The sequence below is a fragment of the Proteiniphilum sp. genome (assembly GCF_040307845.1).
Taxonomy (GTDB): Bacteria; Bacteroidota; Bacteroidia; order Bacteroidales; family Dysgonomonadaceae; genus Proteiniphilum.
On the sequence record NZ_JAWRIS010000054.1, the window covers coordinates 1 to 41,826 of the forward strand.

General features: G+C 43.0%; 27 protein-coding genes and 1 riboswitch. Of the genes, 13 read left to right on the forward strand and 14 right to left on the reverse strand.

All coding sequences use genetic code 11. The features are described 5' to 3' along the window. Window positions 1-146 precede the first annotated feature (146 nt). The 5 genes from ABV001_RS12500 (at window position 147) to ABV001_RS12520 (ending at window position 10,181) form a co-directional block, all read left to right on the forward strand. Entirely contained in the window at window positions 147-1,124 is a 978-nt protein-coding gene (locus ABV001_RS12500) for a FecR family protein (protein WP_352423117.1), read from the forward strand. Between the two features lie 270 nt (window positions 1,125-1,394). Further along, window positions 1,395-4,649 (forward strand): TonB-dependent receptor, encoded by a 3,255-nt coding sequence (locus tag ABV001_RS12505; protein WP_352423118.1) that lies wholly within the window; start codon window positions 1,395-1,397, stop codon window positions 4,647-4,649. Window positions 4,650-4,676: 27 nt separating this feature from the next. Beyond that, window positions 4,677-6,152 (forward strand): RagB/SusD family nutrient uptake outer membrane protein, encoded by a 1,476-nt coding sequence (locus ABV001_RS12510; protein ID WP_352423119.1) that lies wholly within the window; start codon window positions 4,677-4,679, stop codon window positions 6,150-6,152. A 69-nt stretch (window positions 6,153-6,221) separates the two neighbouring features. Then, window positions 6,222-8,993, forward strand: a complete 2,772-nt coding sequence (locus tag ABV001_RS12515) for a glycoside hydrolase family 2 protein (RefSeq protein WP_352423120.1) — start codon at window positions 6,222-6,224, stop codon at window positions 8,991-8,993. A gap of 93 nt (window positions 8,994-9,086) precedes the next feature. Continuing rightward, the gene (locus ABV001_RS12520) at window positions 9,087-10,181 is read left to right on the forward strand and encodes a glycoside hydrolase family 88/105 protein (protein ID WP_352423121.1); all 1,095 of its coding nucleotides are present in this window, start codon (window positions 9,087-9,089) and stop codon (window positions 10,179-10,181) included. Between the two features lie 82 nt (window positions 10,182-10,263). On the opposite strand, the gene ABV001_RS12525 is transcribed toward ABV001_RS12520, so the two are convergent. From ABV001_RS12525 to ABV001_RS12535, 3 genes are all read right to left on the reverse strand, one after another. Then, window positions 10,264-12,810, reverse strand: a complete 2,547-nt coding sequence (locus ABV001_RS12525; protein ID WP_352423122.1) for an ATP-dependent Clp protease ATP-binding subunit — start codon at window positions 12,808-12,810, stop codon at window positions 10,264-10,266. 342 nt (window positions 12,811-13,152) lie between these two features. Next, window positions 13,153-14,280 (reverse strand): AI-2E family transporter, encoded by a 1,128-nt coding sequence (locus tag ABV001_RS12530; protein WP_352423123.1) that lies wholly within the window; start codon window positions 14,278-14,280, stop codon window positions 13,153-13,155. A gap of 38 nt (window positions 14,281-14,318) precedes the next feature. After that, window positions 14,319-14,549, reverse strand: a complete 231-nt coding sequence (locus ABV001_RS12535; RefSeq protein ID WP_352423124.1) for a putative signal transducing protein — start codon at window positions 14,547-14,549, stop codon at window positions 14,319-14,321. A gap of 276 nt (window positions 14,550-14,825) precedes the next feature. On the opposite strand from ABV001_RS12535, the gene ABV001_RS12540 reads away from it, so the two are divergent. Together ABV001_RS12540 and ABV001_RS12545 are read left to right on the forward strand one after the other, a co-directional pair. Continuing rightward, a complete protein-coding gene (locus ABV001_RS12540; protein ID WP_352423125.1) occupies window positions 14,826-15,587 on the forward strand; it encodes an SDR family oxidoreductase in 762 nt (253 codons plus the stop codon). A 29-nt stretch (window positions 15,588-15,616) separates the two neighbouring features. Continuing rightward, complete coding sequence (locus ABV001_RS12545; RefSeq protein WP_352423126.1) at window positions 15,617-18,028, forward strand: alpha/beta hydrolase family protein; 2,412 nt, start codon at window positions 15,617-15,619, stop codon at window positions 18,026-18,028. Window positions 18,029-18,148: 120 nt separating this feature from the next. On the opposite strand, the gene ABV001_RS12550 is transcribed toward ABV001_RS12545, so the two are convergent. The 6 genes from ABV001_RS12550 to cobC form a co-directional block, all read right to left on the reverse strand. Beyond that, the gene (locus ABV001_RS12550) at window positions 18,149-18,679 is read right to left on the reverse strand and encodes a DUF192 domain-containing protein (protein WP_352423127.1); all 531 of its coding nucleotides are present in this window, start codon (window positions 18,677-18,679) and stop codon (window positions 18,149-18,151) included. Between the two features lie 130 nt (window positions 18,680-18,809). Beyond that, entirely contained in the window at window positions 18,810-19,946 is a 1,137-nt protein-coding gene (locus ABV001_RS12555; RefSeq protein ID WP_352423128.1) for an AAA family ATPase, read from the reverse strand. A gap of 212 nt (window positions 19,947-20,158) precedes the next feature. Next, window positions 20,159-21,118: an adenosylcobinamide-phosphate synthase CbiB gene (gene cbiB / locus ABV001_RS12560; RefSeq protein ID WP_352423129.1), complete on the reverse strand. Its 960-nt coding sequence runs from the start codon at window positions 21,116-21,118 to the stop codon at window positions 20,159-20,161. A gap of 15 nt (window positions 21,119-21,133) precedes the next feature. After that, a complete protein-coding gene (locus ABV001_RS12565) occupies window positions 21,134-22,240 on the reverse strand; it encodes a pyridoxal phosphate-dependent aminotransferase (RefSeq protein WP_352423130.1) in 1,107 nt (368 codons plus the stop codon). Window positions 22,241-22,325: 85 nt separating this feature from the next. Further along, window positions 22,326-23,807, reverse strand: a complete 1,482-nt coding sequence (locus tag ABV001_RS12570; protein ID WP_352423131.1) for a cobyric acid synthase — start codon at window positions 23,805-23,807, stop codon at window positions 22,326-22,328. Window positions 23,808-23,902: 95 nt separating this feature from the next. After that, window positions 23,903-24,433, reverse strand: coding sequence for an alpha-ribazole phosphatase (cobC, locus tag ABV001_RS12575; RefSeq protein ID WP_352423132.1), 531 nt, complete (start codon window positions 24,431-24,433; stop codon window positions 23,903-23,905). A gap of 139 nt (window positions 24,434-24,572) precedes the next feature. Between cobC and ABV001_RS12580 the strand changes: the two genes are divergently transcribed. Then, window positions 24,573-25,724 (forward strand): integrase core domain-containing protein, encoded by a 1,152-nt coding sequence (locus tag ABV001_RS12580; RefSeq protein ID WP_352423133.1) that lies wholly within the window; start codon window positions 24,573-24,575, stop codon window positions 25,722-25,724. Between the two features lie 145 nt (window positions 25,725-25,869). Here ABV001_RS12580 and cobS read toward each other — a convergent pair whose 3' ends face one another. The 5 genes from cobS to ABV001_RS12605 form a co-directional block, all read right to left on the reverse strand. Continuing rightward, window positions 25,870-26,628, reverse strand: a complete 759-nt coding sequence (gene cobS / locus ABV001_RS12585) for an adenosylcobinamide-GDP ribazoletransferase (protein WP_352423134.1) — start codon at window positions 26,626-26,628, stop codon at window positions 25,870-25,872. 44 nt (window positions 26,629-26,672) lie between these two features. Continuing rightward, window positions 26,673-27,695, reverse strand: a complete 1,023-nt coding sequence (gene cobT, locus ABV001_RS12590; RefSeq protein ID WP_352423135.1) for a nicotinate-nucleotide--dimethylbenzimidazole phosphoribosyltransferase — start codon at window positions 27,693-27,695, stop codon at window positions 26,673-26,675. A gap of 212 nt (window positions 27,696-27,907) precedes the next feature. Beyond that, the gene (gene cobU, locus ABV001_RS12595) at window positions 27,908-28,417 is read right to left on the reverse strand and encodes a bifunctional adenosylcobinamide kinase/adenosylcobinamide-phosphate guanylyltransferase (RefSeq protein WP_323423641.1); all 510 of its coding nucleotides are present in this window, start codon (window positions 28,415-28,417) and stop codon (window positions 27,908-27,910) included. Next, window positions 28,417-28,797, reverse strand: coding sequence for a DUF4430 domain-containing protein (locus ABV001_RS12600; RefSeq protein ID WP_352423136.1), 381 nt, complete (start codon window positions 28,795-28,797; stop codon window positions 28,417-28,419). Before ABV001_RS12600 ends, cobU begins: the two co-directional genes overlap by 1 nt. 12 nt (window positions 28,798-28,809) lie before the next feature. Further along, a complete protein-coding gene (locus ABV001_RS12605; protein WP_323423639.1) occupies window positions 28,810-30,948 on the reverse strand; it encodes a TonB-dependent receptor plug domain-containing protein in 2,139 nt (712 codons plus the stop codon). 109 nt (window positions 30,949-31,057) lie between these two features. Then, window positions 31,058-31,299, reverse strand: a riboswitch (cobalamin riboswitch). Between the two features lie 123 nt (window positions 31,300-31,422). Here ABV001_RS12605 and ABV001_RS12610 point away from each other — a divergent pair. The 5 genes from ABV001_RS12610 to ABV001_RS12630 all read left to right on the forward strand — a co-directional run. Continuing rightward, window positions 31,423-32,445 carry a LacI family DNA-binding transcriptional regulator gene (locus tag ABV001_RS12610; RefSeq protein ID WP_323423638.1) on the forward strand — a complete coding sequence of 341 codons (1,023 nt, stop codon included), beginning with the start codon at window positions 31,423-31,425 and terminating at the stop codon, window positions 32,443-32,445. Window positions 32,446-32,562: 117 nt separating this feature from the next. After that, a complete protein-coding gene (locus tag ABV001_RS12615; RefSeq protein ID WP_323423637.1) occupies window positions 32,563-35,178 on the forward strand; it encodes an alpha-L-rhamnosidase in 2,616 nt (871 codons plus the stop codon). A 250-nt stretch (window positions 35,179-35,428) separates the two neighbouring features. Continuing rightward, on the forward strand, window positions 35,429-38,575 hold the full coding sequence (locus ABV001_RS12620) for a SusC/RagA family TonB-linked outer membrane protein (protein ID WP_352423137.1): 3,147 nt from the start codon (window positions 35,429-35,431) through the stop codon (window positions 38,573-38,575). Between the two features lie 100 nt (window positions 38,576-38,675). After that, on the forward strand, window positions 38,676-40,547 hold the full coding sequence (locus ABV001_RS12625) for a RagB/SusD family nutrient uptake outer membrane protein (protein WP_352423138.1): 1,872 nt from the start codon (window positions 38,676-38,678) through the stop codon (window positions 40,545-40,547). A gap of 139 nt (window positions 40,548-40,686) precedes the next feature. Beyond that, window positions 40,687-41,826 (forward strand): sialate O-acetylesterase (locus ABV001_RS12630; RefSeq protein WP_352423139.1); only part of this gene is annotated, 1,140 nt, incomplete at its 3' end.

Sequence of the window (41,826 nt, forward strand, 5' to 3'; positions counted from 1 at the left end):
TACCGCGTACCGTCAGGGTGCTTATTGCTGACAGGTTGCTCCCCAGTAGAGCCTGTTTCCTCTTAACACCCTGATACAAAGATAAAATTATAAAGTTAATTAAAATGAATTATCCAAGTTTATTTGGATTTTAAATGGAAAAAGAGATGAAAGTCCCTTACGAACAAATTGCTGTTTATTTGAGTGGAAAGGCTTCTCCATGGGAAAAAGAAGAGGTCGAAAAATGGCTTGCGGAGAGCGTTGAACACCGCACAGTCTTTCGTTCACTCGAAAAAGAATGGAGATTCCTGAAGGAGGAAGCTACGCCTTCATTGCCGGATAAGGAGCCAATATGGACGAAGATCCGGGAAATAATTGATCTTCCTGTGGTTGCCGTATCCTATTCGAAACAGGTACTGATCAAATATGTAAGTCTTACTGCCTGCGTTGCTTTGCTTTTCGGGGCGGCTCTTTCATTTCTGCTTGGTAACAGGGAAGGTGGATCGACTCAATTTACAGCATATGCCCCTTTGGGTGAAAAGGCTTTGCTTACACTTCCCGATTCGTCCAGGGTCTGGTTGAATTCAGGTTCTACATTGACCTATTCCACTCAATCCCGGCAACGCATGGTTCATTTGCAGGGAGAGGCTTTTTTCGAAGTGACAAAGGATCCCCGTAGGGTATTCATTGTTCAATCGGGGGATGTAAACGTGCAGGTACATGGTACAAGCTTTAATGTATCTGCTTATGATGTTGATCCGGATATAGCCGTTTCACTTGAAAGCGGGTTGGTCTCGCTCCTCAATAATAAAAATGGAGCTGTTCTGGCACAGCTTCGTCCCAATCAAATGGGACGGGTTTCAAAATCGGACCTGAAGTGCAGCATTGCTGACGATGATACCGGAATAACCAAGTTATGGACACATAACATCCTGAAGATTTATGACAATAATATTTATGAAGTGGCTAAAAAATTGGAGCGTTGGTATGGAGTGGAGATTACTCTTGAAAATGTAAATCCTGACCGTCATTATACATTTGTTGTCAAAACCGAATCATTGAAGGAGTTATTAACCTTATTGAATAAAATGACGCCAATAGCGTATAAAATAGAGGGAAAGGAGGTGAATATTCGTCTGCAATAAAGAATTACCGAAAAGAAAAAGCATGAAGAACGGGCATTCTTCATGCTTTAAGAACTAAACATCCAATACTCATCCACTTCTTTGTGTTATCGATTATTCATCGGTAAACATCAGGTGATTTTGTTGTTTAGGGTTACAAATATAGTTAAAAAAACAATTTATCTAATTTAAATCATATTTATCATGTGTAAAAAGGTATTATTATCCTTTTTGTTATTCTTTCTGTTAACCAGTGTGTATGCCGATAATATGCAGCGCGTTGATGTTAAAATGAATAACATAAGCTTGAGAGATTTTTTCACTTATATTGAGAAAAACTATCCTTATACTTTTATGTATGACAACACCGAAATAAATGATCAAGTGAAAATTTCGGTGAACGAACGGAATCAGCCGATTGCCAATGTATTGGCCTCTGTATTGAAAGACAAGGGTATACACTATGAAATACAAGAATACCAAATAATCTTGTCGAAGAAAGATGCTGTTGCGCAGGCCGACATCAGACAAGCGGACCGAAAAACGGTGACCGGGAAGGTGCTGGATGAAAACGGCGAGCCCGTGATCGGCGCTAATGTTGTTGAAAAAGGGACAACCAACGGAACCGTAACCGATATAGACGGGAATTTCACCTTACAAGTAGAAGACAATGCCGTACTCCAGATTTCGTATATCGGTTATCTGGTTCAGGATATCAACTCCGCAGGAAGGAATTCCCTCGATATTGTTTTGCAGGAAGATACAAAAACATTGGAAGAGGTCGTGGTTGTAGGCTATGGTACAATGAGAAAACGGGACTTGACAGGCTCGGTATCATCCATTAAATCGGAAGATATACAACGTTCGCCTGTAACCTCGCTTGACCAGGCTATCCAGGGTAAAGCAGCCGGTGTGCAGGTGTCGCAGGCCTCTTCGGCTCCCGGTGGTCGGGTGTCAATCCGTGTGAGGGGAGGTAATTCATTGAGTAGTAGTAATGAGCCTTTGTATGTTGTAGATGGATTTCCCGTCTCCGCCGGCGGTTCCGCCGGAGGTAACGGTACCGCACAGAATCCGTTGGCCACATTAAATACGGCGGACATTGCTTCCATAGAAATATTGAAAGATGCTTCAGCAACGGCAATCTATGGGGCACGGGGAGCTAATGGAGTGGTATTGATCACCACAAAAAGAGGAGATATAGGAAGGCCGCGGGTTACTTTAGATGCTTATTATGGCGTACAGACAGTGGCAAAAAAGCTTGATATGATGAATGCCCAGGAATATGCCACTCTGGTAAATGAAGCAAGAGCCAATGACGGACAAAGCCCGGTATTTCCCAATGCAAATAATCCTTATTATTTCCCCGATATCTCTTCTTTGGGTGAAGGTGTGGATTACCAGGATGAAGTTTTTACCAGTGCGCCCACTCAAAATTATAACCTTAGTGTAGTCGGTGGTAATGAGGGTATCCGCTATTCCATAGGTGGAGGCTATTTCGGCCAGGACGGGATCATTAAAAACAGTGATTTTAACCGCGCATCTTTCCGTTCCAACCTGGACATAAAAATAGTACCGACTTTGACGGTTAGTACGAATATCACAGCCAGTCATAGCTGGGCCAATGGAATGCCTTCCGAAGGTGACGGAGGGGGCGGTACAGGAGGCGTTGTGCATGGTGCCGTGGTGATGCCTGCATCTGTACCTATTTATGATGAAGATGGTAATTATACCATGACAAATCCTACTCCCGGAAGCACTCCCAGTAATAATCCTGTGGCTACGGTCAATCATTATAAAGATGATCAGGAGATAGACCGTTTTCTGGGTTCTGTGGATGCAAGCTGGGAAATTATGAAGGATTTAACTTTGAAGATTACTTTCGGGGCAGATATGTCCACGGCCAACAGGGCTTTTTACTGGCCTAAACAGACGCACAGGGGGAGTACTAAAAACGGGGAGGCCAATCAAAGGTATCGCAAAGATGCCTCTTATTTGAATGAAAATATCCTGACTTACAATAAGGTATTTGGGGATCATTCTTTGAATGTGGTCGGAGGTTATACCTGGCAGATATTCCATTACAAATATTTTGAGGCTTCGTCTACCGGTTACTCCACAGACTTGTATTTGGCCAATAACTTGGGAGCCGGAACCACGTACGGTCAACCCGGATCAAGCAGGTCGCAGAGCCAATTGGCATCTTACCTGGGTAGGGTGAATTATATTTACAAAGACCGGTATCTGTTTACATTGACGGCACGTGCCGATGGTAGTTCTAAATTCGGAGAGAATAATAAATGGTCTTTCTTTCCTTCTTTTGCAGTGGCTTGGAGGGCTTCTGAAGAAGCATTCCTGAAAGACCTGGACTGGCTGTCTAATCTTAAAGTAAGAGTGAGCTATGGAAAGACTGGCAACCAGAATATAGACAATTACAAGTCTTTGGCCATGCTTGGTACCATGAATTATCCGTTGGGAGGAACCCTGAATTCCGGTGTAGGGCCTAATAATATTCCGAATCCCGATTTGAAATGGGAAACAACGGCCACTACGGATGGAGGAGTGGATATAGGATTGTTCAATAACAGATTGTCTTTGGTGGTGGATTATTACTATAAAAAGACCACTGATCTATTGTGGAATATCAGTACCCCAAGTTCAGTGGGATTCAGTTCGATATTTAAAAATATCGGGAGTCTGGAGAATAAGGGCATAGAAATAGCTTTAGGGGCAGATGTTTTCACCGGGGAATTTAAATGGAACACCCAAATGAACTGGTCGAGAAACCGTAATAAAGTGTTGGAAATACCGGGATATACACCCAGTACACAGGGAACCTTGTCCGGTCACTTAAAAGTAAACGGAAGCTGGCTTGAACCGGGATTACCGGTAGGTGTATGGAATCTGTTGAAATACGACGGCGTATTCCAGGATGAAGCACAGTTGGCTGCAGGTCCACGTTCTTCGGCCAATGACAAATTGGGCGACGCGCGGTTTGTGGATAAAAGTGGAGACGGCAAGATCAATTATACGGACGACCGTATGATTGTGGGAGATCCAAACCCTGATTTTATTTATGGCTGGACCAACAACTTCTCTTTTAAAGGATTTGACTTTTCTGTGTATCTACAGGGATCGTATGGCAATGACATCATCAACATCCAGCGTGCAGAGACAAACATCTCAGGTCCCTGGGGAAATCAACGCAGAGAAATCCTGAATCGCTGGACACCGACCAATACAAATACCAATATTCCGAGGGCGCGTGTGACTGTTGATCCGCTGTTACTGCAATCAGACTGGTTGATAGAAGATGGCAGTTATATGAGGGTTAAAACAATGACATTAGGTTATACATTCGGGAAAGTCAGATTTATGAATTCCCTCCGTGTGTACGTAACCGGACAAAACTTGTTCACCATAACCGATTATAGTGGTTTTGACCCTGAAGTGAACTCCCAGGGAAATAGTAATCTTCAGTTAGGTGTTGATTATAATGCATACCCGTCTGCCAAGGCGGTACTGTTTGGAGTGAATATATCATTCTGATTTACTAATTATTAAAGTGTGATTATTATGAAGGTTAAACAAACAATATTCGCTTTAACTGCCGCACTGTTATTTCTGAATAGTTGTCATGACAGTTTTCTGGAGGAGAAAGTGTACAGTAATATTACCCCGACCAATTTTTATAAAACCGAAGATGATGCTAAGGCGGCGTTGATCTCTGTGTATAATACTTTGCGTAGTAGCAATAGTTTTCAGCGTCAGATTATACTGGCTGCCGAATATCCGGGAGAAGCCACATGGAATAACAGTTCGGGCGAAGCATGGCGTACAGAAATGGATCAGTTTACATGGACAACCAGTTCTACGGGTTTCTACCAAATATGGTCCCAGTTATATGTTACCATCAACCGGGCAAATACAGTGCTTACTTATCTGGACAATACCGAGTTTAAGAATGCCGGCGTAAAGGAGAAAATAATCGGTGAAACACGTTTTTTGCGCGGGCTTGCCTATCTTTATCTGATCCGGTTCTTTGAGAATGTCCCTCTTAAAACGGAGGAGAATATGGCTGAAATTGAAAGTTCGAATGAAGGGACAAGTGATGCGGTATGGACACTTATTTTTGATGATTTTGAATATGCCAGGAATAACCTGAATGCGAAGAATACCGGCGCGGATGTAGGAAGGGCTACCGCAGGTGCTGCCCAAACCATGTTAGCCAAAGCCTATCTGTCGTATGCGGGAAAACCCTGGAATAAAACCGAATACTGGAGCAAAGCGGCACAGGAAGCCAAATCAGCTATTGATAACACTGCTTATGGTTATGACCTGGAAGAAGATTACGAAAGGGTATTCTTGCTGGAAAATGAACATGGGCCTGAGTATATTTTCAGTGTGGAATATGAGAGTTTTATGGGGCAAGGTTGGGACTGGCCTACTTTTACAGGTATCAGAAGTGGTGATCAGATCAAGCTGGATGGATGGTCGTCGCTTACTGTAGAGACGGAGTTTTTCAATAGTATGGTAACCACAGATAAGCGGAGAAGCAAGACTTTTGTCCTGTCTTATCAGGGAATAAACAACCCGGAGAGAACCTATACCTATCCGGAAGATATATCCATTCCCCACTATAATAAATATATCGACAGGACAGATGTAGGCAACGGTACGGCTGACTATGCCCTGAATCATTATATAACCAGATTTTCAGATCTGTTATTGATGCATTCCGAAGCTGAGAATGAATTGAACGGGCCTACTGCCAATGCATTATACGGTATTAACAGGGTGCGGGCACGAGCCGGACTTCCTCTTTTAACTGTAGCCGGCTATACGAAGGAGACGCTTCGGGAAGCCATATTTCAGGAAAGGTTATGGGAATTATGCCAGGAAGGTCATGTGTGGTTTGATATGAAACGGATGAACCTGATGACTACACGCATCAAAAAATACAAAGTGGAAGAAAAACATTATGTTTTCCCGATCCCTCAAAATGAATTGGATGCTAACCCTAATTTAGTACAGAATAGTTTGTATAAGTAATGGTTATATTTTAGGCCACAGAGTGAGATTTTTGCTCTGTGGTCTAAAACTTTTATGTACCTTCGTGTTATGAAGAAAATTATTTTATGGTGTATAAGTTTGTTCACCTCTTTATCTTATGCCCAGCAGACAGAATCGCTGTATCTGTCCGGTACGGGGAGTGATGATACCGTCTTGTGGGATTTTTTCTGTACGGCAGGACGCAACAGCGGAGAATGGACTAAGATCCCGGTCCCTTCTAACTGGGAGTTCGAGGGGTTTGGCCAGTTCACTTACGGACATGATAAGGAACGTATCAATGAAACAGGCATGTACCGCCATCAATTTATGCTTCCGGAAACGTGGAAAGGGAAACAGGTGAATATCGTGTTTGAAGGTGTAATGACCGATACCGGGGTGAAAGTTAACGGGCAACCTGCGGGAGAAGTCCATCAGGGAGGGTTTTACTGTTTTAAGTATGATATCACGGACTTATTGCAATTCGGTAAAGATAATCTTCTTGAAGTTACCGTACATAAATCCTCTTCGAACGAATCGGTGGAGAATGCTGAACGGAAGTCTGATTTCTGGGTATATGGAGGCATATACCGTCCTGTATGGTTGGAGGCGCTTCCCAGGGAGCATATTGATCGTGTGGCCATTGACGCGCGGTGCGATGGGACTTTTCTGATGGATGTTTTTTTAAGTGAAAATATAAAGCATTCACAAATTACCGCCCAGGTTAAAACGTTGGATGGTGAGTTGTTTGGTAGTGCCATCGCCGGTCATACAGACAATACCGGTATAACCCGTTTATCCGGTCTGTTTGATCATCCTGAATTGTGGTCATCCGAGTTTCCGAACAGGTATCAGGTAGAAGTGTCATTGACCAGGAACGGAAAAAGCATACATACTATCACTGAAAAGTTTGGTTTTCGTACGGCAGAGTTGCGTCCGGGTGATGGTTTCTATATCAACGGAACCAAAATAAAGTTGAAAGGAGTCAACAGGCATACCCACTGGCCTACCACAGGAAGGGCAACGAACTATTCCATCAGCTTGATGGATGCCCTTCTGATAAAGGAAATGAATATGAATGCTGTCAGAATGTCGCATTATCCTCCCGACCGGCATTTCCTCGACATCTGTGATTCACTGGGTCTGTATGTTATTGACGAGCTTACCGGTTGGCAGTCTGCGTACGACACTGAAGCAGGGATGAAGCTCGTCCGGGAATTAATTGTCAGAGATGTAAATCACCCGGGTATTGTGATGTGGGCCAATGGCAATGAAGGCGGATTTAATTTCGACCTGTTGCCGGAATATCCCAGATTCGATATTCAAAAGCGGCACGTTTTCCACCCCTGGCTTGAGGAAGAATATACCAATACCTATCACTATCCGGCGTATGGAGTAGGAACCCATTTCCTGTTCAATGGAAATAAGTTGTTCTTTCCCACCGAGTTTATGCATGGATTGTATGACGGTGGGCATGGAGCCGGATTGGATGATTTCTGGAACCTTATCCAATCCAATCCTTTAGGTGTCGGTGGATTTTTATGGGATCTGGTAGACCAGGGTGTCGTGCGGAATGACAGGAATAACGAGATGGACACCGATGGTAATCATGCCGCGGATGGTATTGTGGGCCCTTTTCGTGAAAAAGAAGGCAGCTTTTATACCATTAAAGAGATCTGGTCGCCCATCTATCTGGAAGGAACGCCCTTCCTGCCGCTTACTTTCGACGGTGTTTTCAGGGTGCAGAATCGTTATCATTTCACCAACCTGAACCAATGCACTTTCACTGCAAAATGGATTAATTTCGATTATTTAATCGGTACAAAAAAAGAATTGGCTGCAGATGTCTCGGTTCCTGATATTCCACCAGGATTCAATGGTTTGATAAAAGTTTCTGTTCCGGAGAATATTTCTGAATATGATGCTTTGTTCTTGACGGCTACCGATATATATGGCAGGGAGATCTATACCTGGACCCGGACAATAACCCCGGCTTCCCGGTATGCTGCAAGGCTAATTGAAAAAGAGAATACCGATATTGTAAAGCAGGAAGAGCGGAATGATGAGATCATATTGAGCAGTAAGGATACCAAACTTGTCATAAACCGGACGGATGGGCTTATTCGCCTGATTGAAGTCGATGGCCGGCGATTATCCCTTGCCAACGGTCCCCGATTTACCAGCGGAAATATGGTCGTGGATGAACTGGATAGGGTGGCGGAAGATAATGTTGAGAAAATACAGTTGACCTTTAAAGATGCGGATAGTCGCAGACAGAGCGGGCGGAATGTGATTACATTGTCATTATTGCCTTCGGGATGGATCGGGATTGACTATTCATTTGATGTGGGTGGTTATCATGATCACATAGGGATCACCTTTGATTATCCGGAGGATAAAGTAAAGCATATCAAGTGGCTGGGGAACGGACCTTACAGGGTTTGGAAAAACAGGCTAAAGGGTGTTTCTTTTAATATCTGGGAAAAAGAGTATAATAACACCGTCACCGGAGAATCCTGGGAATATCCTGAATTTAAAGGGTTTCATGCTAACCTTTATGCGGCAGACCTTACTACGGATGAAGGAGTCATACGGATAGTAGCTGCTTCCGAAGACCTGTTTCTCCATTTGTTTACTCCTGATGATCCGGTGAAGCGCAACAACGATAATACACTCGGAAAGTTTCCGGACGGACAGTTGTCCATACTCAATGCTATCAGCCCGGTCGGGACGAAATTCAAACAAGCCGGAGAGCTTGGGCCGCAGAGCCAGCAGAATTATTTTTTGAGTTCCGGGCATGCCGGACCATTAAGGGGAAAAGTCTATCTGAAGTTCATTCCATGAAACATGTATGGACATCATTGTTGCAGGAACGCTTTAGTTGCAATCATAAGACAAGAGAAACTTAGATAAATACTTAATAAAAACAAACTGAAAATGAAGAAAATTCTATTTTTTATCGGAGGAATATTGCTATTCCTATCTTGTAGTACACAAAAGCCGGATTCGGTTTTTAATCCTGAAACGATCAGGCAAACAATGGACAAAGTGGCTGAGTGGCAGATTAAAAATCCCCGTCATGCCCAAAATGACTGGACAAACGGAGCTTTTTATGCCGGCATGTTTGCCGCCTGGGAAACTACAAAATCGCAGACGATCTACGATGCGATGATGGTGATGGGAAATGATTCCACGCAATGGCGACCCTACAGGCGCTGGTACCATGCGGACGATATGGCTATTTGTCAGACCTATATCGATTTGTACAGGATTGAAAAACGACAGGAGATGATTCAGCCTACCATTGACACTCTCGCGATCTTATTGGAGAATCCTTATCCATACAAAGGAATCCAGGTGATCAAATGGTGGTGGTGTGATGCTTTGTTCATGGCTCCACCTGTTTTGGCGAAACTTGGCACGACATTGAATGATCCGATGTATTACCAATATAATGATCAATATTTTAAAGAATGCTACGACCTGTTATATAATAAGGATGAAAAGCTTTTTGCGCGCGATTTGAATTATGTCATAAAGGGGGACTCAACCGATCGTTGGGAAGCAAATGGCCAACGTATTTTCTGGTCCCGTGGAAATGGTTGGGTCATGGGCGGTCTGGCCCGGCTTCTGGAGGAATTGCCGGCGGATTATCCGGAGCGCCCTTTCTATGAGAAGCTATTCAAGGAAATGGCAGAACGTGTATTGTATCTCCAACAAGCGGATGGATTGTGGAGAGCCAGTTTGCTCGATCCGGATTCGTACCCCGGCGGGGAAGTGAGCGGCTCCGGATTCTTCTGTTATGCGTTTGCCTGGGGAGTAAATAACGGTTTACTGGATAGTAAGACCTATAAACCGGCTATTGAGAAATGTTGGATAGCTTTGAATAATTGTGTGAATGAAGAAGGCCGGGTAGGATGGGTACAGCCCATTGGTGCTGATCCACGTAAGAATTTTGATAAAGATAGCTGGGAAGTATATGGAACCGGAGCGTTTTTACTCGCAGGAAGTGAAGTGATTAAACTGCGTTAAGTTGACCTTATCGCTCACTTTATAGATTACGACGCTTACCGGAAGGTGATTGGATCAATTTAAAAAGAAAAAGTGGAATGTACTATTCCACTTTTTCTTCCACTTTCATTACAATCTTTTGATTTTCACTGTCGAAATCGACTAAAACCGTTTCGCCCTCTTTCATGCCGGTTCGGATAATCATCTCGGCCATTTCATCTTCAATGTATTTCTGTATAGCCCGTTTTAGCGGACGTGCTCCGAACTGCACATCGTATCCCTTGTTGGCAATAAATTCTTTTGCCGGTTCGGAGAGGACAACATTGTATCCGAGGTCGCCAATACGCTTGTAGAGGCCTTTCAGTTCAAGGTCGATGATCTTGTAAATCGACTCTTTGCTCAACTGGTCGAACATCACTATATCGTCCACCCTGTTCAGGAATTCGGGCGCAAATGCCTTGTTCAGCGCTTTCTGGATGATGTTGCGTGAGTATTCGGCATCGGTCACATCCTGGTTCGTATTGAACCCTATACCCCGGCCGAAATCTTTCAATTGCCGTGTTCCGATATTGGAGGTCATGATCAGGATCGTATTTTTGAAATCGATCTTCCGTCCGAGACTGTCGGTCACATGCCCTTCGTCAAGGATCTGAAGCAGGATATTGAATACGTCGGGATGAGCTTTTTCGATCTCGTCGAGCAATACCACGGAGTAGGGTCTGCGGCGTACTTTCTCCGTAAGCTGTCCACCCTCTTCATATCCCACATATCCCGGAGGTGCCCCCACGAGACGGGATACGTTGAATTTCTCCATATATTCGCTCATATCGATGCGGATAAGGTTTTCTCCCGAGTCGAATAAGAACTCTGCTAATTTTTTTGCCAAATGCGTTTTTCCCACTCCCGTAGGACCGAGGAACATAAAAGTGCCGATGGGTTTGTTGGGATCTTTCAATCCTACCCGGTTCCGTTGGATGGCTTTCACTATCTTGTCTACCGCTTCATCCTGGCCGATCACCTTGCTCTTCAGTTCATCGCGCATTTCCAGCAACCGCTGTCCTTCGGCCTGCGCAATACGCTGTACCGGAACACCTGAGATCATGGCGACCACTTCGGCGATCTTTTCTTCATCCACGATTTCCGGCTTTTCCTTGATCTCTTTCTGCCAACGCTCTTCTTCCGCCTCGAGTGCCAGTAACAACTGGCGTTGTTTATCGCGGTAGCTGGCCGCCAGCTCATATTTCTGGGCTTTCACCGCGTCGGTTTTCTGCTGTTCCACCTCTTTCAACTCTTCTTCGAGTTGCTGGATAGTCTTGGGTATCACTATGTTGGAGATATGTACCCGGGCACCCGCTTCATCAAGGGCGTCAATCGCCTTGTCGGGGAAAGTGCGGTCGGAAACATAACGGTCGGTCAGTTTCACGCATGCTTGCAGCGCATCGTCGGTATACCGTACATTATGGTGTTCCTCATACCGCTCCTTGATATTACGCAGTATCTGTAATGTCTCTTCCGCTGTAGTGGGATCCACGATCACTTTCTGGAACCGGCGTTCCAGTGCGCCATCTTTCTCTATATTCTTCCTGTATTCATCCAGCGTGGTGGCTCCGATACACTGTATTTCACCCCGTGCCAGCGCAGGTTTCAGCATGTTAGCCGCATCCAGCGACCCGGCAGCACCTCCGGCTCCTACAATGGTGTGTATCTCATCGATAAAGAGGATGATGTTCGGATTTTTCGACAGTTCGTTCAGTATCGCTTTGATACGCTCTTCAAACTGGCCGCGATATTTTGTTCCGGCAACAATCGATGCCATATCGAGGGCGATCACCCGTTTGTCGAATAATGCACGGGAGACTTTCTTCTGCATGATACGCAGGGCAAGTCCATCCACAATGGCCGATTTGCCCACACCGGGATCACCGATCAATACCGGATTGTTTTTCTTGCGACGGCTGAGTATCTGTGCAATACGCTCAATCTCTTTTTCGCGGCCCACTACCGGATCGAGGCGATTTTCCAGTGCGGCGCGGGTGATATCCGTTCCGAAATTATCGAGCACGGGCGTGTCAGAACCGCTGCTTTTGGTCTGTGACGAAGAACCTTGCCCTCCTCCGGGACTGAATGGGTATTTCTCGTTTGGATCATCATCATCGTCGTCGGTGAAGTTGGCTCCTGCGGTGGGTGATTGCCTGTCTCCATCTTCATCCTGGTTATCAAGAATACTCTTTATATAAAGAAACGCGCTTGAATAATCGAGCTGAAATTGTGTGAGGATATCATTGATCAGAGTGCTTTTTTCTTTCAGCAGCGCCAACAAAATATGTTCAGAGTCGGTCTCCTGGCTCTTGGTGAGGCGTGCTTCCAGAATACTCATTTTTAATGCTTTTTCCGTATTCTTATTGATCACGAGTTCATTGGTTCCTTCATAAGGCTCCTGGGTGGCACGTACATGTGAATCTATATAATCTTTCAACACATGCAGATCGATATCGAAATCCTGGAGCACCTGAATAGCCAAGCCGTCGCCATCGCGGAGGATGCCGAGCATAAGATGCTCCGGTCCTATGTAGTTATTCTGGAGCCTTCCTGCTTCTTCGCGGCTGTATGCCATGATGTCCCTGACCCGTTGTGAAAAGTTGCTATTCATATATTTTTTCCCTTCTTAGCTATCGACTACAAATATAATCTTTTATTTTAAATCGAATAAAATTTTTTGACGGTCATCTAAAAAAATGATCGCTCATTTATAAGACCATTCCAAGTAGAATTGCAAAAACAATGCCAAAGAAAGATGGGATAGATGTTTGATGGTTATTCAGTTGTTATTTGATGGTTATTCAGTTGTTATTCGATAGTTGTTCAGTAGTAATTCGATTGCAATTACATGCGAAGCATGAATTACCATTGAATAACGCGAAGCGAATAACGGCGAAGCCGAATAACTATGGAATTGGCGAAGCCGAATAACTATAGAATTGGCGAAGCCGAATCATTCAGATCCCGGAGTAATATCCTTTTTCTTTTTAGTTTTGACGGAATCGACCATCGGTATTTTCACTTTTCTTGTTTTGATGCGTGTGGTAACCCGGGGTTCGGCTTTTGATCCCGGTATATATTCATGGCGAAACATGTTGAAGAACAGGATGAAGAGTGAAAGCAGGAGCGGCCCGAAGATAACGCCCCAGAAACCGAACATGGGAATCCCGATAAGTACCCCAAATACGGTGATCAACGGATGGATATCGGCCAGTTTTTTTTGTAGCAGGAAACGGGCCACATTATCCACGCCGCCAATAATAAACATGCCATATATAAGCAAGGCGATACCATTCACATAATCTCCCCCGATCAACAGTGAAATTCCCAAAGGAACCCAGACAATCATGGTGCCTACAATCGGCAGGATGGTGGAAAAAGCAGTAAGCACGGCATATAAAATCGCACTGTCGATGCCGAAATAGAGATATCCCAAATAGGCGAAAAATCCTTGGAGAATTGCCAGAAGCGGGATACCAACTGCGTTTGCCTGAATGATTAAACGGGTTTCTTCTGCCAGGATCTGCTTATTTTCTTCCTTGAATGGCAAAACTTCCCTGATAGCCGTTTCAAAATCGTTGTTATTGAAAAGCATATAATACAATACGAAGAGGATCACGACGACATTGATCACAAGCGAATATACACTATTCCCAAGCATTTGAATGATATTGGAGCCTACCCTCGGCAGAGCAGACAGGTTTTCAGGAGTGAAGATATTGAATCCCAGTCTTTCCTCCAACGAATCGACGAACTCGTTGAATTGCCGTAAAATAGCTTCAGGGTCAATAGATATGCCGGAGACGGTGTCAATCACTAAAAAAGTAAGGCCGGTAAGAGGAATAAGGATGAAAAAGAGAACTTCCAGCACAATGAGCAATGCGCTGACTGCCCTTTTGAATTTAAGCTTCTGTGTGAGGAATTTCTGTTGTCCGTTTACAAGGATATACAAAGTGGCCGCACCCAGAAACCCACTCATATAGGGACGTGTATATCTGAAAATAATCAGTCCCAGGAATACCAGAAATCCAATCAGGATATATTTATACCGTGTTTCTTTTTTTTCTTGTTCTATTGACATTGGAAATTTAATTTTTTAGGCCATTCCGTCCGGTTCAATCATATGAAATCTTCCGGTTTTGAAAATCCGCCTTCAATCAATGCCTCTTTGGCAGTTTCGTAGTCGGAACTTTTCACCTGCATCTCTATTTCTCCAAGGGTGTAAGCCATTCTGTTGGAAGTGAGATTTTTCATATAGGTCTCAATTCCCCTCATTTCCATAAATGATTGGACGATGGATACATCGGCGGGGAAAGCAAATGTTTTCACCGTAATAAAATGCTCCTCCATAGACGATATTTTTGTTATATGATCTTATTTTTAGATTAACGTAAAGATAGAGTTTTTTGTTTATAGAAACGAGATTTTGTTTATTAAAATGAGGGTTGTATGGTTTTTTACAGTATTTTTGATGATTCTATTTAGAGAAGTTAAGAAGAGACGGGGAGACTTGGAGAGTGGGGAGATCGGGAGACTGGGGGGCGAATAGTGAAAAATTACTTTTAGTTCTTCACTTTTAGTTTTTAGTTTACAAAGTCTTGGTTCTTGAATCTGAAATTGAATAATATGGAAAAAATAGCATTGGTTACGGGTGCCACTTCCGGAATAGGAGAGGCTACAGCCCTGAAACTGGCCGAAAATGGTTTCGGTGTAATAATCACCGGCAGACGACAGGATAGATTGAATCTGTTGAAGAGTAAACTCGAAGAGGGTGGTTTTCATATATTGACTCTCTGTTTCGATGTGCGGAATGAAGAGGAGGTGAATACAGCTCTGGGAAATTTGCCTTTGGAGTGGCAAAATATAGATGTATTGGTGAATAATGCCGGACTGGCTTCTGGTATGGAGCCGCTTCCACAAGGTGACAGCGTTGATTGGAACCGGATGATCGATACCAATGTAAAGGGTTTGTTGTATGTTACCCGCTCTGTTTCACAAGGGATGATTGCCCGTAAAAAAGGACATATCGTCAATATCGGATCCATTGCCGGAAAGGAGGTCTATCCCAACGGAAATGTATATTGTGCTACCAAGCATGCCGTGGATGCTTTGACAAAAGGAATGCGTTTTGACTTGCTTCCTCATCATATAAAAGTGACCCAGATCTGTCCGGGTGCCGTGGAAACAGAATTCTCCATTGTGCGTTTTCATGGGGATAAGCAACGTGCGGATAAAGTGTATGAGGGGTATGAGTGTTTAGTGGCCGATGATATCGCGGAATGTATTTGGTTTGCCGTTTCCCGTCCGCCGCACGTGAATATAAACGATATGGTTGTAATGCCTACGGCACAGGCATCGGCCTCAGTTTTTCATAAAAATAACGTGTAATCCAATGGTAAACAAAAAATATATCCATTATGAAACGAGTTTCTATCATTTTATTGATTTTGCTTATGACAGCCGGGTTTGTTGAATCACAGGAAAATATCACTTATCAGGTACCACCGGCTGAGATTCTGGATCTGGTCGATATCGAGAGAGCGCCATCAGTTAATATGGACAGCAAAGGCGAGCAAATGCTATTCCTTTACAGGAACACCTTTAAGACATTGTCAGATTTGAATCAGCCTGAGGTGCGGTTAGCAGGATTGCGTATCAATCCCGATGCCAATATATCGAGTACGGTAACCTATGTCAATAATATACGCTATAAAAAGACAAGGGAGACGGCTGTGAGGCAAATAGAGGGCTTACCTTCCGATCCTCTTATTGCGTATCTCTCTTTTTCGCCTGATGAGACAAAACTCGCCTTTACCAATACGGTAGAAAACGGAGTTGAATTATGGATTGCCGACCTGAAGACCTTGCAGGCGAAAAAACTGACGGGTGCTAAGGTAAATGCCAATGCCGGATTTCCCTATAGTTGGTGTATCGATGGATCGGGATTATTGGTAAGGATACTTCCCGAAGATCGCGCCGGCCTGATCGATACCCAAAAGGCTTTGCCCGAAGGACCGATTGTTTCGGTCAGTGACGGCCAGATATCACAAAACCGTACCTATCAGGACCTGTTGAAAAATCCGGTCGATGAGGCTAATTTCGAAACGCTGATGACATCGGAACTTTATAAGATCGGGTTCGATGGTGTGAAGAGTCGCTGGAAAGGGGCTGGCATGTATACAGGGCAATCGTTTTCGCCGGATGGGAAATACCTGTTGCTGACAACGCTTTCCCGTCCGTTTTCGTATACTGTGCCTTATTACAGTTTCCCGAACGTTACAGAGATCTATACGGCCGATGGAGATTTCTTGATGAAATTCAACGAACAGCCGTTACTGGAAAACCTTCCTATAGGATTTATGGCTACACAGGAGGGAAAGCGGAATATTAACTGGCGTTCCGACAGGCCGTCTGCCCTCTGTTGGGTGGAGGCGCTCGATAAAGGCGACCCGGAGGTGAAGGTTGATTTCCGCGATGAAGTGTTCCAGCTCGATGCCCCTTTCACCGGTGCACCCCGTTCGCTGGTGAAAACCATCAACCGTTATGCCGGCATTACCTGGGGAAACGATGAATACGCCATACTTCATGACCGCTGGTGGAATACCCGGAATCAGAAGATGTATGTTTTTAATCCTTCTGATAACAACCAACAGCCGCGTATCCTTGTCGACCGGAACTACCAGGATGTGTATGATGATCCCGGCTATCCGCAAACAGCAAAGAATGCAATGGGAACCTATACGTTGCAAATGGACGGAAATTCGATTTACTTCTTTGGAGACGGATTTACGGCAGAAGGGCAATTCCCGTTCATCGACGAACTGGATTTGAAAACGCTGAAAAAGAAACGGATCTATCAATCCGCTTATACCGACAAAGTGGAAGAGTTGGTTACGTTTGTCGATAGTAAAAAAGGAACGGTCATCATCCGCATTGAATCACCGACTGAATACCCCAATTATTATATCCGTAATATCAGGAATAAACGCACACCGGAGCCATTGACCGCCTTTGAAAATCCTTTCAAAAGTATGGATAATGTCTATAAGGAAGTGATCAGTTATAAACGTGACGATGGGGTAGAACTTACCGGTACTTTATATCTGCCGGCCGGTTACGATAGGGAGAAAAAAGAGAAACTACCCATGATCATGTGGGCATATCCTACTGAATACAAAGACCGGAGCAGTGCGGGACAAACTACAGCCAATCCCAATTCATTCACCTACCTGTCGTATGGAAACCCCATTTACTGGGTAACACGTGGTTATGCTATCCTTGATGATGCCGCTTTTCCCATTGTGGGAGAGGGGGATGAACAGCCCAACGATACATTTGTGGAACAACTGGTGGCTAATGCCAAAGCGGCGATAGATGCCGTGGACTCACTGGGATATATCGACCGGAAACGGGTTGCCGTGGGAGGACATTCTTATGGCGCATTTATGACAGCAAACTTGTTGACACATTCTGACCTGTTTGCCGCAGGTATCGCCCGCAGCGGGGCATACAACCGGACCCTCACCCCGTTCGGTTTCCAGGCGGAAGAGCGGAACTATTGGGTGGCTTCCGGGACTTATAATGCCATGTCACCGTTCATGCATGCCGATAAGATGAAAACGCCCCTATTGCTTACCCATGGGGAGAGCGACAATAATTCCGGTACACATACCATGCAGAGCGAACGGTACTTCCAGGCGCTGAAGAGTTTTGGTGCTCCCGTCCGTCTGGTGATCCTGCCGAAGGAAAGCCATGGGTATGCTGCACGTGAAAATATATTACATTTGTTGTGGGAGCAGGATCAGTGGTTGGAGAAATATGTGAAATAAGTGCCTGAGTGGTTAAGTGCCCGAGTGGATAAGTGCCCGAGTGGATAAATGTCTGAGTGGTTGAGTGGGAGACTGGAGGACTTGGTGACTGGGAGAGTGAGGGACTTGGAGAGAGGGTGATTATTTTGAGATGGTGAATTCAATCCTGTCTCCCGTACCAATCCCGTGCCGGTTTGAGAAACCTGCATTTACCTCTACTACATAGAGCGCCGGTTTTGTGGAGGCATAATTCCACTCTTTCAATGGGGTGGTGTTTGCATGAATGGTCACGATCTCCTTATTGGCATTCACAAAAAGGATGTCCAACGGAATATAGGTGTTTTTCATCCAGAAACTCTGTATCTCTTCCATACCCTGAACAAATAACATTCCGGCATTTTCCGGAATGGAGCGGCGGTACATGAGTCCGCGTGCCCTTAACTGGTTGTCATCGGCCACTTCAATGTCGATCATTGCCAATGTGTCGCTACCCAGCTGGCTTATAAAGGATAATTCTCCCTGCTTTCGGAAGGGGATATCCATTACTTCGGACTCGGTAAATATTTCCTGATCACCTCCACCCCTTTGTGTGTAGTATACTGTTAGTCCAACGATTAGAATCAATAAGATTACCAGATATATATTCCGCTTGTTTTTTTTCTTTTGTGACATATTATTTATGTTTTTTGTTGATGCTAATTGCCTTTAATTGCTTTTTATTTAAGCTCGTTTCCCTGATCTCAAGAAAATGATATGTAATTTCTGACTACAAATATATACAGATATACTTTATGAAGAGTGACTAAAAATAATCTTCTTTCAACCAAAGCTTAAAGATTGGGTCCAGGATATCTATTTTTTTTTCCTGTATGTCGATTATTTCCTTAGAGGAAAGGGCGGATTTTATTTTTGAGACATTTCCGGAAGTGCCTAAACGATAGTTTTGTAATACTTCCTGTGAAGCAAATGATTTTTCTCCGTTCAGTACAGCTCTTAGAAAATTTAGTTGTGTGGTGCTGAGGCCTTCCGTTTGTCCTGTGAAAAGTAAACTTAGCTGATTTTTAATGCTTTGCAGTGAACTGTCGACGATTTCTTTGGTGCAGGTTTTGTGGCTTCGAAGCCAGGATTGCTGGGCGAGTTGTTGCACATAATAACTGTGGTTATCGACTTTTGCGGCCATGTATTCGGCGGTTTCAAGACTGATTTTCTTACCGCTCTCTTCAAAACGTTTTTTGATGAATTGTCCCCATACGGCATTGTCGATTTTTTGTAGAAACATAATATCTCCAAATTTATAGAAGGGCATGGAGACATCGGAAAAAATATTAAGCAGCATGTGGCGCTTGCTGCCGTAAAGGCAATAAGCCACATTATGGTGATGTTGCCAGTGCGCGCGGAGTTTACGCTGAAAAGAGAGACTGTCGGTGAAATCGGCAATTGCCTGGAACTCGTCGATGCAGACGACAATCTGTATCTTTTTTGATTTGGCAATATTCTCAGCAAGGTTAAGAATGTCGTCGGGACTTTTCTGTAACCCTTCCCAGCCTATACCGAATGAAATTTCCGCCAACGAATCGGGCGAGAAGGTGATCTTTGGTAATAGTTGGGATAGAAAATCTTTGGCATTCGACGCCATCTCTTCCCAACGGCTCGCAGTGCCCCGGAGAATTTCTTTGGCAAAATGCTCATAAAATTCTGTTTCACTACGCACGTTAAAAATGTCGAGAAAACATATTTTTATATTTTTGTTTTCAGCCATCACTGTTTTTGCGACGGAATCTACCAAAGAAGTTTTTCCCCATCGGCGAGGGGAAATAATCATTGTGTTTATCAACGACTTAAAGTTGAGTGCCAGCCTCGTGCTCTCTTTCTCCCTGTCGGTGAAATTTTCCGTGTCGGTAGATTTGCCAAAAGTAAAAGGTAGTTTTGTCATATTCATCCCTCCGTTTTAAACAATATGCGGCAAAGATATAAAAAAATATCTTACCAAGAAGTATGTTACCAAATGGTATGTTACTAAATGGTATGTTACCAAATGGTATGTTACTAAAAAGTTTGAAACTAATTTGTTTGAAACCGTTTAGTTTGAAACTAAAGTGTGTAATAAGATGGTGTGTGACCAAAAGGTATGTTACTAAAAGGTGAGATTCCTTAGTGAAGGTAAAATATTCCATAAAATAACAGGAGGATTATCAGCGCCGTTATGAGTGTAACCCGTATGTTGATAAAACAGGCACGCCGCACGTCGGCATGAGTCAGATCCCTGTCGTTTTTTCCGATATAGGGCTTCTCCACTAATTTACCATGATAGGTGTTCGGTCCGCCGAAGCGGCAGTCGAGGATGCCGGCCAATGCCGATTCGGGATAACCGGAATTGGGGCTTGCGTGGCATCGGGCATATTGGTTGATAAAGCGGAACCCTCTTCCGGAGGGAGGGAACAAAACCATCAACAAAGCGGTCAGCCGTGCAGGAACATAATTAGCCCCATCATCCAGAATACGGGCGGCAAACCAGCCAAAATCGCTGTATTTCTCGTTTTTATACCCAATCATGGAATCCATTGTATTGATCATCTTGTATGCCATCATCAGCGGGATACCACCGAGTGTGTAGAAGAAGAGGGGGGCGATTACACCGTCACTGAGATTTTCGGCCAACGTCTCCAATGTTGCCGTGCGGATCTGTTTAGCGGTTAACCGGGAAGTGTCGCGTCCTACGATCCGGCTCAACTGTTTCCGCGCGGCAGGAATATCACCTTTCACCACCCACGTTTCTACTTTCATTGCTTCGGAGATCAGGCTTCGGTTGCTGATGGCATAGAAGAAGAGAATGGTGTTGATGATGTATAAAGCGACAGGGTAGGGGTAGAGCATCTTTTGAAGCCCAAATAAAAACAGGAAGACTGAGGATACCAATCCTAAAGCGACAAGTACGCCTTTCCTCTTTCTATGATCCCCCCGGTTAAACTGCCGGTCGCACCATGAAATCATGCTGCCGAACAATCTGATCGGATGCGGCAAACGATGTGGGTCGCCTATAAGCGTATCCAACAACAAACCTCCCAATAGTGGAATCAGAAAATTCTGGTATGTGATAAAAAATTGAAGCAAAGTAATATGGTCAATTTATGATTGGTTGTTGTTTGAAATACAGTTTTGCTGTCTGATTGAAACTCCTTTTCCATCCTGTATAAACAGTTTCAGTGCTTCGATGAGTTGATGGTTCCAACTTCCCTCCTGTACAGAAAGACGGAAATGTTGCAGGGTCAATCCCCTGAAATTGGACGCATTCCTGATCAACAGGCCGAAATTATCCACCAGGTACTGTTTTAATTCTGCCGATGTGCGCTCTCCCATCTTCACTAAAAAGAAATTGGTAGGCGACGCGGTCACCTCGAATTGCGGTATTGCCGCAATTTCTTGTTGCAATTGTGCTGATTCGGCACAAAGAGAAGCGGCATCCGGCAACAGTTTATCCCAATTCTCCAGGATAAAACTGCCTGCTTCTAATGCCAATACATTCACCGACCAGGGGGGGCGCAATGAGCGGATACCGTCTATTATTTGCCGGTCGGCCACAATATAACCCAGGCGTAATCCGGGAATACCGAATGTTTTAGTAAGCGAATGGACGGTAATCAGATTCTTGAATTTTCCCTGCAATGATTTCACCGATTCACCTCGCGGGCATAAGGCATCATAAGCTGCATCCATGATAAAAGCGGTCTGAGGGTTTTCACTACAGAAACGGGAAATCGTTTCGTTATCCACAATCGTTCCATCAGGATTGTTTGGCACGCCGAACCAAACCATATCGGCTTTGAAACGTACGGTGTCCTGTAATGATGTTGTTTTGGAACTGTCACTGCCCTGCAATGATTCCACCGGCAGGAATGAAAGCTTATGCCGGTAAGCACGACAGGCATCTTCATACTCCGAAAAAGCTGGATAGGGTATCACGCTCTTTGGGTTTTGAAAAAGGTGTGCGAGCAAATAGAATGCTTCCGCAGAGCCATTCGTAATCAATATATTGTTTGGAGAAACCAAATGAAAATCGGCTAATCGTGATGTTAGTTTTCGAGCATTCGGATCGGGATAATTATAGATGTTATCCATACGGTCTTTCAGATAATCCGCAATGATTGCCGATGCGTTCCGGTAAGGTATATTGGAACTGAAGTCGCACCTTATATCCGGATAGTCGTATATGTCGTTGCCATGACCTGTATGCATCCTTTTGGAAATTAAAAATTAAAAGTGAAAAATTAAAAGTGACATCGTCCAACCTTCCCACTTAGGCACTCAACCACCTATCCACTCAACCACCTAAGCACCTGTAAACATACTCCATATCCACATTCTCACGGATCAGGTCGGCGAGACGGTTATATCCCTCTTCCTTGCGGGCCGTATAATCTATAGTGGCGGAAATAGTAGGATCTATCTGATGTAGTATTTTTTCAATGACCGGGGCATTGTCCAAAATACCGTGAATATAGGTTCCCCATGTTTTGTCGTTCAGGAAATAGCCGTCCGTTTCACCGTTTTCCATATGGCAGAGTGGGCGGTTGGAAGGTGTATGTCCTGCATGTATTTCGTAACCTTTACCTGAGATGTCCGAATCAATACCAGGGGTGTCGGATCCGATGAATGAAAAACGGCATTGCCGGGTTTCTTTCCCCTCTGCCAGGGTAGTAATGACTGGAAGGATTCCCAATCCGGGCAGTGACGGGATATTTCCCTCCACACCGTCGGGATCACGCACCTCTTCTCCCATCATCTGGTAACCGCCGCAAATACCGTAAACCGGTTTTCCGTTGTGGTGATGCGCCAGAATAGTCCTGTCAAGACCTTTTTCCCGTAATGTTTTTAAATCGGATAGCGTATTTTTTGATCCCGGTATGACAATAATATCAGCTTGAGATAATATCTCCGGATTGTCCGAATAGAAAAGGTTCACGGACGGCACCAATTCCAGCATATTGAAATCGGTAAAGTTGGAGAGATGTTTCAATAATACCACTCCGATATTGATCTTGCCCGGTTCGAAAGCTGTTTTTTTCTTTTCGATCACCACACCATCTTCCTGTTCTATAAAAAGTCCCTTGCAGTAGGGAACAATACCGATTACCGGTTTTCCTGTCAGTTCTTCCAATATCTTTTTGCCATCGTCAAACAGGCTGATATCTCCCCTGAATTTATTGATGATGATCCCTTTGATGGCATCGCGTTCTGCATCGGGGAGCAATTTCAACGTGCCATATACACTGGCGAAAACGCCTCCCTTGTCTATATCGGCTATCAGAAATGTAGCGGCACCGGTATGCAGTGCCACACGCATATTCACGATGTCTTTTTTCCAGAGGTTGATCTCTGAAATGCTGCCGGCTCCTTCAATTACAATAGGGTTATAGCGGTCAGCCAGCCTTTTAAACGAACGCATTACTTCTGTAAAAAGCATATCACGATCGGTTTCAATAAAATATTCACGGGCCGATTTATTACCCGCGGGCTTGCCATTGAGGATCACTTGCGACATGGAGTTTCCGGTCGGTTTCAATAAAACCGGATTCATTTCCACAGAGCAATCGATGCCGCACGCCTCTGCCTGTACAGCCTGTGCGCGCCCTATCTCGAGATTGTCCGCGGTGGGATAGCTGTTGAGCGACATGTTCTGCGCCTTGAAGGGGGCAGGGGAGTAGCCATCCTGAAGGAATATACGGCAGAAACCGGTATTGATTACCGACTTTCCTACATCGGAACCGGTACCGACAAACATAATAGGACGAAGTTTCTTCATTGATAAAATTCCTTTATTGACGATCTCTCTTTATTCTATTTTCTTACCAAATGGTATGAAACCAAAAGGTAAGATATCATACTTTTTTTATAACCTTATGATTGTCTCTCTAAAATCGTAATTTGTCCATAAGCAATGGGCATATCAAATGCCTTTTTTACCGGCCAGTCCTTCAATAATACCTGGAATGCGCGGATAACCCCGGCATGCGTTATGACCAGTATATTACCATCGGTCTCAGGTAAATCTCCGATAAAACTCTCTACCCTGTACAACATCTCCTGATAGGATTCTCCATTCGGACAAGCTTCGTGTAAATAATCGGCAAACCATTTCTTTCCTGTCTCCGATTCGAAAATCTCATCCCATGTTAGTCTCTCCCATTCGCCGAAGTTCAGTTCTTTCAACCGTTCGTCGGGTTGCAACGGATAATCCAGCAATGAGCCGAGTTGCATACATCGGTTTAACGGACTGCAAAAAACATGATCGAAGTGTACTCCCGACAGCCTTGACCGGATGGATTCCGATTCTGTCACGAACGAATCGGCCAACGCCACATCGGTCTGTCCGTAACAGATACCTGATGGTACATTCACGCGTGTATGTCGGACGAGATAAAACTTCATGAAAATTACCAATTACTAATTACCAATTGATAAATATCAGTACATCGTTGACACTTTAATTGTCAATCCGTGTCATCAGATCGTTTACAATAAAATTTAAAGAGTTCTTTGAAATATTGCCTACTTTGCTGTCAAAAACATGGACAGCGAAGAAAAATTAAGACAGGAAGCGGTACAGTCATACCTTCAAGGAGTATCGGTGAGTTCAATATCCACGAAGCTTTCAAAAAGCCGCCAATGGATTTACAAATGGGTTTCAAGATACGAAAACAGTTCCGAGCCTCAGTGGTATAGGGAGCACTCAAGGGCTCCCCTGACACACTCCTCAGAACTGCCTGGGGATATTGAACATGCCATCATTGAAGTCCGGAAAAGACTTGCAAGGAAACCTTATTCCCAAAAAGGGGCCATAAGCATCCTTTATGAATTGAAAGAGTTAGGAATACAAGCACCTTCGGTTTCAACCATAAACAGAGTTTTGAAGAGGAACGGGCTGGTAAGGAAACCCAAGACGACAACCGGTAAGCCCAAAGAATATCCAACCCATTACTACGATGTCCAACAGATGGACCTGATCGGACCCCGATATCTGAAGGGTGGTTTCAAATTCTATGTTTTTACCGTTATCGACAAAAACAACCATATGGCTGGAGTTTATCCGATTACCAATAAGTCGGCAAAGAGTATCGTTCCCGGAATAGTTGATTTTTGGCGACTTTACCAGATGCCAGACTATCTACAGATGGATAATGAATTATCTTTCAGGGGGAGTAACCGCCATCCCAGGGGACTGGGCTTATTGCTCAGGATCGCTCTTAGTCACGGGGTAACCCCCATCTTTATTCCACCTGCGGAGCCTTGGAGAAATGGTGTAGTAGAAAAGTTCAATGATAATGTTCAAAATCTATTTCTAAACTCCCGGTTTTCTTCATTGGATGAAATGCAAGTGAAGGCAAAAGATTTTTCCACTTTCCATAATACCCAACACAGGTATTCGTCACAAAACAACAGGACTCCCGAAGAACTCGTTAGGGAAATGAAACATCTCTCAAAGTTCTCTCAGGAAGTGGATTTGAGCCACAAACCTATTGTTGGAGATAGCCAATTGATTTTTATCCGTTTCATTAGAAGTGATTTGAAACTTCATCTTTTGAACAGCACCTTTGCGGTTACTGAAAATTTGGTTTACACCTATGTAGAGGCTATTGTCCAAATTGATAAACATCTGTTGGTCGTCAAACACAAAGGTGTGGTTTACCACTATTTTGAGTTTGTGATGCCCTTGTCTTAAAAATGCAATATGTCAATGATCTCTTGATATTTTGCCTTCCTTAGAAGGCGCAAACCCTATAGGGTTTGTCAACGAAGTGTTGACACGTCTAAGAAACTTAGAACTGTCAACGATGTGATGATATGTAACACTTAACTCTTAACTCTTAACTTATTACAGTATATACCGCAACAGAAATAAGATAGAATGCCAGTTCTGAGAATTGTTGCAGCGCTCCCAATACATCGCCGGTGAAACCGCCTATCTTCCTTTCCGTATATTTTTTCAATAAAATCACGATCATCGCATATACGGGAATGGTAACCAAAATGATTTGCCAGGGCATGAAAACCAGCGGTATGAGACCGAAAGCAAGCGCTATCAGGAATGTTTGAGTATCTGTTTTTCTGCGCGTATGCATCGCTTTACTGTTTCCGGTACGGGCATAATGAGAACTGTTCACCAGAAAGATGGGCATCATTCGGCTCGAAGCATGTGCTGCGATTAGCGCCATTACAAAATGTGATGGGTCTATGGAAAGCAACAATACAAATTTCAGCAGGAACAACAGGATAAGGGCGATGACCCCATAAGCGCCGATGGTGCTCTCTTTCATGATGGAGAGAATACGCTCCCTATCGCGTCCCCCCCCGAAGCCGTCAAAGAAATCCGACAGGCCATCTTCGTGGAGTGCCCCGGTTAGTAGTACCATTCCCACCATCGCTATCACGAGGGAAACTGGTATCGGAACTATCCACCGGAACAGCCAAAACAGTCCCCCTCCAACAGCTCCCACAATAATACCGACCAACGGAAAATAACGAAACGCCTTCGTCAGGTTCTCTTCCGAATAGTCGATTTTACCCGCTGGAATACGGCTGTAAAACAGGAGCGCATGGAAAAAAAGATTGAGTTGCTGTTTCATCTTTTTGGGCCATCAGATTTTACCCACTTTCCGGATTATTTTGTTTAACGAATACTTTGGCCGTTGCTGACATCATGTACGCCGGCATCTTCGAAACCGGCCATTTCATTGAGAAAAATCAAAGCCGACCGGATGATGGGGTAGGACAGGGCAACCCCCGTACCTTCTCCTAACCTTAGGTTGAGGTGCAGGATCGGATCACCTTTCAGGTACTTGAGCATCAATATATGTCCTTTTTCGTCCGATGAATGGCTGAAGAGGGTGTTTTCGAGAATATCGGGTTGCATTTCATGTGCAGTCAGAAAAGCGGAAGTCGCGATAAATCCGTCGGCGACGATGATCATATTTAACCGTTTTGCTTCGAGTACAGCCCCGCATATCATCGCAATTTCGAAGCCACCGAAGGTGGCCAGTGTTTCGAGCGGTGTGACGGGATTGTATTTCTCCGCAACCTGTCGAAGGATATCGCATTTATGCCGTACACCTGTATCATCATGTCCGGCGCCACGTCCAACGCAATCATCAAGCGGAATACCGGTAAATTGATGCAGTAGCAGTGATGCCGGAGAAGTATTCCCGATACCCATTTCCCCAAAACCAATTACGTTGCACCCCTTTTCAAATTCCTGACGGACAAATTCCGCTCCCTTTTCCATAGCCTTGCGACAGGTCTCTATGCTCATTGCCGGTTGATGCAACATATTGTGTGTGCCACGGCCCAGCTTGGCATCAATAACGCCTGATCCGGCCGGAAAATCAAAATCAACACCTGCATCGATAATTTTCAGGTTGATACCATGCTGGTGTGCGAACACATTGATACCGGCGCCACCATGGACGAAATTCATCACCATCTGATGGGTGATTTCTTTCGGGCAGGGGCTTACCCCCTCGTCGGCAATGCCATGGTCGGCGGCAAACACCAGTATGGTTGGGTTATGCAGTTCCGGCGTCACCGTTTGTTGTATCCGACCAATCTTAAAAGCAATCTCCTCCAGTTTGCCAAGTGAACCCACCGGCTTTGTACGACTGTCGATCTTCTGCCGGAGCGCAGTTTCAATATTCATGTCTTGTTGATTTGCTAATTTATTGATTTATTGATTTATTGATTTACTGATTTGATGATTGAATAAGATTGATCTCCCCGTCTCCCTTTTCACCCGTCTCCTTTTCTCAACTCACTTAACCACCTAAGCACTCGGGCACCTAACCACTCGGGCACCTAACCACTCAGGCACCTAACCACTCAGGCACCTAACCACTCAGGCACTTAACCACATCACTTGATTTGCAAAGGAATACCTGAAATCATCAAGTAAACTTTATCGGCTGAGGCAGCAATGTGTTGGTTGATCCATCCCTGCAGGTCGGTAAAATGCCGTGATGATTCATCGGGAGCATGGAGGCCCATCCCGATCTCATTACTGACGACAATCAGCCGGAAATCCTGTTGGATCAAAGCATTCCATTCTCTCTTGGCCTCTTCTAAAGCAATCTCCAGCTTGTAGCCGTTGTCGTGGAAGATATTGGTCAGCCAGAGCGTAATGCAATCAAGAAGTACAGTCCGGCCGTCAAGTGAAAGTGAACTCAACCGTTTCTCTTCTTCTATAGTTTCCCACTGTTCTCCACGATCGGTTTGATGGCGGCGGATGCGTTGTTCGAAATCATCGTCCCAATAACGGGCGGTAGCTAAATATAACGGGTTGGCGGAAGAATATTCCGCCAACTCTTGTGCGAACCGGCTTTTCCCCGATCGTTGTCCGCCCGTAATGAAAATGATCTCACGCATTATTTTTCTATATCCGGTTTTGAACAAACATCCGTTTTATAAATCCATTGTACGGTATCGCCGGGTTTCACGTTATAACGGAATGCCAGTTTCCCTGTACTTTCCCCATTTACAGTGTAATACCAGGCCATTACGGTCCTTTCGGTTTTTATACCATTAATGGTAGTTACAAAGATATACTCTTTTACCGGATAAGATTCAATAGTCGCGCAATATTGAAGGGCAGTCATCGCCGTTAATCCTTCGAACCAGTCTATCTGGTGAGTTTCGTTGGGTTTCTTGCCGCCGTAATCGATCTCTACCGTTACCTTTCGCTGTTGGGCCTGTATGCCCAGTGCAAAAACACTTGCCAGAAAGAGGCTTGCTAATTTTTGTTTCATTATTTCCATATTTTAGAATGAATAACTGACGGACCCCATAATGCTGCGTCCCGGCATATTGTATCCGTCTTTCTCAGTGTAGTTCTCATCGAACAGGTTGGATACGGAAATCCCGACGCGTGCCTGAGGCGTTACGTTGTAGTGGGCTGAATAATCGAACACCAGATGCGCCGAATGTTGGAGGATCTGATTAGTCGCTTCATAGTCGCTTTTAGTGTAGTAGTCTTCAGGTTTTATATCGGGGCGAAGATTATCCCATGCCATCCAGTCGTTTTCGAGCCGTTTTCCGATATAGCGGGCGTTTAGGCGGGTTACAAAACCGTTGTTGGTATCGAATGTGATCCCGAAATTTCCAGTGGTGCGGCGGACATATAACATATCTTTGGTCAACTTTTTTTCATCGGGTGTATCCTTAGCCGTTATCTCATCAAACTTATTATTGAACAGGTGTGTGACACCTGCATATAGTTCGAGGCTATAGCGTGATTGAAATGCTTTGGCTATATCGGAAGAGAACATGATTTCCAAACCGTTCATCCTGCCTTTATCGGCATTGGCATAAGTAGTATACTTTTCATTGGTCTCCTCATCGGTCTTGTTATCATTGACAATTTTATTTTTGTAGAGCGCATGGAAATAGGTCACATCAATATTCAGCCATTCATTATTGGATATATTGATTCCGAAATCGAATGAGGTGGATGTTTCCGCCTTCAGGTCTTTATTTCCCCTGTATTGCGTGTTTCCAACCTGATACCTCCCGGCTGTCTTATAGGCATCGGGGACATAAAACGCGTTTCCTGCACTGGCATGGATATTCAGCAATGGGGTGAGGAAATATTTAATACCCACCGAAGGGTTGAGGTTGGAATAACCAGTGCTCTTTTTTTCATTGCCCAGAAAATCATCGGCTTTCAGCGTGAAATTCGTATAGTTATAACGAATGCCGGCATTTACAAAAAGATCTCCTTTGCTATACGCGCCCTGCACAAACGCCGACGAGGCCATGCTGCTATGATCGGGCCGGTAGGGATTTGTAGGCGTTAACTTATCGGTAAATCGCTCGGAAGAAACATTCAGCGCATCCAGATCGATTCCCCCGACCAGTTGAAAGTCGCCCCAGGTGTGCGTATCACTCAGTTTTAACCCGTATTGCTTGACCGATTCTTTGGAGTTGATAAATCCCTCCTCGGTGTTGTTGTCGTAATTACTCTCGTTGTATACGGAATAATAGGGTGAGATAAGTAATGTATTGTTGAAAGTTTTCCGTTGGATATCGAGCATGGTATTGGTACGGTCGAAGTCTTTCTTGCTCAAACCATATGAATGCCAGTAATTACCGGGCGTTTCAATATCGTTTGAAGTGACGAATATTCCCGATAAATCGGCGCTCCATAGTTCATTGAACCCAATGTTCAGTTTTCCCATGAACTGGTTGATCTGGTATTGGGTGTTGGTCATGATGTCTCCATACGATTTCTTATCGAGGATCAGCTCTTCTGTTTCTGTCATAGACAGCAGGTTTTTCTTTCCGATGCGATAGTCCTTGTCCTGTGCTTTTCTTGAAAAACCGATTGCTAAGGAAACATTATCGGAAACGCCTCCCGATGCATATCCGTTGAAATTGGTCTGCCCGAAATTTCCCGCACTGATGCTTACGTTACCGGTCCGCGTGTCGTCCGGCCTGCGTGTGATGATGTTGATTACTCCACCCATCGCATCCGATCCATACAATACGGAGTAAGGTCCTTTTACCACTTCAATTCTCTCGATAAAATCAGTCGGGATAGATGTGAGGTTGGTCGTACCGGCCGGTTTGCCGTCTATCAGTACCAGCGTGTAATTGCGGTTGTGGGCGGAAGGTGCGAATCCGCGCATACCCACCGCCGATGAGGCCCCCGGATATTGTATGATATCGAGGTTTACCGTTCGTTTCAATAGGTCGGCAGCATTGTCTGCCTGTACCGTAGCTATCTTTTTACTGTCGATGATCTCCACCTTCTGTGGAACGTTCTTGAGGGGAAGGCCCATACGGGTGGCAGTAACCACCACTTCATCCAGGTCATACGACTTCTCAGCGGATTCCTGCGCCTGGAGGAACGTGCCGGCGAAAAACAGAGCGATGACGCCCGAAAAAAATCTCTTGTTCATAAAAAAATTTATAGTTAAACAGTGAAACATGTTTGAACCATAAACTTTCGAGGGAGAGTGTGTCGTGAAATTCCGACTGACTCAACACTGCTTTTATCCCGAAAGCTTGCATGGCTGATGCTTTCGGGCAGGTCTTCCGGCTCGTTCCCGGTTATCCGTTGCCTTCCCATCCCGATTTATAGAGACAGTGACTTTCGCGTTTTCTGCGTCGGAGAACCTTGTCGGTGAAACTATATCCTACATATTCGGAATAGTCTAACCATAGGGAACATACGGCTGCGGGTACAGCTTCGGCTTCTTTACTTACGGCAAATTACCGAATTCCTTTATACCCGAAAGCGGTGCAAAGGTATTATTTTTATTTGGGATCGAAAAATGAACTATTTTGGTTTTTTTAAATGTTAAAGTTTTATTGGTTGTTGTTTTTATAATTTTTATTTTCTAAGTTTGCAGCTTAATCGGTTAAATTAGCCCATGCGTCCATCTTTAAAAGACATAGCCAATGAATTGAATCTGTCGAAAACGACAGTGTCTTGGGTATTGTCTGGACGGGCGCAGCAAAAGGGTATCAGTGAATCCACGGCTAATAAGGTTCTTGAGTATGCAATGAAACTTAACTATGAACCGAATTTGATAGCGAGAAGTTTAAATACGGGAACAACTAAGACGATAGGATTGATACTTCCTTCTATTTCCGATAGCTTTTATTCGGAAGTGGCACGAGAAATAGAGTCAGAAGCCCGAAAGAATGGTTATTCGCTGATGATAGCCAGTTCTGAATCTGATATAGACCGTGAAGATGAGATGGTCAGGTTGTTTAAAGCTAAAGTGGTTGACGGAATCATTATTGCACCTACAAAACGCTCCAAAATTGAAATTCAACGATTAATAGACCAGTCTTATCCATTAGTAACTATAGACCGTTATTTTCCAGAGTTGAATGCTACCTATATTATCATCAATAACAGAGATAGCAGCTATATGTTGACCAAACATCTTATTAATAAGGGATGTAAAAAGATAGGAATTCTGACTACAAATTCCTATCTCACAACAATGAATCAACGTAGAGAAGGCTATGAAGATGCTTTGAGGGAATCTAAACTTGGCATTGATCCGGATTTATATGGCGAAGTCAACTTTGTGGATTATGAAAAAAATATCTATAAAGTTTTAGATGATATTTTAAAAAATGTACCGGATGTGGATGGCTTCTTTTTTACGACTCATATTTTGGCACTTGAAGCATTTCAATATTTTCATAAAAGAGGAATAAAGCCTGAGTTTGAGTTTGCAAGTATCCACGAGGTTCCAATCTTTCAAGTGGTTGCACCACGCATAAATGTTGCCCGAATGCCAGTAGAAGAAATTGGAAGGAATGCGGTTAGTTTATTGATTGAACAAATTGATTTTGTTAAACAAAATCGAACCAAACGAAACAGGAAAATTGAACCTAAGCAATTAATACTTTCCTGTTCGTTGGATTTTCGAAGTTAGTAATTTTTTTAATTCTTTATTTAACCGTTTAAGTAGTTTTTTATTCGTATAGATGAAATTTTTTTAGTTAATAACATAGTGAGATTTAACTTAACCGTTCAAGTAAGGAGATAGGTCATGAGAAAAATAGCGATAGGGATAGTTTTTAGTCTTGTCTTTTTGAGTTCATGTATGAATGAGCATGTAACGATTTCAGATTTGCGGTGTGAATATTTGAAATCACCCGTCAATATTGATGAACAAAATCCACGGTTTACATGGACTTTCCAATCGGATAGGGGTAGTTTTGTACAGAAAGCCCATAAATTGGATATGGCAGTTTCTAAGCAAGCTTTAAATGAAAATGTACTATTTTGGACATCAGGTAAAATATCAGGTAATACAAATCGGGTAGAATACACAGGTGAAAAAAACTTAGAGTCGAATACAAAGTATTATTGGCGTATCTCCTCATGGAATAATAACGATAATATTTTTGTATCTGCCGTAGATAGTTTTGAAACGGCAATGATGCATACGTCAGACTGGGTTGCTCAATGGATAACGGATAGGAATGATAAATCGTTTGGACCCGCTCCTATGTTTCGAAAAACCTTCGATGTAGAAAAAGAGATTAAATCGGCCAAACTCTATATAAGCGCTGCTGCCTATTATGTATTATATGTAAACGGAGAGGCTCCGAATGACATAAAACTAGACCCCGGATATACACATTATGATAAAAGAAATTTGTATTCGACTATCGACATTACAGAATCACTTCGAAAAGGAAGAAATGTTATAACGACTGTTTTGGGAAATGGTTTTTTTAATGCAGATGCTCCGGTCGCTACATGGGATTTTGAAAAGGCGCAATGGCGTGACAGGGCAAAGATGATAATGGAGATCCATGTGGGGTATATAGATGGAACTTCCTTGATAATACCGACAGATGACACATGGAAAACCTCGATAGGCCCCCATATATATAACAACATATATAGTGGAGAAACATATGATGCTCGTAAAGAAATCCCAAATTGGAATAATCTTCAGTTTGATGATAGCAAGTGGAATTATGCCATATTAACGAGTGTCCCATCCCCCCTGCTTGTGTCACAGACTATGCAACCGATGCGTGTGACAAAAGAAATACCAGCGGTCTCTATGCAGTCATTTGGTGATACCATTTATGTTTTTGATATGGGAATCAATCTTACCGGAGTTTGCAATATAAAGTTAAGCGGCAAGGAAGGGACAAAAGTAACGCTTACCCATGGTGAACTCTTAAAGGATAATGGCCGGTTAGAAATGAGAAATTTAGATATTTATTATAAATCGATTAAGGATATTGAATTTCAGACAGATACATATTATATGAAAGGTGAAGGAGAAGAATCGTTCACACCTGAATTTACTTATCATGGATTTCGTTATGTCGAAGTTAAATCCGATGCTCCTATTACTTTGAAACAGGATGATTTATCAGCTCTTTATATACATACCGATTTGGAAAAAGTGGGGCATTTTAGCTGTTCAAATGAATTATTAAACAAAATATGGGAAGCCACAAACCGGTCGTATGTAAATAATATCCACAGTATTCCTACCGATTGTCCCCAGCGTGAAAAAAATGGATGGACTGCGGATGGACATGTGGCTATAGACTTGGCCTTATTAAATTATGATGGAATTAAATTCTATGAGAAATGGATGGATGACTTTATCGATAATCAGAGACCGGAAGGCAATATTTCCGGCATAATTCCGAGTTCGGGTTGGGGGTACGATGATTGGATAGGACCCGTATGGGATGCGGCATTATTCATAATACCTGATGCTTTGGAAAGATATTATGGAGATACAAGAGCTATCCATAAAGTGTATGATACATGCAGAAATTATTTGGATTATCTCAAGAACAGAGAGGATGAGAATGGAACAGTAACCTATGGTATCGGGGATTGGGTATACTACGATACTCAAACACCTACAGATTACACTACCTCATGTTTCTATTATTGGGATAATCTCTTAATGGCCCGTTTTGCAGAGATAACAGGAAATTCCAGTGAGCCTTATAGAAAGAAAGCCGGGAATTTAAAGATTTTCATCAATGAAAAATATTTCAATCATCAAACCGGTATTTATGCCAATGGCTCACAGACCGCTCAAGCTGTGGCGCTTGCCTTTGGAATTGTCCCGGAAAAATATGAAAGAGAGGTTGCGGAGAATTTGAATAAAGCCATTATAGAGAATGATTATCATTTGGACTTTGGCGTATTGGGGAGCAAATATGTCCCAAGAATGTTATCGAAATATGGCTATGCGGAAACGGCTTATATGATGGCTACTCGAGAAACAGCCCCTTCATGGGGTAACTGGATAAAGTTAGGATTTACCACCTTGCCCGAAACCTGGGTTTTATCTCCTGATTTTCGTGATGCATCGATCAACCATGTGTTTTTGGGGGATATAAGTGCCTGGATGGTAAATACGCTGGCTGGAATAAATTATGATGCTGAAAATCGAGGATTTGAAAAGATTATTATAAAACCCGACTATGTTGAAGACCTCTCATGGGTAAAAGGTGGATATAAGTCCGTGAAGGGTTTGATTAAATCAGAATGGAGACGGGAAGGTGACAAGATTAAGCTTTCTGTCACTATCCCAGTAAATACCAGAGCAACTGTCTATACTGATAGAGTAATAGAGATCGGAGGAGGCTGTCACGAATTTATATTTAATCATTAATGATCACAATAATCATTCGTTCTGCCTATTAGCTTACTTCTTCATGTTAATTTGAGTGTCTAACAATTATATAACATATTGCCTATGGAATGTTGAAAATTACCAGGAAATTTTAAAGGTAGAAATATCTTTTCGTTTAATCATGGCGGAGTGAGTTCCGCAAGTTGAAAATACTAATGTAAATATCTGTTGATAAAGCAGATCATCTTATTTTCTTTTTTAAACTTTTTATTTTTAAATATTCGTTATTATGAAACACAGTTTTTTCTTATTGGCATTTTATGGGTTCTTATCATTTTCAATATATGCTAAGGCGTTGAATGTCCAAAATCCTTCTGATTGGCCAGAAAACACATCGGGAGGGAAAAGTGAACGTGCCGCCATTGATCAACAACAGAAAGAGACCGTCAGAGGAAAAGTTGTTGATATCAATGGAGAATCAATTATTGGGGCATATGTGATTGAACAAGGGGAACCTAATAATGGTACAATCACAAATGTTGACGGGGAATTTTCCCTTTCTGTTAAGAAAAATGCAACGCTGGAAATTTCCTACATTGGCTTTGTATCCCAGCAAGTGCAACCAATCCCGGGAGAAAGGATTGTCATCACATTGATTGAAAATCTCGAAGTTTTGGATGAGGTTGTTGTGGTTGGATACGGGCAACAGAGAATAGCTACTGTAACAGGAGCTGTATCTCAAATTAAATCGGATAAGATTACTGTAGCTCCTATTGCCAATGTCACGAATATGCTTGCAGGGCAATTACCTGGTCTGATTACGAAACAAACATCAGGTATTCCTGGTGCGGATGATGCCAGCTTAAATATCCGTGGGTTTGGGGCTCCGTTGGTTATCGTGGATGGTATTGAAACCAGTTTGAGCAATTTAGATACCCAGCAAATTGAAACGATTTCTATCTTAAAGGATGGAACCGGCTCCATTTATGGTGCGCGGGCAGGTAATGGTGTTATTTTGATTACTACCAAAAGAGGAAAACAATCCAAACCGACAATAGCTGTCAATAGCTCATTGACGTTGCAAGGATCCACAAAAGTCATTAAACCTGCAAGTTCAGCTGAACGGGCACAATACCAAGTCGATTTATGGCTTAATACAGGTAAGGATCCAAGCTTGGTTCCTTTTACCCAAGAGGAGATACAAAAATACAAAGATGGTACTGATCCCAGGTATTTGAATACAGATTGGTTTGATGCTTCCATTCGAACGTTCGCTCCACAGCAAAACCATAATGTAACGCTTTCGGGAGGTACTGAAGACATTAAATATTATGGCTACTTTGGCTATAATACGCAAGAAACTATTTTGAAGAAGAATGGAGGAAATTATGATCGTTATAATTTTCAGGTTAATCTGGATGCGAAAGTGACAGACCAGATTTCCGTTGGAATGGATGTGCAACATTTTAAAGAACAACGTTATTACCCCTCAGGGGCTGACGGTGTAGGGACGAATAATAATTTCTGGCGAGATTTGATTTATGCAGCTGATCCTACTTATCCTTTAACATTACCTGATCCAACCAAATATTCTTATGCCGGAATTCCTTACGGTAACCCGATATGGGCTACTAACTCTGAATTAAGTGGTTATCAAAATAGACAAAATAATATAACCCAATTTAAAGGAGATGTGAAATATGATTTTCGGTTTGTTCCCGGATTGAATGCGAAAGGAAGTATTATTTACAGGAATAATGACTATGATCAAAAAGTTGTAAAGGATCAGGCAGAGTTTTACACTTACAATGCGGAAGCAGATTTATACACACATGTTCGTAATTCACAAGACCCTCTCTTTTTGAGTAGAGCCAATAGTAATAATTCGAAATTAGTCCAACAATATTCGTTGAATTATAATAATACATTTTTTGATGCACATACAGTTGCCGGAATGTTTCTCTATGAATATCAGTTGGAAAAAAACAAAAGCTTTAATGCTTCACGTAGTGGATTTCAATCAATGGCATTAGAAGAATTATTTGCCGGTGACCCTACTACGGCAGCCAATAATTCGAGTAGCAGCAGTCTCGGACGTATCTCTTGGATTTGGCGGTTGAATTATAGTTATTTGGATCGATATATGCTTGAAACGATCATGCGTGCAGACGCCTCTTCTCGTTTTGCAAAGGGGCATAGATGGGGATATTTCCCAAGTGTATCGTTGGGATGGAACATTGCAAGGGAAGAATTTATGAATCAGTTCAATACATTTGATAATTTAAAACTTCGCATGAGTTATGGGGCGTCTGGATATGATGCCGTGGCTAATTTTGCTTATCTGGCAGGATACTCATATGATGCTACTTACACAATGGGAGACGCGTTGATTTCCGCTTTAGTTCCTTCAAGTTTGGCTAATATTTCTTTAACCTGGGAGAAGATGTCAGTTTATAATGTTGGTCTTGACTTTTCATTGTGGAAACGTAAATTGTATGGGGAGGTTGAATATTTCTATCGTGAGCGTACAGGTGTTCCGGGTACCCGTGTACAATCATTGCCTTCTACTTTTGGGGCAGCACTGCCACAGGAAAATCTGAACAGCTTGAGTACAAGCGGTTTTGAATTGAGACTGGGAACTATTGGAAAGTTAGGGAAAGTTGGTTATGATATTTCAGGTAATATCGCTTATTCGAGATCCAAATGGATTGATTATGATGAAGCCGTCTATACGGATCCGGATGAAATCAGGCTATATAAAAATAGTGGGCGATATACTGATCGACGTTATGGCTATGTTTTTGATGGATTGTTTACCAGTCAACAAGAGATTGACGCATGGAATTATACCTTTGATGCATTGAATAATGATAATTCATCGCTCAGGCCGGGTGATGTGAAATATAAGGACTTGAATGGCGACGGGGTAATCAACTGGCGTGATCAAAAAGAAATTGGTAAAGGATCGACACCTCACTGGAGTTTTGGAGTCAACATGGGTTTCAGATATAAAAATTTTGACTTCTCTGCGTTGTTTCAGGGTGCATTCGATTATACCACTTATGTTGATTTATCAGCCGCCCCGATTGAAACTTATTACAGTAATTATTGGCATGAAACGAGAAATAACAGAGCTGACGCGCTATCATCAAGACCAGGAGGTTCATCAACAAACTGGTTCTACTCTGATTATCAGAATCATAATACTGCTTATTTGCGCTTGAAGAATATGTCTTTGGGTTATGAAATCCCGGCATCGGTATTAACCAAAATGGGAATTAGTAGATTTAGACTATATATTGCAGGTACTAACCTTTTTACCATAAGCTCTATCAGCAAGTATGGTGTTGATCCGGAAATGCCGGAAGGATACGGAGCTGGAGTATATTATCCGCAACAGTATACTATGAGTGTTGGTTGTAATCTTACATTTTAATTCGTACAAATTATGAAACGAGCATTATAATCATTATCTCACAAGTATATGATTAAAAGCGAGTTCCATATGATGCCTTTAAAATAAATATTTTAATCATATGAAAACAAAAATAAAAATAGCAATAGTAGCTTTGTGTATAATGACGTCTTGTTATGACGTTTTGGATCAATCTCCTACTGATCGATATTCCGATGCAGTGGTATGGAATGACCCTTATTTATTGAACGCACATTTGGCGGAGTTATATGCGAATACTCCTGTAATGATTCAAGATGCGATTGCATTGATGACGAGTTGGGATGGTGCACCTATGAACCGGGATGATAATAGTTGGGGTACTATTATGGGATTTAGTGCACAGATGGAAGGTACAGTCCGTACCCTTGAAATAGCAGATGAAGCCAAATATAACTTTGGAGCACAGGCGCACCTATTGGGTATGAAAAGGAACGGAATACAGTCCAATGGCAGAGAGCTTGAATGGTGGGGAAATTCTTATTATACCATCAGGCAATTGAACAATTTTATTGATAATGCTGCCAATTCGAGCATTGAAAAGGTTGAAGAACGCATAGGTGAGGCCCGTTTTTTAAGAGCTTTTTGTTATTTTGCTATGGCAAAACGGTACGGAGGAGTTCCTTTGATTACCGAAGTGCAAGAATTGGATGCAGATTCAACCGTATTATTCCCTAAAAGGAATACTGAAAAAGAGATTTTCGATTTTATCCTGCAAGAAACAGAAGAGATTTCCAGAATACTCCCTTCTACCACTGAAGCTGGCAGGGCCACCAAATGGGCCGCTTTGGCTCTTCGCAGTAGAGCTGCATTATATGCCGCAAGTGTTGCCCAGTTTGGGACACAGCAATTAAACGGCTTATTGGGATTTCCCGGTGGTGATGCAGCGCATTATTATCAGATATGTTATGATGCAAGTAAGGAAATCATCTCCCAAGGACCATTTCAACTTTATGACCAAGATGCGGATAAGGTCCAGAATTTTAAAAATATTTTCTTGAAGAAGGGTAATAGTGAAGCAATTATGGTCAAGCAACACTCTGGCCCGGGATTTAACGACGGTGGAACTAACAGATGGTCTTGGGATATGGTTGAATGCCCCCGGCCAAATGTATGGGGAGTAGGAAATTACCACGGGCCTTATCTGGAGATGGTGGAAGAATTTGAATTGATTGATGGTGGTTCCGGTGTGATTGATAAAGAATATGCAAAGAGTCGTTTGTGGACAATGGAAGAATTGTGGGGTGACCGGGATCCTCGTTTCTTCGCTTCTGTATGGACAAACGGAACCTCCTGGCCAGGTGCGGTAGGTGGTGTTCTGGGAGAAAACAGGATTGACATGCATAACGGGATTATATCAAAAGATGGCGAGTTAATAGATGGACGTTATGATACATATGAGGGCGTCCCGGCTGTGGGTGATCAATTAGTGCGTTTCAAGGAAGGAAATACGCCTAATACCGGTTTTGGCGTAATGAAATATCTCGACACAACGGCCAATAATATGAACTGGTTTTCTGAATCAACTACCGATTATTTGATCTTCCGCCTTGGAGAAATTCTGCTGAATTATGCAGAAGCAGCTTTTGAGTTAGACCAACCGGCTGAAGCTTTGGATGCTGTTAACCAAATTCGTGATCGGGCGGGGATAGCAAGATTAAGTTCTATTGACCGGGAAAAAATTCGTCATGAACGAAAAGTAGAGTTGGTGTTTGAGAATCATCGCTATTGGGATTTAAGACGTTGGAGAACAGCGGTTGAAACACTGACACGTACATATACCGGATTGCGTTATATGTATGATGCTGCTTCCGGAAAGTACCGGGTGGATTTTATTGATAATATAGACGGATCGAATGAAACACCTACTTTCCCTGCAAAGAATTATTATTTTCCTATCGGTCAAGGGCGTATTGCAGCTAATCCGAATTTAGTTGAAAATCCTGGATATTAAATATAGGATTTAAAAGAAATAAGCCTTATAACTATTTAATATTGAGTGTTCCGATAGTGACGATTAACGATTAAATATTTGTCAGTTATTTAAATAAATAATCTGGAAATTATCTCTATCGGGACATTAAAATTCTTACATGATGAAAAAAACAGCCATATTGTTGATGGCATTCTTTTTAACGTTATCGCTTTGTGCACAAGTTCGTTTGGCCAATATCTTTTCGGACAATATGGTGCTACAAGCGCATAGACCGATAAAAATATGGGGCTATGCTCCGGTTGGAGAAAACGTAAAAGTTGTAGTTGACGAACAAGTGAAAACTGTAGTTTCAGATGAAATGGGGAAATGGCAACTTCTGTTTCCCCCGATGGATTATGGTAAGGACGTGAAAGTGAAAGTTGTTGGCCGGCAAAATGAAATTGAACTCGAGAATGTATTGATTGGTGATGTCTGGCTTTGTTCCGGACAATCCAATATGGCCATGACGGTCAATGGAGAGGGAGGACAAGTCTATAATTATAAAGTTGAAGAAAGCAAGGCTAATTATCCTGGAATCCGCTCATTCAAGGTTATACCCAGTGTTTCTGTAAAAAGCGGCGTTGATGTGGATGGACGATGGGAAGTATGTTCACCTGAGACCGTCTCGAATTTTTCGGCTGTGGCATACTTTTTTGCCCGGGAAATACATCAAAAGAGAGGGATACCTATTGGTATAATCAATTCCTCATGGGGAGGCACTGATATAGAGACATGGATGAGTATGGATTCGTTTCAGCTTTTACCGGATCTGTTTACATCGAAATATAATAATGCAAAGGTGGAAGATATCGGAATAATTTTGGAGAATAATGAAGAGAAGAGAAAGGCTTTCGAAAGTGTAGTGGAAAATGATATCGGAGAGAAAGAAAAGTGGTATGCACCCGAATTTAATTCTGAATCGTGGGAATTCATGTCCCAACCCCAGGAATGGGGCAGTACTGCTTTAGCTTCGTTTGACGGAGTAGTATGGTTCAGATATCAGTTTATGGTATTAGAGGAAGATGCGAATCAGGCTGGAGTATTATCTTTAGGTAAGGTCGATGATAACGATGTAACATGGATAAATGGAATCAGGATCGGGGAAACAAAGGGAGCCGGAGTTGATAGATACTACCAAATACCCCAGGGAGTGCTGAAAAAAGGTGCGAATGTAATAGTCATCAAAGTGGCAGATGTTATTCGTGCAGGGGGACTTACCGGGAAAGAAGAAGATTTATACATCGAAACTACAGGTGGA

What these genes read in the sequence shown, in the direction of transcription:
- ABV001_RS12500 (WP_352423117.1), top strand. Translation starts at nt 147, where the DNA reads ATGAAAGTCCCTTACGAACAAATTGCTGTTTATTTGAGTGGAAAGGCT.
- ABV001_RS12505 (WP_352423118.1), top strand. Translation starts at nt 1,395, where the DNA reads ATGAATAACATAAGCTTGAGAGATTTTTTCACTTATATTGAGAAAAAC.
- ABV001_RS12510 (WP_352423119.1), top strand. Translation starts at nt 4,677, where the DNA reads ATGAAGGTTAAACAAACAATATTCGCTTTAACTGCCGCACTGTTATTT.
- ABV001_RS12515 (WP_352423120.1), top strand. Translation starts at nt 6,222, where the DNA reads ATGAAGAAAATTATTTTATGGTGTATAAGTTTGTTCACCTCTTTATCT.
- ABV001_RS12520 (WP_352423121.1), top strand. Translation starts at nt 9,087, where the DNA reads ATGAAGAAAATTCTATTTTTTATCGGAGGAATATTGCTATTCCTATCT.
- ABV001_RS12525 (WP_352423122.1), bottom strand. Translation starts at nt 12,810, where the DNA reads ATGAATAGCAACTTTTCACAACGGGTCAGGGACATCATGGCATACAGC.
- ABV001_RS12530 (WP_352423123.1), bottom strand. Translation starts at nt 14,280, where the DNA reads ATGTCAATAGAACAAGAAAAAAAAGAAACACGGTATAAATATATCCTG.
- ABV001_RS12535 (WP_352423124.1), bottom strand. Translation starts at nt 14,549, where the DNA reads ATGGAGGAGCATTTTATTACGGTGAAAACATTTGCTTTCCCCGCCGAT.
- ABV001_RS12540 (WP_352423125.1), top strand. Translation starts at nt 14,826, where the DNA reads ATGGAAAAAATAGCATTGGTTACGGGTGCCACTTCCGGAATAGGAGAG.
- ABV001_RS12545 (WP_352423126.1), top strand. Translation starts at nt 15,617, where the DNA reads ATGAAACGAGTTTCTATCATTTTATTGATTTTGCTTATGACAGCCGGG.
- ABV001_RS12550 (WP_352423127.1), bottom strand. Translation starts at nt 18,679, where the DNA reads ATGTCACAAAAGAAAAAAAACAAGCGGAATATATATCTGGTAATCTTA.
- ABV001_RS12555 (WP_352423128.1), bottom strand. Translation starts at nt 19,946, where the DNA reads ATGAATATGACAAAACTACCTTTTACTTTTGGCAAATCTACCGACACG.
- ABV001_RS12565 (WP_352423130.1), bottom strand. Translation starts at nt 22,240, where the DNA reads ATGCATACAGGTCATGGCAACGACATATACGACTATCCGGATATAAGG.
- ABV001_RS12570 (WP_352423131.1), bottom strand. Translation starts at nt 23,807, where the DNA reads ATGAAGAAACTTCGTCCTATTATGTTTGTCGGTACCGGTTCCGATGTA.
- cobC (WP_352423132.1), bottom strand. Translation starts at nt 24,433, where the DNA reads ATGAAGTTTTATCTCGTCCGACATACACGCGTGAATGTACCATCAGGT.
- ABV001_RS12580 (WP_352423133.1), top strand. Translation starts at nt 24,573, where the DNA reads ATGGACAGCGAAGAAAAATTAAGACAGGAAGCGGTACAGTCATACCTT.
- cobS (WP_352423134.1), bottom strand. Translation starts at nt 26,628, where the DNA reads ATGAAACAGCAACTCAATCTTTTTTTCCATGCGCTCCTGTTTTACAGC.
- cobT (WP_352423135.1), bottom strand. Translation starts at nt 27,695, where the DNA reads ATGAATATTGAAACTGCGCTCCGGCAGAAGATCGACAGTCGTACAAAG.
- cobU (WP_323423641.1), bottom strand. Translation starts at nt 28,417, where the DNA reads ATGCGTGAGATCATTTTCATTACGGGCGGACAACGATCGGGGAAAAGC.
- ABV001_RS12600 (WP_352423136.1), bottom strand. Translation starts at nt 28,797, where the DNA reads ATGAAACAAAAATTAGCAAGCCTCTTTCTGGCAAGTGTTTTTGCACTG.
- ABV001_RS12605 (WP_323423639.1), bottom strand. Translation starts at nt 30,948, where the DNA reads ATGAACAAGAGATTTTTTTCGGGCGTCATCGCTCTGTTTTTCGCCGGC.
- ABV001_RS12610 (WP_323423638.1), top strand. Translation starts at nt 31,423, where the DNA reads ATGCGTCCATCTTTAAAAGACATAGCCAATGAATTGAATCTGTCGAAA.
- ABV001_RS12615 (WP_323423637.1), top strand. Translation starts at nt 32,563, where the DNA reads ATGAGAAAAATAGCGATAGGGATAGTTTTTAGTCTTGTCTTTTTGAGT.
- ABV001_RS12620 (WP_352423137.1), top strand. Translation starts at nt 35,429, where the DNA reads ATGAAACACAGTTTTTTCTTATTGGCATTTTATGGGTTCTTATCATTT.
- ABV001_RS12625 (WP_352423138.1), top strand. Translation starts at nt 38,676, where the DNA reads ATGAAAACAAAAATAAAAATAGCAATAGTAGCTTTGTGTATAATGACG.